The sequence below is a fragment of the Gemmobacter nanjingensis genome, from assembly GCF_014652195.1.
Classification (GTDB): domain Bacteria; phylum Pseudomonadota; class Alphaproteobacteria; order Rhodobacterales; family Rhodobacteraceae; genus Gemmobacter; species Gemmobacter caeni.
This window is the reverse complement of the sequence record NZ_BMYI01000001.1, coordinates 628,152-684,760: the sequence shown is the minus strand read 5'-3', so window position 1 is coordinate 684,760 and position 56,609 is coordinate 628,152. Positions and strand designations below refer to the sequence as shown.

The 56,609-nt window shown below is 65.0% G+C and carries 55 protein-coding genes (2 of these 55 cut by a window edge); 43 read left to right on the top strand and 12 right to left on the bottom strand.

The genetic code is table 11. The features are described 5' to 3' along the window. The 4 genes in view from IE126_RS03505 to IE126_RS03490 are tightly spaced (at most 1 nt apart) and all read left to right on the top strand, a layout consistent with a single transcriptional unit that may run on beyond the window. Positions 1-150: the final stretch of a branched-chain amino acid ABC transporter permease gene (locus tag IE126_RS03505; RefSeq protein WP_108128184.1), read on the top strand. The gene continues 807 nt to the left of window position 1, outside the view; the window shows 150 of its 957 coding nt (coding positions 808-957); its start codon lies beyond the left edge, outside the window; the stop codon is at positions 148-150. Further along, the gene (locus IE126_RS03500; protein WP_054302346.1) at positions 147-923 is read left to right on the top strand and encodes an ABC transporter ATP-binding protein; all 777 of its coding nucleotides are present in this window, start codon (positions 147-149) and stop codon (positions 921-923) included. The genes IE126_RS03505 and IE126_RS03500 overlap by 4 nt, the downstream gene beginning before the upstream one ends. Then, a complete protein-coding gene (locus IE126_RS03495) occupies positions 910-1,611 on the top strand; it encodes an ABC transporter ATP-binding protein (RefSeq protein ID WP_119134368.1) in 702 nt (233 codons plus the stop codon). The genes IE126_RS03500 and IE126_RS03495 overlap by 14 nt, the downstream gene beginning before the upstream one ends. 1 nt (position 1,612) lies before the next feature. Next, positions 1,613-3,556, top strand: coding sequence for a 3-hydroxyacyl-CoA dehydrogenase NAD-binding domain-containing protein (locus IE126_RS03490; RefSeq protein WP_189380166.1), 1,944 nt, complete (start codon positions 1,613-1,615; stop codon positions 3,554-3,556). 7 nt (positions 3,557-3,563) lie between these two features. Here the strand turns inward: IE126_RS03490 and IE126_RS03485 are convergent, their stop codons facing one another. After that, a complete protein-coding gene (locus IE126_RS03485; RefSeq protein ID WP_189380165.1) occupies positions 3,564-6,434 on the bottom strand; it encodes a PAS domain-containing protein in 2,871 nt (956 codons plus the stop codon). Positions 6,435-6,524: 90 nt separating this feature from the next. Further along, on the bottom strand, positions 6,525-7,442 hold the full coding sequence (locus tag IE126_RS03480; protein WP_108128187.1) for a LysR family transcriptional regulator: 918 nt from the start codon (positions 7,440-7,442) through the stop codon (positions 6,525-6,527). 100 nt (positions 7,443-7,542) lie between these two features. Here IE126_RS03480 and IE126_RS03475 point away from each other — a divergent pair, with 100 nt between their 5' ends. The 6 genes from IE126_RS03475 to coaBC all read left to right on the top strand — a co-directional run bounded on the left by IE126_RS03475 (position 7,543) and on the right by coaBC (position 16,194). Then, a complete protein-coding gene (locus IE126_RS03475; protein ID WP_054302341.1) occupies positions 7,543-8,751 on the top strand; it encodes an acyl-CoA dehydrogenase in 1,209 nt (402 codons plus the stop codon). 67 nt (positions 8,752-8,818) lie between these two features. Beyond that, entirely contained in the window at positions 8,819-11,002 is a 2,184-nt protein-coding gene (locus tag IE126_RS03470) for a thiamine pyrophosphate-dependent enzyme (RefSeq protein ID WP_189380164.1), read from the top strand. Beyond that, the gene (locus IE126_RS03465; protein ID WP_189380163.1) at positions 10,999-12,030 is read left to right on the top strand and encodes an ACP S-malonyltransferase; all 1,032 of its coding nucleotides are present in this window, start codon (positions 10,999-11,001) and stop codon (positions 12,028-12,030) included. The genes IE126_RS03470 and IE126_RS03465 overlap by 4 nt, the downstream gene beginning before the upstream one ends. A gap of 1 nt (position 12,031) precedes the next feature. Next, on the top strand, positions 12,032-13,531 hold the full coding sequence (amaB, locus tag IE126_RS03460) for an L-piperidine-6-carboxylate dehydrogenase (protein ID WP_108128190.1): 1,500 nt from the start codon (positions 12,032-12,034) through the stop codon (positions 13,529-13,531). A gap of 156 nt (positions 13,532-13,687) precedes the next feature. Next, entirely contained in the window at positions 13,688-14,767 is a 1,080-nt protein-coding gene (locus tag IE126_RS03455; protein WP_108128191.1) for a saccharopine dehydrogenase family protein, read from the top strand. Positions 14,768-14,994: 227 nt separating this feature from the next. Next, complete coding sequence (coaBC, locus tag IE126_RS03450; protein WP_189380162.1) at positions 14,995-16,194, top strand: bifunctional phosphopantothenoylcysteine decarboxylase/phosphopantothenate--cysteine ligase CoaBC; 1,200 nt, start codon at positions 14,995-14,997, stop codon at positions 16,192-16,194. On the opposite strand, the gene IE126_RS03445 is transcribed toward coaBC, so the two are convergent. Further along, the gene (locus tag IE126_RS03445; protein ID WP_229825197.1) at positions 16,195-17,037 is read right to left on the bottom strand and encodes a protein-disulfide reductase DsbD domain-containing protein; all 843 of its coding nucleotides are present in this window, start codon (positions 17,035-17,037) and stop codon (positions 16,195-16,197) included. It abuts the gene before it with no gap. A gap of 131 nt (positions 17,038-17,168) precedes the next feature. Here IE126_RS03445 and IE126_RS03440 point away from each other — a divergent pair, with 131 nt between their 5' ends. Continuing rightward, positions 17,169-17,723 carry a YqgE/AlgH family protein gene (locus tag IE126_RS03440; RefSeq protein ID WP_054302335.1) on the top strand — a complete coding sequence of 185 codons (555 nt, stop codon included), beginning with the start codon at positions 17,169-17,171 and terminating at the stop codon, positions 17,721-17,723. A 41-nt stretch (positions 17,724-17,764) separates the two neighbouring features. Here the strand turns inward: IE126_RS03440 and IE126_RS03435 are convergent, their stop codons facing one another. Continuing rightward, positions 17,765-18,826, bottom strand: a complete 1,062-nt coding sequence (locus tag IE126_RS03435; RefSeq protein WP_189380161.1) for a quinone-dependent dihydroorotate dehydrogenase — start codon at positions 18,824-18,826, stop codon at positions 17,765-17,767. Next, entirely contained in the window at positions 18,823-19,161 is a 339-nt protein-coding gene (locus IE126_RS03430; protein WP_054302333.1) for a DUF952 domain-containing protein, read from the bottom strand. The genes IE126_RS03435 and IE126_RS03430 overlap by 4 nt, the downstream gene beginning before the upstream one ends. Before the next feature lie 171 nt (positions 19,162-19,332). On the opposite strand from IE126_RS03430, the gene IE126_RS03425 reads away from it, so the two are divergent. The 3 genes from IE126_RS03425 to IE126_RS03415 all read left to right on the top strand — a co-directional run bounded on the left by IE126_RS03425 (position 19,333) and on the right by IE126_RS03415 (position 23,811). Then, positions 19,333-20,916 (top strand): bifunctional metallophosphatase/5'-nucleotidase, encoded by a 1,584-nt coding sequence (locus tag IE126_RS03425; RefSeq protein ID WP_189380160.1) that lies wholly within the window; start codon positions 19,333-19,335, stop codon positions 20,914-20,916. Positions 20,917-21,045: 129 nt separating this feature from the next. Next, on the top strand, positions 21,046-22,413 hold the full coding sequence (locus IE126_RS03420; RefSeq protein ID WP_189380159.1) for an aspartate aminotransferase family protein: 1,368 nt from the start codon (positions 21,046-21,048) through the stop codon (positions 22,411-22,413). Between the two features lie 3 nt (positions 22,414-22,416). Beyond that, positions 22,417-23,811, top strand: coding sequence for a glutamine synthetase family protein (locus tag IE126_RS03415; protein WP_189380158.1), 1,395 nt, complete (start codon positions 22,417-22,419; stop codon positions 23,809-23,811). Between the two features lie 131 nt (positions 23,812-23,942). Here IE126_RS03415 and IE126_RS03410 read toward each other — a convergent pair whose 3' ends face one another. From IE126_RS03410 to IE126_RS03390, 5 genes are all read right to left on the bottom strand, one after another. Continuing rightward, positions 23,943-24,848, bottom strand: coding sequence for a peptidoglycan DD-metalloendopeptidase family protein (locus IE126_RS03410; RefSeq protein WP_108128195.1), 906 nt, complete (start codon positions 24,846-24,848; stop codon positions 23,943-23,945). A gap of 9 nt (positions 24,849-24,857) precedes the next feature. Then, complete coding sequence (recR, locus tag IE126_RS03405; protein WP_189380345.1) at positions 24,858-25,457, bottom strand: recombination mediator RecR; 600 nt, start codon at positions 25,455-25,457, stop codon at positions 24,858-24,860. Further along, entirely contained in the window at positions 25,454-25,798 is a 345-nt protein-coding gene (locus IE126_RS03400; RefSeq protein ID WP_108128197.1) for a YbaB/EbfC family nucleoid-associated protein, read from the bottom strand. Before IE126_RS03400 ends, recR begins: the two co-directional genes overlap by 4 nt. Before the next feature lie 50 nt (positions 25,799-25,848). Beyond that, positions 25,849-27,606: a DNA polymerase III subunit gamma/tau gene (locus IE126_RS03395; RefSeq protein WP_189380157.1), complete on the bottom strand. Its 1,758-nt coding sequence runs from the start codon at positions 27,604-27,606 to the stop codon at positions 25,849-25,851. Between the two features lie 65 nt (positions 27,607-27,671). Next, the gene (locus IE126_RS03390; RefSeq protein WP_189380156.1) at positions 27,672-28,340 is read right to left on the bottom strand and encodes an FkbM family methyltransferase; all 669 of its coding nucleotides are present in this window, start codon (positions 28,338-28,340) and stop codon (positions 27,672-27,674) included. A 175-nt stretch (positions 28,341-28,515) separates the two neighbouring features. On the opposite strand from IE126_RS03390, the gene IE126_RS03385 reads away from it, so the two are divergent. Further along, the gene (locus IE126_RS03385) at positions 28,516-28,842 is read left to right on the top strand and encodes a DUF3775 domain-containing protein (RefSeq protein WP_108128200.1); all 327 of its coding nucleotides are present in this window, start codon (positions 28,516-28,518) and stop codon (positions 28,840-28,842) included. 420 nt (positions 28,843-29,262) lie between these two features. Next, positions 29,263-30,486 (top strand): DegT/DnrJ/EryC1/StrS family aminotransferase, encoded by a 1,224-nt coding sequence (locus tag IE126_RS03380; protein ID WP_189380155.1) that lies wholly within the window; start codon positions 29,263-29,265, stop codon positions 30,484-30,486. Positions 30,487-30,651: 165 nt separating this feature from the next. On the opposite strand, the gene IE126_RS03375 is transcribed toward IE126_RS03380, so the two are convergent. Beyond that, the gene (locus tag IE126_RS03375) at positions 30,652-31,101 is read right to left on the bottom strand and encodes a CreA family protein (RefSeq protein WP_189380154.1); all 450 of its coding nucleotides are present in this window, start codon (positions 31,099-31,101) and stop codon (positions 30,652-30,654) included. Between the two features lie 142 nt (positions 31,102-31,243). Here IE126_RS03375 and IE126_RS03370 point away from each other — a divergent pair, with 142 nt between their 5' ends. Beyond that, complete coding sequence (locus IE126_RS03370) at positions 31,244-32,404, top strand: isovaleryl-CoA dehydrogenase (RefSeq protein WP_054302321.1); 1,161 nt, start codon at positions 31,244-31,246, stop codon at positions 32,402-32,404. Between the two features lie 83 nt (positions 32,405-32,487). Here IE126_RS03370 and IE126_RS03365 read toward each other — a convergent pair whose 3' ends face one another. After that, positions 32,488-33,081 carry an OmpW/AlkL family protein gene (locus IE126_RS03365; protein ID WP_189380153.1) on the bottom strand — a complete coding sequence of 198 codons (594 nt, stop codon included), beginning with the start codon at positions 33,079-33,081 and terminating at the stop codon, positions 32,488-32,490. Between the two features lie 214 nt (positions 33,082-33,295). Between IE126_RS03365 and IE126_RS03360 the strand changes: the two genes are divergently transcribed. From IE126_RS03360 to IE126_RS03235, 26 genes are all read left to right on the top strand, one after another. Continuing rightward, positions 33,296-34,900 (top strand): carboxyl transferase domain-containing protein, encoded by a 1,605-nt coding sequence (locus IE126_RS03360; protein WP_189380152.1) that lies wholly within the window; start codon positions 33,296-33,298, stop codon positions 34,898-34,900. Positions 34,901-34,905: 5 nt separating this feature from the next. Further along, positions 34,906-35,517, top strand: a complete 612-nt coding sequence (locus IE126_RS03355; protein WP_189380151.1) for a thermonuclease family protein — start codon at positions 34,906-34,908, stop codon at positions 35,515-35,517. Then, positions 35,502-36,560 carry an NAD(P)H-dependent flavin oxidoreductase gene (locus IE126_RS03350; protein ID WP_189380150.1) on the top strand — a complete coding sequence of 353 codons (1,059 nt, stop codon included), beginning with the start codon at positions 35,502-35,504 and terminating at the stop codon, positions 36,558-36,560. Before IE126_RS03355 ends, IE126_RS03350 begins: the two co-directional genes overlap by 16 nt. 1 nt (position 36,561) lies before the next feature. Next, positions 36,562-38,472 carry an ATP-binding protein gene (locus IE126_RS03345; RefSeq protein ID WP_189380149.1) on the top strand — a complete coding sequence of 637 codons (1,911 nt, stop codon included), beginning with the start codon at positions 36,562-36,564 and terminating at the stop codon, positions 38,470-38,472. Continuing rightward, positions 38,469-39,128 carry a glutathione S-transferase family protein gene (locus IE126_RS03340; RefSeq protein ID WP_189380148.1) on the top strand — a complete coding sequence of 220 codons (660 nt, stop codon included), beginning with the start codon at positions 38,469-38,471 and terminating at the stop codon, positions 39,126-39,128. Before IE126_RS03345 ends, IE126_RS03340 begins: the two co-directional genes overlap by 4 nt. A gap of 4 nt (positions 39,129-39,132) precedes the next feature. After that, the gene (locus tag IE126_RS03335) at positions 39,133-40,002 is read left to right on the top strand and encodes a hydroxymethylglutaryl-CoA lyase (RefSeq protein ID WP_189380147.1); all 870 of its coding nucleotides are present in this window, start codon (positions 39,133-39,135) and stop codon (positions 40,000-40,002) included. 53 nt (positions 40,003-40,055) lie between these two features. Next, positions 40,056-40,844: a crotonase/enoyl-CoA hydratase family protein gene (locus IE126_RS03330; protein ID WP_108128210.1), complete on the top strand. Its 789-nt coding sequence runs from the start codon at positions 40,056-40,058 to the stop codon at positions 40,842-40,844. Positions 40,845-41,090: 246 nt separating this feature from the next. Next, positions 41,091-41,456: an NADH-quinone oxidoreductase subunit A gene (locus IE126_RS03325; protein WP_054302313.1), complete on the top strand. Its 366-nt coding sequence runs from the start codon at positions 41,091-41,093 to the stop codon at positions 41,454-41,456. Further along, positions 41,447-41,980 (top strand): NuoB/complex I 20 kDa subunit family protein, encoded by a 534-nt coding sequence (locus IE126_RS03320; protein ID WP_189380146.1) that lies wholly within the window; start codon positions 41,447-41,449, stop codon positions 41,978-41,980. Before IE126_RS03325 ends, IE126_RS03320 begins: the two co-directional genes overlap by 10 nt. Positions 41,981-41,990: 10 nt before the next feature. After that, positions 41,991-42,590 (top strand): NADH-quinone oxidoreductase subunit C, encoded by a 600-nt coding sequence (locus tag IE126_RS03315; RefSeq protein ID WP_189380145.1) that lies wholly within the window; start codon positions 41,991-41,993, stop codon positions 42,588-42,590. 55 nt (positions 42,591-42,645) lie between these two features. Next, positions 42,646-43,860, top strand: a complete 1,215-nt coding sequence (locus tag IE126_RS03310; RefSeq protein ID WP_054302310.1) for an NADH-quinone oxidoreductase subunit D — start codon at positions 42,646-42,648, stop codon at positions 43,858-43,860. Next, entirely contained in the window at positions 43,860-44,969 is a 1,110-nt protein-coding gene (nuoE, locus tag IE126_RS03305; protein WP_054302309.1) for an NADH-quinone oxidoreductase subunit NuoE, read from the top strand. The genes IE126_RS03310 and nuoE overlap by 1 nt, the downstream gene beginning before the upstream one ends. A 10-nt stretch (positions 44,970-44,979) precedes the next feature. Next, complete coding sequence (locus tag IE126_RS03300) at positions 44,980-45,216, top strand: DUF5337 domain-containing protein (protein ID WP_054302308.1); 237 nt, start codon at positions 44,980-44,982, stop codon at positions 45,214-45,216. Positions 45,217-45,225: 9 nt separating this feature from the next. Further along, the gene (nuoF, locus tag IE126_RS03295) at positions 45,226-46,521 is read left to right on the top strand and encodes an NADH-quinone oxidoreductase subunit NuoF (RefSeq protein WP_119133276.1); all 1,296 of its coding nucleotides are present in this window, start codon (positions 45,226-45,228) and stop codon (positions 46,519-46,521) included. Between the two features lie 5 nt (positions 46,522-46,526). Further along, positions 46,527-46,922, top strand: coding sequence for a hypothetical protein (locus tag IE126_RS03290; RefSeq protein ID WP_189380144.1), 396 nt, complete (start codon positions 46,527-46,529; stop codon positions 46,920-46,922). Further along, positions 46,919-47,272 (top strand): hypothetical protein, encoded by a 354-nt coding sequence (locus IE126_RS03285; protein WP_189380143.1) that lies wholly within the window; start codon positions 46,919-46,921, stop codon positions 47,270-47,272. The genes IE126_RS03290 and IE126_RS03285 overlap by 4 nt, the downstream gene beginning before the upstream one ends. Continuing rightward, the gene (locus IE126_RS03280; protein WP_189380142.1) at positions 47,269-47,658 is read left to right on the top strand and encodes a hypothetical protein; all 390 of its coding nucleotides are present in this window, start codon (positions 47,269-47,271) and stop codon (positions 47,656-47,658) included. The genes IE126_RS03285 and IE126_RS03280 overlap by 4 nt, the downstream gene beginning before the upstream one ends. Position 47,659: 1 nt before the next feature. Then, positions 47,660-49,672: an NADH-quinone oxidoreductase subunit NuoG gene (gene nuoG / locus IE126_RS03275; RefSeq protein WP_189380141.1), complete on the top strand. Its 2,013-nt coding sequence runs from the start codon at positions 47,660-47,662 to the stop codon at positions 49,670-49,672. A gap of 4 nt (positions 49,673-49,676) precedes the next feature. After that, positions 49,677-50,072, top strand: coding sequence for a hypothetical protein (locus IE126_RS03270; protein WP_189380140.1), 396 nt, complete (start codon positions 49,677-49,679; stop codon positions 50,070-50,072). A gap of 30 nt (positions 50,073-50,102) precedes the next feature. Beyond that, entirely contained in the window at positions 50,103-51,140 is a 1,038-nt protein-coding gene (gene nuoH, locus IE126_RS03265) for an NADH-quinone oxidoreductase subunit NuoH (protein WP_054302301.1), read from the top strand. Position 51,141: 1 nt separating this feature from the next. After that, positions 51,142-51,645, top strand: a complete 504-nt coding sequence (gene nuoI, locus IE126_RS03260) for an NADH-quinone oxidoreductase subunit NuoI (RefSeq protein WP_054302300.1) — start codon at positions 51,142-51,144, stop codon at positions 51,643-51,645. 5 nt (positions 51,646-51,650) lie between these two features. Beyond that, positions 51,651-52,061: a carboxymuconolactone decarboxylase family protein gene (locus IE126_RS03255; RefSeq protein ID WP_189380139.1), complete on the top strand. Its 411-nt coding sequence runs from the start codon at positions 51,651-51,653 to the stop codon at positions 52,059-52,061. Next, positions 52,058-52,672, top strand: a complete 615-nt coding sequence (locus IE126_RS03250; RefSeq protein WP_108128217.1) for an NADH-quinone oxidoreductase subunit J — start codon at positions 52,058-52,060, stop codon at positions 52,670-52,672. Before IE126_RS03255 ends, IE126_RS03250 begins: the two co-directional genes overlap by 4 nt. A gap of 89 nt (positions 52,673-52,761) precedes the next feature. Next, on the top strand, positions 52,762-53,067 hold the full coding sequence (gene nuoK / locus IE126_RS03245) for an NADH-quinone oxidoreductase subunit NuoK (protein ID WP_054302297.1): 306 nt from the start codon (positions 52,762-52,764) through the stop codon (positions 53,065-53,067). Positions 53,068-53,071: 4 nt separating this feature from the next. Beyond that, on the top strand, positions 53,072-55,216 hold the full coding sequence (nuoL, locus tag IE126_RS03240; protein ID WP_189380138.1) for an NADH-quinone oxidoreductase subunit L: 2,145 nt from the start codon (positions 53,072-53,074) through the stop codon (positions 55,214-55,216). Then, positions 55,216-56,609, top strand: the 5' portion of a protein-coding gene (locus IE126_RS03235; RefSeq protein ID WP_054302295.1) for an NADH-quinone oxidoreductase subunit M. The gene runs 148 nt beyond the window's last position; the window shows 1,394 of its 1,542 coding nt (coding positions 1-1,394); its start codon is at positions 55,216-55,218; its stop codon lies beyond the right edge, outside the window. The genes nuoL and IE126_RS03235 overlap by 1 nt, the downstream gene beginning before the upstream one ends.

The window sequence follows — 56,609 nt, the reverse complement described above, 5'->3', positions numbered from 1 at the left end:
GGCATCCTGACGCTGCTGCCGCAGGTTCTGACCGTCTTCGCCGAATACGAACAGATGGTGCTGGGTCTGGTGATGATGCTGGTGATGATCTTCCTGCGGGAGGGGCTTCTGCCTTCGATCCTGCGCAAGCTGCGGGGGACCGGGGAATGAGCCTTCTTGACATCAAGGGTCTTGGCATCACCTTCGGTGGCCTGCGCGCGGTGAACGAGGTCAGCTTTTCGGTCAATCCCGGTGAGATCGTCTCGGTCATCGGGCCGAACGGTGCGGGGAAGACCACGCTGTTCAACATGATTTCGGGCGTCTATCTGCCCGGCGCGGGACAGGTGGTGCTGAACGGCGAGGATGTGACGGGCATGCGCCCCGATCTTCTGGCCCGGCGCGGCATGAGCCGGACCTTCCAGAACCTGCAAATCTTTCAAAGCATGACGGTGCTGGAAAATGCGATTTCCGGCTATCACCTGCAGGAACGCGGGCCGGTGCTGGCCGATCTTCTGGGCCTGCCTTCGTCGCGGCGGCGCTCAAAGGCGGCCGAGGAAGGCGCGCGGGCGCTGCTGGCGCGGGTGGGGCTGGAACGCGCTGCCGAACGCGAGGCGGGGAACCTGTCTTACGGCGCGCTGAAACGGCTGGAGATTGCGCGCGCGCTGGCGCTGAACCCCAAGGTTCTGTTGCTGGACGAACCCGCCGCAGGCTGCAATGCCGTGGAAACCGAGGAGATCGACCACCTGATCGCGGAGGTCGCCAAATCCGGCGTGGCGATCCTGCTGGTGGAGCATGACATGAAGATGGTCATGCGGATTTCCAGTCACATCGTGGTGCTGGACCATGGCGAGAAGATCGCCGAGGGCGACCCGGCCACGGTCAGCCGCGACCCGGCGGTGATCGCGGCCTATCTGGGAACGGAGGCCGAGAATGCTGACGGTTGAAGGGCTGCGCTCGCGCTACGGGCGCATCGAGGTGCTGCATGGCATCGACCTGCATGTGGACAGCGGCGAGATCGTCACCGTGGTCGGCGCCAATGGCGCGGGCAAGACGACGCTGCTGCGCTGCCTGTCGGGCGTGCAGCCGGTCACGGGCGGCAGCATCACCTTTCGCGGTGAGGCGCTGACCCCGGTGCCCGCCTACAAGCGGCTGAAACGCGGTCTCGCGCAATCGCCCGAGGGGCGGCAGATCTTCACCAATCTGACGGTGGAGGAAAACCTGCGGCTTGGCGCCTTCCTGTTCTCGGATGACCGGGTGGAAAAGGACATGGAAGACGCCTTCCAGATGTTCCCGATCCTGAAGGAAAAGCGCAATCTGGCGGCGGGTGGCCTGTCAGGTGGCCAGCAGCAGATGCTTGCCATGGCGCGGGCGCTGATGGGGCGGCCGTCCTGCCTGCTGCTGGATGAACCCTCGATGGGTCTGGCGCCCATTGTCGTGCAGCAGATCTTTGACGTGGTGAAGGGTCTGAAGGCGCTGAACGTCACTGTCCTGCTGGTCGAACAGAATGCCTTCGGTGCCTTGAAGATTGCGGATCGTGGCTATGTGATGGAAACAGGGCATATCACCATGAGCGGGACGGCGGCCGAGCTGATCGCCGATCCGCGCATCCGCGAAGCCTATCTGGGGATCTGAGATGAGCGTTGTAAGCATCGAACGCGAGGGCGAAATCGCCGTCGTCACCGTGGACAATCCGCCGGTCAACGCGCTGGGTCAGGCGCTGCGGCAGGGGCTGTGGGATGCGGTGGCCACGCTGGACGCCGACCCGGATGTGCGGGCGGTGGTGCTGATCTGCGCGGGCCGCACCTTCATCGCCGGGGCCGATGTGCGCGAATTCGGCAAGCCGCCGGTCGAGCCGCATCTGCCCGATGTGGTGAACCGGATCGAGGGTGCGGTGAAGCCCTGGGTCGCCGCCATTCATGGCAGCGCGCTGGGCGGCGGGTTCGAGGTGGCACTGGGCTGCCGCTTCCGGGTGGCACTGGATGGTGCTTCGGTCGGCCTGCCCGAAGTGGGGCTGGGCATCGTGCCGGGGGCTTCCGGCACGGTGCGCACACCGCGCGTGGCAGGGGCTGCGGCGGCGGTGGATCTGGTGACGACCGGCAAGCCTGTGAAGGCCGCGAAGGCGCAGGCGATGGGGCTGGTTGATGCGGTGCTGTCCGGCGATCTGCGCGAAGGCGCCATCGCCTTCGCACGAGCCGCGCTGGAGGCCCCGCTGCCGCTGCCCGCCTCGGAACGTCCTGTCACCGATCCGGCGGCGGCGTTCTGGGCCGAACAGCAGGCGGCGGTTGCCAAGCGGGCGAAGGGCGAGGCCGCCCCGCTGAGCGCGCTTGCCTGCGTGCAGAAGGCTGTTCAGGCGCCCTTTGCCGAAGCGCTGGCCTTTGAACGTGCCACCTTCCTTGACCTGCGCGGCTCTGATCAGGCTGCCGCGCTGCGCCATGTGTTTTTCGCCGAACGTGCCGCGCCGCGACCGGCGCATCTGGGCGAGGCCAAGCCCTTGCCCCTGCGCAATGCCGGGGTGATCGGCGGTGGGACCATGGGGGCGGGTATCGCCGCAGCACTGCGCGATGCGGGCCTTCCGGTCGTGCTGATCGAGCGCGATGCCGAGGCGCTGGCGCGCGGGCTTGCCAACCTGCAAACCATCTTCGACGGCGGGGTCAAACGCGGCAAGCTGACGCCCGAACAGGCGGCGGCGCGTATGGCAGGCGTCACCGGCGCCACCGATTACGCTGCGCTTGCCGACACCGATCTGGTGATCGAGGCGGTATTCGAGGAGATCGGCGTGAAACGCGCGGTCTTTGCCGACCTTGCCCGCCATTGCCGGGCCGATGCGGTGCTGGCGACCAATACCTCCTACCTCGATCCGCGCGCGATTGCCGAAGGGCTTGCGAACCCCGGTCGCTTCATCGGGCTGCATTTCTTCAGCCCGGCCAATGTGATGAAACTGCTGGAAATCGTGCCGACACCCGAGACCGCGCCGGAAACGCTGGCCACCGGCTTTGCGCTGGCGCGGGCGCTGGGCAAGATTCCGGTGCAGGCGGGCATCTGCGAGGGCTTTATCGGCAACCGCATCCTCAAACGCTATCGCGCTGCCGCCGAAGCGCTGGTGCGGCAGGGCGTGGCGATTGCCGAAGTTGATGCGGCCATGCGCGGCTTCGGTTTTGCTATGGGGCCTTTCGAGGCGCAGGATCTGGGCGGGCTCGACATTGCCTTCCTGCAACGCGAGGGCGCGCGGGCGGCAGGGCAGGACGTGCCGGAAACGCTGGGCGACCTGCTGGTGCGCGCGGGTCGCAAGGGGCAGAAAACCGGCGGTGGCTGGTATGATTATGCGCCGGGCGACCGCAAGCCGCAGGCATCGGCCAGGGTGGCCGAGGTGCTGGCGGCTGCCATCACCGCCGGACCGGCGCTGGATCATGCGGCCATTGCCGAACGGCTTGTCGGTGAGATGGCCGCCGAGGGGGAGGCGATCCTTGCGGAGGGTATCGCGCTCAGCCCGTCCGACATCGACCTTGTGGAAATCCACGGCTACGGCTTCCCGCGCTGGCGTGGCGGGCCGATGCATTACACCGCCCGCAAGGGCTGATGAACCTTCAGGGGCGGGGCGCTGCATCCCCATGCAGCGCCTCGTGCAGCCGCAGCCCGAGGTCGCGGCGCCGGTAGGGCTTCGACAGGAGTCTTGCACCGGAAACGAGACTGCCGCGCCGCAGGATCGCATTTTCCGAATAGCCCGAGGTGAACAGGATCTTCAGCCCCGGAAAATCGGCCAGCACACGTTCGGCCAGCACCAGCCCGTTCATCTCACCCGGCATCACCACATCGGTGAACAGCAGGCTCACATCCCCGGCAGCGCGGATCGCCTCCAGCGCAGCGGCGCCATCCGCGACAGCGGTGACGCGATAGCCAAGGCTTTCGACCAGCCGCGCCACATGCGGGCGAAGCGCGGGATCATCCTCGGCCACGACCACATGCTGACCGGCCCCCATGGGAATGGCCTCTGCCGGGTCTGCGAGCGAGCCGACATGGGCCTCTGATCCCTGGCGACTGCGCGGCAGATACAGCCGGACGGTGGTGCCCTGTCCCGCCTCACTGTAAAGCGTGACATGGCCGCCCGACTGACTGACGAAACCATGCACCATCGACAGACCAAGCCCGGAGCCGCGCCCGACGGGCTTGGTGGTAAAGAAGGGGTCGAAAGCCCGCGCCGCGACGTCCGGCAGCATGCCTGTGCCGGAATCGGTGATCGACAGCCGCAGAAACTCGCCCGTCTGCGCGTCGGGATTGGCGGCGGCATAGCTGCTGTCCACCACGCAGTTTTCGGCCTCGATGACGAGATCGCCGCCGTCGGGCATCGCATCGCCGGCATTGACAGCAAGGTTCAGAAGCGCGGTCTGCAATTGCGTCGGATCTGCCTCGACCGGCCAGAGGTCATCGGGTGTGACGACCGAAAGCCGGATATAGGCGGGCAGGGTACGGGTCAGCATGCAGCGCAATTCGGTCAGAACGCTGGCGCTGGCCAGTGCGCGCGGGGCAAGCGGCTGACGGCGGGCAAAGGCCAGCAGGCTGCGCACCAGTTCTGCGCCGCGTTCGGCGGCCTGCACGACCTGCGCTGCCGGGGCCTGCGTTTCGGCATCCTCAGCCGTATCCGCCAGCAGTTCGGCATTGGCCAGAATGACCGACAGCAGGTTGTTGAAATCATGCGCCACCCCGCCGGTCAGCTTGCCCAGGGCCTCCAGCCGCTGCGCCTGTTGCAGCTTGGCGGCAAGCTCCACCTCATCGGTGATATCCTCGATTGCCCCCACGATACGAAAGGCCTCGCCCTCGTCATCGCGCAGGGCCAGCGCACGGTCGCGGACATGGGCATAGCTGCCGTCCGAGCGGCGCAGCCTGTATTCGGCGCGCCAGTCCTCGCGCCGTCCGGCGATGAAAGTGCGGAACTGGCGCAGAACCTGCGGCGCATCCTCGGGATGCAGCGACTGTGTCCAGATACCGGGCGACGGCTGCTCGCCTTCCCATTCGGCGCCGAAGATCGCCACCGCGCCTTCGCTGTAAAGTACGGTGCCCGCGCGCAGGTCAATTTCATACACGACATCGGAGGCCAGCCGCAGCACCGCGCGCAGGCGTTCCCCCTCTTCGCGCAGGCGCGTGACATCGACGATGGAGCCTATCAGCCGGTGCAACCGGCCATCCGGGCGGCGCTGGGCCAGTGCGCGGTCGATAACATGCGCCACCGATCCGTCACCCCGGATCACCCGGTAGGCATATTCCCAGCGGTCATCCCCGCGCGTGATCGCCGTATCGCGCAGATGCAGGATACGGGGCAGGTCGTCAGGGTGGATCGCCGCGCGCCAGCTGCCCGGACCGGATGCCGGGGCAAACGGGTCCAGCCCGAAGGTGCGGCTGTAGCTTTCGCTGCGCCAGGTGCGGCCGGTCTCCGGCTCCCAGGAATAGATCACATCCTGCGAAGCCTCGGCCGCGAGGCGAAAGCGTTCCTGCCCCTCGCGCAGCGCAGTCATGTCGACCATCGAGCCGACGCTGCGCAGTGCGCGACCGTCGGCATCGCGCAGGAACCGTGCGCGGTCGACGACCCAGACATAGCTGCCGTCGGCGCGGGAAAAGCGGTATTCCTCGGTCCAGTGGTCATCGGCTCCTGTTCGGGCCGCTTCAAAGCGTTCGCGCAGGCGTGGCGCATCCTCGGGGTGCACGCGCGACAGCCACCAGTCTGTCTTTTCGACGCCGGGCACATCGGCATGGCCGTATTGCCGGAACAGCGCGTCACTCCACCAGATCTTGTCTTCGACAAGATCGTGGATGAACAACACATCGGTTGAGGCCGAGGTGGCAAGCTGAAACCGGGCCTCGGCCTCGTGGACGGCGCTGACGTCGATCATCGTGCCGATCATGCGGCGGGCCTGCCCGGCCTCGTCGCGCAACAGGAAACCCCGGTCGATCACATGGGCTGCCGTGCCATCGGCGCGCAGAAAACGATAGGCCTCCTCCCATGTCTCCAGATCGGGGGGGACGGGCGACAGGACGGCGGCGGCGATGCGCGGGCGATCCTCGGGGTGGATGCGGCCCAGCCAGTTCTGCACCGTGCCGGGGAATTGGGTGGTATCATAGCCCATCGCCTTCGTGGCATGGGCAAACCAGTCCAGACGGCCGCTTGTCATGTCCCAGTCGAACATCACATGCCCGGCGGCACGCAAGGCAATGCCCGCGCGGTTCTCATGCCCGCATTGCGCGACAAGGATTGAGCGGCGCCTGTCGTTCAGCTGTAAGGGCAAGGTCCAGCAGGTGATGGCAAGCCGCCTGTTCACCGCCCCGATCACCTCTGCCGCTGTGGCGGGGGTGAAGCCGGGGAACATGTCTTCGGCGGCGGCATTGGGGATGATGGGCCCATCTGTCGTTTCTGGCAACAGCCAGGCCGGAGCTTCGAGTGCCGCCAGATATGCCAATGCGTCCATGAAGATCGCCCCATTCAACCAGGGCGAGTATCTGCCGATTGTCGTTGAAAGGAAATCCGGTCCGGCAAGGATCTGGCATCCGTGGCGCGTTCACCACGCCAGAAGCTCTTCTGCCGCGCGGCCCGAAACCTCCTGGATCAGCCAGTCGCGGAACGCGACCAGCGGGGGGTAGTTTTCGCCGATGCCGGGCCAGACGAGGTAGTAGCTGCCGACGCTGGGCACCGGCCCGCCCCAGGCCTCGACCAGACGGCCATCGGCCAGTTCCGCCTTGGCCAGAAATTCGGGCAGCAGGGCCACGCCCATGCCGTAGATGGCCGATTGAATCATCGGTGCGAACTGATCGAACAGCATCCCCAGCGGGATCGAGGCGGATACGCCGTGGAACGAGAACCAGCTGGCCCAAGCATTCGGCCGGGTTTCCAGCTGCAAAAGCGGCAGGCCGATCAGGTCGCGCGGGCTGTCGATGGGGTGGCTGGCCAGAAAGCCCGGCGCGGCGCAGGCGATCATCCTTTCGTCGAAGAGTTTCGCAAAGCCAGCCTCGGGCCAGGTGCGATCCCCGAAATGGATGGCGGCGTCAAAGCCTTCTTCCGCGAAATCGAAGGGCCGCAGCCGGGTGCCAAGGTTGATCGTCACCCCCGGATGTGCCGCCAGAAAGCGCGGCAGCCGCGGCGCCAGCCAGCGCGTACCGAAGGTCGGCAGGATCGACAGCGCCAGCGTGCCGCCCCCGGTGGTGGATCGCACCCGCATCGAGGCGCGGCTGATCAGGTCCATCGCCTTTGCCACGTCGCGCGCATAGGCCAGCGCATTTTCGGTGGGCACCAGCCGCCGCCCCTCACGCCGGAACAGTTGTACGCCAAGCTGTGCTTCAAGGTTCTGCACAAGGCGGCTTACCGCGCCCTGCGTCAGGGCAAGGTCATGGGCGGCGGCAAGGGTCGATCCGGTGCGGATGACGGATTCGAAGGCCATCAGCAGCGAGATCGAGGGCAAAAGGCGGCGAGGAGTGGCCATGTATGCTTTCCATGCATAGGATAACGTCAATCTATCGTTATTCTGTCGGTGAACAATCCCTTATAGACATACCCAATCGCTTCACCCGAAAGGCAAAGACATGGCCCTGAAACCGAAAGACGCCCCCGACCTCGGCCGCTTCGACTGGGAAGATGCTTTCCGTCTGGAAGACCAGCTGACCGAGGACGAGCGCATGCTGCGCGATGCAGCCCGCGCCTATGCGCAGGACAAGCTGCAATCCCGTGTGATCAAGGCCTTCGCCGATGAAGAGACCGATCCGGCCATCTTCCGCGAGATGGGCGAAATGGGCCTTCTGGGCGTGACCGTGCCGGAGGAATACGGCGGGCTTGGCGCCTCCTATGTCTCGTACGGGCTGGTGGCCCGCGAGGTGGAGCGCGTCGATTCGGGCTACCGTTCGATGATGTCGGTGCAGTCGTCGCTGGTGATGTATCCGATCTACGCTTACGGCTCGGAAGAGCAGCGCATGAAATACCTGCCGAAGCTCGCCTCGGGCGAATATATCGGCTGCTTCGGCCTGACCGAGCCCGATGCCGGTTCCGACCCGGCCGGGATGAAGACCGTCGCCCGCAAGACCGCCAATGGCTATGTCCTGAACGGCGCGAAGATGTGGATTTCCAACGCACCCATAGCCGATGTCTTTGTCGTCTGGGCGAAATCCGAGGCGCATGGCGGCAAGATCCGGGGTTTCGTGCTTGAGAAAGGCATGAAAGGTCTCTCGGCACCGAAGATTGGTGGAAAGCTCTCCCTCCGCGCTTCGGTGACCGGCGAGATCGTGATGAAGGATGTCGAGGTCGGCGAAGATGCGCTGCTGCCGGGCGTCGAGGGGCTGAAAGGGCCGTTCGGCTGTCTGAACCGCGCCCGCTATGGCATCTCGTGGGGCGTGCTGGGCGCGGCCGAGTTCTGCCTGTCGGCGGCCCGCCAATATGGCCTGGACCGCAAGCAGTTCAACAAGCCCATTGCCGGAACGCAGCTTTACCAGCTGAAGCTTGCGAACATGCTGACCGAGATCAGCCTTGGCCTGCAAGCCTCGCTGCGCGTCGGCCGTCTGCTGGACGAGGCCAATGCTGCGCCCGAGATGATTTCCATCGTCAAGCGCAACAACTGCGGCAAGGCACTGGATATCGCCCGCTGGGCCCGCGACATGCACGGCGGCAACGGCATCCAGCAGGAATTCCAGGTCATCCGCCATATGGTGAACCTGGAAACGGTGAACACCTACGAAGGCACCCATGACGTGCATGCCCTGATCCTGGGCCGCGCTGTCACCGGCCTGCAAGCATTCTTCTGAGACGACGTCGGGGCGCGCGCCGATCCGCGGCGCGCGCCCCGGCCAATTATCAACAACAGGGGCCGGCATGGATCGCGCCGATATCGTTCACGACAATTTCCTGCGCCGCATCGCGTCGCGGGACTTTCCGCATGGCCGCGCTCCTTCGGGGGCGCTTTCGGCGTTTCAGGCGGTGGAAATCTACCGCGCCGCCTGTCTGAGCCGGGCGCTGGACCGGCAAAGCCGGGTGATGCAGCGGGCCGGGCAGGGGTTCTACACCATCGGCTCGTCCGGGCATGAGGGGCTGGCGGCGGTGGCTGCCGCGCTGCGCCCGACCGACATGGCTTTCCTGCATTACCGCGACGCGGCCTTCCAGATCGGCCGAAGCGCGCAGGTGCCGGGGCAAAGCATTGCCTGGGACATGCTGCTGTCCTTCGCGGCCTCCAGCGAAGACCCGATTTCCGGCGGGCGGCACAAGGTGCTGGGGTCGAAGGCGCTGAGCATTCCGCCGCAGACCTCCACCATCGCCTCGCATCTGCCGAAGGCCGTGGGCGCGGCTTATGCGGTCGGCGCCGCGCGGCGCCACCGTCCCGAACATGCCGAACTGCCCGACGATGCTATCGTCTATTGCAGCTTTGGTGATGCCTCGGCCAACCATTCCACCGCGCAGGGTGCTTTCAACACCGCGCAATGGACCTCGTATCAGTCGATCCCGCTGCCGCTGCTGTTCTGCTGCGAGGACAATGGCATCGGTATTTCCACCAAGACGCCGAAAGGCTGGATCGGGGCGAGCTTCCAGAACCGTCCGGGGCTGAAGTATTTCGCCTGTGACGGGCTGGACATCTTTGACACTTTCGCCACCGCGCAGGAGGCGGCACATTATGTGCGGACCCGGCGCAAGCCCGCCTTCCTGCATGTCCGCACCATCCGGCTTTACGGCCACGCCGGTGCCGACATGCCCACGACCTACATGCCGCGCGAGGAGGTGGAGGCCGAAGAGGCGCAGGACCCGCTGCTGCATATGGTGCGCGGGCTTGACCAGATGGGCGCGATGACGGCCGAGGCTGCCTTGCAGGTCTATACCGACACCAATGCCCGTGTGGCCCGCATCGCCGCCGAGGCCGTGACGCGCCCGCGTCTGCATGATGCGGCGGGTGTCATGGCTTCGCTGATCCCGCCGAAGCGCAATTGCGCGCCGACCAACGGGCCCTCGTCCGAGGCGCGTGCGGCGGCTTTCGGCAGCGACATGAAGCAGATGGCCGAGCCGCAGATCATGTCGCGCCTCATCAACTGGGCGCTGACCGACCTGATGCTGGCCCACCGCGAAATCGTGATGATGGGCGAGGATGTCGGTCGCAAGGGTGGCGTCTATGGCGTGACGCAGAAGTTGCAGGCCCGCTTCGGGCCGGACCGCATGATCGACACGCTGCTGGATGAACAAAGCATTCTGGGCCTTGCCATCGGCATGGCACAGAACGGCTTCATCCCGATGCCGGAAATCCAGTTCCTCGCCTATCTGCATAATGCCGAGGATCAGTTGCGCGGCGAGGCGGCGACGCTGCCCTTCTTCTCGAACGGACAATATACCAATCCGATGGTGCTGCGCATCGCGGGGCTGGGCTATCAGAAGGGCTTCGGCGGGCATTTCCACAACGACAACTCCTTCGCGGTGCTGCGTGACATTCCGGGGCTGATCCTGGCCTGCCCGTCGAACGGGGCCGATGCTGCGCGGATGCTGCGAGAATGCGTGCGGCTGGCGCGCGAGGAGCAGCGGCTGGTGGTGTTTCTGGAACCCATCGCGCTCTATCCGATGCGCGACCTGCATGGCGACAAGGATGGCGGCTGGATGTGCCGCTATCCCGACCCGTCCGAGATCATCCCCTTCGGGCAGGTGGGCACACATGGCGCGGGCGAGGATCTGGCCATCGTCACCTTCGGGAACGGGGTTTACCTTTCCCGTCAGGCCGAACCCGTGCTGGCGGCGGCGGGTATCAAAACCCGGATCGTGGATACGCGCTGGCTGTCACCGCTGCCGAAAGAGGCGCTGACGGAGGCCGTGAAGGGCGCGAAACGCATCCTGATCGTCGATGAAACCCGCCATACCGGCGGCTTTGCCGAAGCCCTGATGGCGCATTTCCACGAGGCTTGCCCCGGCACGCCGCTGTCGCGTCTGACCGCCGAGGACAGTTTCATCGCCACCGGCCCGGCCTATGCGGCCACCATGCCCTCCACCGCGCTGATCGTCGCGGCCGCGCAGGAGATGATGAAATGAAAACCGCGGTCGTGATCTGCCCCGGACGGGGCACCTATACCAAGACTGAACTGGGCGTGCTGGGCCGGCATTTCCACGACAAGGCGCTGCTGGCGAATTTCGACGCCCGCCGCGCCGCGCTGGGACAGGAAACCCTGTCGGCGCTGGATGGCGCCGCCGGCTATTCAGTGGCGAAGCACACGCGGGGCGACAATGCCAGCGCGCTGATCTATGCCGCGACGCTGGCCGATTTTCGCGCGATTGAAGGCGTGGAGGTGGTCGCCGTCACCGGCAATTCGATGGGCTGGTATTCGGCGCTGGCCTGCGGCGGCGCGCTGACGCCGGAAGGCGGGTTCGAGGTGGTCAACACCATGGGCACGCTGATGCAGGAACGGCTGATCGGCGGCCAGATCATCTATCCCTTCATGGGCGAGGACTGGCTGCCCGACCCGACCCGAAAGGCCGAGATCATGGCCGTCGTCGCAGGTATCGGCGCCCGGCCCGATCATGTGCTGGGCCTGTCGATCGATCTTGGCGGCATGTTGGTTCTGGCTGGCAACGAGGCGGGGCTGAAGGCGTTCGAAGCTGCCGAACCGCCGGTACAGGGCCGCTTTCCGATGCGGCTCGCCAATCACGCGGGCTTCCACACCGCCATGCAGGCCCCGGTGGCCGAGGCGGGGCGCGCCCGTCTGGCGCCGGGCCTGTTCGCACAACCGAAGATCCCGATGATCGACGGGCGCGGCCATATCTGGTGGCCCGGCGCCTGCGATCTGCATGCGCTGTGGGATTATACGCTGGGGCATCAGGTGGTGGAGCCTTACGACTTCACCCGCGCCATCGCCCACGCGGCGCGCGAATTCGCGCCCGACCTCTTCATCGTCACCGGCCCCGGCACCACATTGGGCGGCGCGGTGGCGCAATCGCTCATCCTCGCGGACTGGCGCGGGATGCGCAGCAAATCCGATTTCCAATCGCGGCAATCCGCCGATCCCCTTCTGGTTTCGATGGGGATGGAGGATCAACGCCGTCAGGTCACCAAGGGAGACTGATATGACCCATGCCGAAATCCTGAAGGCCAATGGCCTGAGCCAAGCCGAACTGACCGGCGGCACGCTGGCCGTGCGTTCGCCCATCGACGGCGAGGTGGTGGCTCATGTCCACGAGACCGACGCGGGTGACATGCCCGCGATCATTGCCAAATCGCAGGAAGCCTTCCGTGCCTGGCGCACCGTTCCGGCCCCGCGCCGCGGCGAACTCGTCCGCCTGCTGGGCGAAGAACTGCGCGCCAGCAAAGAGGCGCTGGGCGCGCTGGTGACGCTGGAGGCGGGCAAGATCACCTCCGAGGGTCTGGGCGAAGTGCAGGAGATGATCGACATCTGCGATTTCGCCGTCGGCCTGTCGCGGCAGATCTACGGTCTGACCATCGCGTCGGAACGTCCCTCGCACCGGATGATGGAAACCTGGCACCCGATGGGGCCTTGCGGCATCATCTCGGCCTTCAACTTCCCCGTGGCCGTGTGGTCCTGGAACGCGGCGCTGGCGCTGGTCTGCGGCGACCCGGTGATCTGGAAACCGTCCGAGAAAACCCCGCTGACCGCCATGGCCAGCATGAAGATCATGGAACGCGCGCTGGCCCGCTTTGGCGATGCACCCGAGGGGCTGGTGCAACTGGTGATCGGCGGCCCGGCCATCGGCGAGGCGCTTGTTGCGTCGAAAGACGTGCCGATCCTGTCAGCCACCGGCTCGACCCGGATGGGCGGCATCGTTGGCCCGAAGGTCGCCGCGCGCTGGGGCCGCCCGATTCTGGAGCTTGGCGGCAACAATGCGATGATCGTCGCGCCTTCAGCGGATCTGGATATGGCGGTGCGCGCCATCGCCTTTTCGGCGGTTGGCACGGCCGGTCAGCGCTGCACCACGCTGCGCCGCCTGATCGCACATAACTCGGTCCGTGCCGAACTGGTTGAGCGTCTGACCAAGGCCTATGCCAGCCTGCCCATCGGCGACCCGCGCCGCGCGACCACGCTGATCGGCCCGCTGGTCGATCATGCCAGCCGCGACCGGATGCTGGCGCAGATCGAGAAGGCCCGCGCCGAGGGTGGCACCGTCCATGGCGGCCAGACCGTGACCGAGGACGTGCCGCAGGGCGGCGCCTACGTCACCCCCGCCTTGATCGAGATGCCGCAACAGACCGACACCGTGCGCGAGGAAACCTTCGCCCCGATCCTCTATGTCATGGGCTATGACACGCTGGACGAGGCGCTGGCGATCCAGAACGACGTGCCGCAGGGCCTGTCGTCCTGCATCTTCACGCTGAACATGCGCGAGGCGGAAACCTTCCTGTCGGCCGCCGGGTCGGATTGCGGCATCGCCAATGTCAATATCGGCCCTTCGGGCGCCGAAATCGGCGGTGCCTTTGGCGGCGAGAAGGAAACCGGCGGCGGGCGCGAAAGTGGCTCGGACGCCTGGAAGGGCTATATGCGCCGCCAGACCAATACCATCAACTACGGTGCCACCCTGCCGCTGGCGCAGGGCGTGAAGTTCGACTTCTGATCACATCGGGCGGGCTGTCATTTCGACGGTCCGCCCGGCATTCTGCCGAAGAAACGCTTCACTTCGGGCGCTATGCCGGGCGCATTCGGCACTCCCCTCGGTCATTCTGCCAGATATGCGCCTCCGCAAAGGCGGAGCAGGAATGAGGTAAATACAATGTCTTTCAACAAGATCGCGGTACTGGGGCTTGGCAAGGTCGGCCATCTGGCGGCCGAGCTGCTGGTGGAAAGCGGCTTCACCGTCACCGGCATCGACGCCCGCGACACGAAGGCGGGCTTTGCGACGAAAACCGTCGACCTGTCGGATACCGCTGCGCTGAAAGCCGCACTGGAAGGGCAGGAGGCGGTGCTGTCCTGCCTGCCTTACCACCTGAACATTGGCGTCTCGACCGTCGCACATGGCCTGGGCCTGCATTACTTCGACCTGACCGAAGACGTGCCGACGACGAAACACATCCGCGAACTCGCCAAGACCTCGAAGGGTCTGATGGCGCCGCAATGTGGCCTTGCGCCGGGCTTCGTCGGGATCGTGGCCGCCGATCTGGCGAACCAGTTCGACAGCGTGCGCTCCATCAAGCTGCGCGTCGGCGCGCTGCCGCAGAACCCGACGGGCCTGCTGGGCTATGCCTTCAACTGGTCGCCCGAAGGCGTGGTGAATGAATACCTCAATGACTGCGAAGTGATCGAGGAAGGCGTGCTGAAAACCGTCTCCGCGATGGAGTGGACGGAAGCCATCTATATCGACGGGATGCAGCTTGAAGCCTTCACCACCTCGGGCGGCCTTGGCACCATGTGCGAAACCTATCTCGGCAAGATCGAGAACCTTGATTACAAGACCATGCGCTATCCGGGCCATGTGCAGCTGATGAACTTCTTCTTCCACGAGCTTCTGATGCGCGAGAACCGTGCAGAAGCCGGGCGCATCCTGACCAATGCGAAACCGCCGGTGGACGAGGATGTGGTCTATGTTCACGTCGCCGCCGAGGGCCGGGTGGATGGCCAGATGCGTCGCAAGGAATTCGTGCGCAGCTACTATCCGGTCGAGATTGGCGGCAAGTCCCGCACCGCGATCGCCTGGACCACCTCGGCCTCGGTCGTTGCGGTGATCGAGATGGTGCGCGGCGGCGCCCTGCCGCAACAGGGCTTCCTGAAGCAGGAGGACATCCCGCTGAAGCCCTATCTGGACACCCGGACCGGCCATTACTACCAGATCGGCCACCGCGCCCGTCACGCCTGAAACGCCGGTCAGGCGGAGCGCGGCCCTGCGGGGCCGCGCAAACCTTTTCATCTTCCGGCTGCGCCGGGGTGCCTCCGGCGGGAGTATTTTTGCAAGAAGCAAAGGGCCTTGCTTCTTGTCCAAATACTCATGCGACATTGCCGTTCTGATTTCGGCCGGGCAGACGCGCCCGGTTGAGTTTCCGGGTTTTGCCCCCTACACCTTCGGTAACGGGTTGGAGAGGCGCGATGCTGGCAGGAAAACGTATTCTTCTGATCGTCGGCGGCGGAATCGCGGCTTACAAGGCGCTGGATCTGATCCGGCGGCTGCGCGAGCGGGGCGCCAGCGTTCGGGCGGTGATGACGGCGGCGGCGCAGGAATTCGTGACGCCCTTGTCCGTGGGGGCGCTGACAGCGGATCATGTGTTCACCGATCTGTTTGACCGGCAGGACGAACAGGATGTAGGGCATATCCGGCTGGCGCGTGAGGCCGATCTGGTGGTGGTGGCGCCCGCGACCGCCGATCTGATGGCGAAACTTGCCAACGGTCATGCCAATGATCTGGCGTCTGCCGTCTTGCTGGCGACGGACAGGCCGGTGCTGCTGGCGCCCGCGATGAACCCGCGCATGTGGGCGCATCCGGCGACACGGCGCAATCGGGTGGTTCTGGCCGGGGACGGGGTCTTGTTCATCGGGCCGAACCGGGGCGAGATGGCCGAGGCGGGCGAAGCGGGCGAGGGGCGTATGGCCGAACCCTTGGAGATTGTTGCGGCAGTCGAGACCGCGCTGGGCGGTGGGCCGCTGGCGGGGCGGCATGCGCTGGTCACTTCGGGGCCGACGCATGAGCCGATTGATCCGGTGCGCTATATCGCCAACCGCTCCTCCGGGGCGCAGGGCACGGCCTTGGCGGTGGCGTTGCGTGATCTGGGGGCGGATGTGACCTTTGTCACCGGCCCGGCAAGTGTGCCGCCACCTGCGGGGGTGCGGGTTGTACGGGTGGAAACCGCACGCGAGATGCTGGCGGCGGTGGAGGCGGCGCTGCCGGCTGAGGCCGCGATCTTTGCGGCGGCGGTGGCGGACTGGCGTGTGGCCAATGCCGGGGTGCAGAAGATGAAGAAGGATGGCTCAGGCCGGGCGCCTGCGCTGGAATTCGCGGAAAATCCCGACATTCTGGCAACGGTGTCCCGGCTTGCCGAGGGGCGGCCCCGGCTGGTCGTGGGCTTCGCGGCCGAGACGGAAACCGTGGTGGAGCATGCGACGGCCAAGCGGGCGCGCAAGGGCTGCGACTGGATCGTGGCCAATGATGTCAGCCCGTCGACCGGCATCATGGGCGGGGCGGAGAATGCAGTGGTCCTGATCACCGGCGAGGGTGCGGAGGTCTGGCCACGCATGGGTAAGGACGCCGTGGCGCGCCGGCTTGCCGCGCGGATCGCGGCGGCGCTGGGCTGATCACTCCACCGGGCAGCCGGTAACTTCGAGCGCTTCGGTGGCAGACAGCACGGTAAGGCGCAGCTTTGCCGGGTCGAAGCTCAGTGGTGTGCCGCGCGGCGGTTCCATTTCCGCAACAGCGACCAGTTCGTTGCCTTCCCGACGCACCTCGGTATCCGAGACCCAGAGGCTGCCGCCCGGTTCCATCACCACGGTTTCCGGAGATGTGGCTGCAGGAAGGTGCAACCGGGCGGTCACCCGAAGGCCGTCCCCGGTGGGGGTAAATTCACAATGCAGCGCCGTCAGCCCGGCCTCGGTGGCGGGGCGGGGTTGTGCGGCCAGCGCGGCGCTGATCAGGCCATCGGGCGCCCCCGGTCCCGTCAGGTCAGCGCCGAGTTCCAGTGTGGCGGGCATGCAGATGTCATTGCAGACCCCGAGCTCCATATCCGCGCGCAGGGACACTGGCCTGCTCGGGTCGGCGGGGGTGATCTCGACCGGCAGCACGACCTCATCGCGGTAGCCGATGGTCTGCATCCCGAGAAAATCGAACACTTCGGGGCGCGGCCAATGCACCTTGACCGATCCCAGATTGCTGGAACCCGCCCAGTCAAACACCGGCGGCACTCCGGCATCGCCGGGGCTGCGCCAATAGGTCTTCCAGTGCGGCGCAAGGCGCAGATGCAGGGCCGCGAAATGGCGTCCGTCCGCCTCGCGCCAGCCGGGGCGCAGCTCGGCTTGCAGGATGTCGGCCTGGGTCGGCACCTCGGCCAGGGCTGGCAGGGCGGTCAGGGCGAGCAGGGGGGCGAGGAACGGGCGCATCATCATGGCGCCAAGATAGGCATCGGGGGCGGAATGCGAAATCACATTCCGGCGACAGTGACGTGTGCGTGTCCTGCATGCCGCAGGGGCGCGTGCCGGCTGGCGCCGATGTCGGGAAGCGGGGGCTTGAGGCCCGCCGGGCTTCGCGCCATATGATAGGGCGAAGGGAGATCGTCATGGACCTCGCCGGAGCCTTGCTCATCTCGATGCCCGCCATGGGCGATCCGCGCTTTGAGAAAAGCGTCATCCTGATCTGTGCCCACAGTGACGAGGGCGCGATGGGCCTTATTGTCAACAAACCCTCGCAAGAGCTCGATTTTGCAGGGCTTCTGGAGCATCTGGAAATCCCTGCAGCGCCAGAGGGGCGTGATATTCGTGTGCATTTCGGCGGGCCGGTGGAAATGGGACGCGGCTTCGTGCTGCATTCCGCGGATTATCGGGCGGTTGGCGGCACGATGCAGGTGGCGGGCGGCTATGCGATGACCGCGACACTGGACATCCTTCAGGAACTGGCGCAGGGCGGCGGGCCGCGCGATGCGTTGCTGGCCCTGGGCTATGCGGGCTGGGGGCCCGGGCAGCTTGAGGCTGAAATCGCGCGCAATGACTGGCTGACCACCGAACCGCCGCCAGGCCTGATCTTCGCGGCCGATGACGGTGGCAAGTGGTCGGCGGCGCTGAAAGCGATGGGAATCGATCCGCTGGTGTTGTCGCCCTCTGCCGGGCGCGCCTGATCGCCGGGCGACGCAAATTTCTTCTTGAAGAAATTTGCGGCTCAGAGCCAGCGGTCGCGCCCGGTGCCGACCGCGCCGGCAAGGGTGGTGAAGCCTTCTCGGGCCGCAATGACATCCATGCCGCGCGCGATGCGGGCAGCAAGCGAGATGCCCTCGTACACCATGGCGGTATACACCTGCACCGCCGTGGCCCCGGCGCGGATTTTCTCCCACGCCTGTTCCGGGCTGGAGATACCGCCCACGCCGATCAGGGGCAGGCGGCCCTCGGTCAGCGCCGAGAGGCGGGCAAGAACGCGGGTCGATTTCTCGAACAGGGGGGCACCGGACAGGCCACCCGCCTGATCGCGATGGGGCGAGGCCAGCCCGTCGCGCGACAGGGTGGTATTGGTGGCGATGATGCCGCTGATCCCTGATTCCAGCGCGACACCGGCGACGTCTTCCAGTTCGCCCTCTGACAGATCGGGGGCGATCTTCAGGAAAACCGGCACCGGGCGGGCCAGACCGGCGCGCACCTCCATCACCCCGGCCAGCAGTGCGGCCAGCGCAGCGCGGCCCTGCAGGTCCCGCAGCTTTTCGGTATTGGGCGAGCTTACGTTGACGGTGGCAAAGTCGATATGAGGGCCGCAGGTGGCCAGAACCACGCCGAAATCGGCGGCGCGGTCGGCCGAATCCTTGTTGGCGCCAAGGTTCAGCCCCACCGGAACCGGCCCCTTCGGGCGCAGAGCCAAACGCGCCGAGATGGCGCAGGCACCTTCGTTGTTGAACCCGAAGCGGTTGATCGCGGCGCGGTCCTCGCTCAGCCGGAACAGGCGCGGTTTCGGGTTGCCGGGCTGCGGGCGCGGTGTGGCGGCGCCCACTTCCAGAAAGCCGAAGCCGGACCGCATCAGCGGGTCCAGCGCGACGGCATTCTTGTCGAACCCGGCGGCAAGCCCGACCGGGTTGGGCAGCGCCATCCCGGCCAGATCGGTCGCCAGACGCGGCGAGGTTACGACGCCTGGCAATGGCACAAGCCCGCTGCGCAGCGCGGTCAGCGACAGGCCATGGGCACGCTCGGGGTCACAGCGATGCAGGGCGGCGAGGCCCAGGGTTTCGATCAGGCTCAAATCACGCCCTCGGGGAAGATATGGCCGGAAATGCCCAACGGCAGGGATTTGTCCCACACCACATCGGCAAGGCGGAGAGGCCGGTAAAGATGCGGGAACAGCGCGCCACCGCGCGAGGCTTCCCATTTCAGGTCGGGGCCGAGGCCGTCGCCCTTGACGGCGACCAGTACGAGATCGCTTTCCGACGCGAACCATTTGGCGGCGGTTTCGACCACCTGACCGGCGGTCGAGAAATGGATGAACCCGTCCGCCAGATCGACGGGGGCGCCCGCAGTCTGGCCCGCGGCGCGGAAGGCATCCCATTCGGGGCGGCGGAAGATCTTGTAGATCAGCATGTGGCCTGATTGCACCGTGCAAGGCTTTTGGTCAATGCCTGCCGGGCTTGCGCGGAAAATTGCTGGTGGTCACGCTGTCGTGATCTTCCTGCGGCAAGGCAGGGCAGAAGGCTTTGACACGCGTCCGCCCACCGCGCAGTCTGGACCGATCAACCTGAGAGGGAGCTTTGGATGTTCGCACGATTTTATCTTGGCGCAGCGACACTTGCGCTGGGTGCAGGTGCCGCGCAGGCCGATTACACGCTGCATATCCTGCACATCAATGATTTCCACAGCCGGATCGAGGCCGTCAACAAATACGACAGCACCTGTAGTGCCGAGGAAGCCGCCGAAAATGCCTGTTTCGGTGGCGTTGCGCGGATCAAGACCAAGGTGAACGAACTGCGCGACGGGATTCGCGCCGCCGGAGGCAATGTCATCGTGCTGGACGCGGGGGATCAGTCGCAGGGCAGCCTGATGTTCACCACCTACAAGGGCGATGCCGAGGCCGATTTCATGAAAGAGATCGGATTCGACGCCATGGCGCTGGGCAACCATGAATTCGACAACGGCCCCGAGGGCGTCGTGCCGTTTCTGGAGCGGGCGGGGGTGCCGGTGATTTCCGGCAATCTGGATTTCAGCCAGAACAATCTGCTTTCGGGCCGGGTGCAGAAGCATCTGGTTCTGGAAGTTGGGGGCGAGAAGATCGGTATCGTTTCGGCGCTGGCGACCGATACGCCCGAAACCGCCTCGCCGGGGCCGACCGTGATCTTCAGGGATGACATCGACAGTCTGAAGGGCGACGTGGCCGAACTGGAGGCGCAGGGCGTCACCAAGATCATCGCGCTGACCCATGTGGGTTACAAGCGCGATCAGGAAATCGCGGCCGGGGTGCCCGGTCTTGACGCGGTGGTGGGCGGGCATTCCCATACGCTCCTGTCCAACACCGATGAAAAGGCGGCGGGGCCCTATCCGACCATGGTCGGCGCGGTGCCGGTGGTCACGGCCTATGCCTATTCGAAATACCTCGGCCATCTGGAACTGACCTTCGACGATGCCGGTGTGCTGAAAGAGGCAAAGGGCGAACCTGTGCTGCTGGATGCCTCGGTCGTGCCGGATGCGGCGGTCGAGGCCAGGGTGAAGGAACTCGCCGGGCCCATCGAAGAGCTGAAGGGCAAGGTAGTGGCCGAAACCGCCGAAGCCATCGACGGCTCGCGCGATTCCTGCCGGGCGGTTGAATGCCAGATGGGCAATCTGGTGGCCGAGGCCATGCTGGACCGTGTGAAGGATCAGGGCGCGCAGATCGCCATTGCCAATGGCGGGGGGCTGCGGGCAGGGATCGACGCCGGCCCCGTGACCATGGGCGAGGTTCTCACGGTGCTGCCGTTCCAGAACACGCTGTCCACCTTCACCGTCGATGGTGCGACGATTGTCGCCGCGCTGGAAAACGGGGTGAGCCAGATCGAGGAAGGCGCAGGTCGCTTCGCGCAGGTGGCCGGGCTGAAATTCACCTTTGATCCGGCGCAACCCGCAGGCAGCCGCGTCTCGGATGTGCTGGTGAAGGAGGGCGACGCCTGGGCACCCATCGACCCGGCCAAGGACTATCTGGCAGTGACGAACAACTATGTCCGTGGCGGTGGTGACGGCTACAAGATGTTCATTGACGCCAAGAACCCCTATGATTTCGGGCCGGATCTGGCGGATGTGACGGCAGATTATCTGGCGAAGAATGCGCCCTACACGCCCTTTACCGATGGGCGCATCACCCGCAAGTAAGGCGGCTTTCATCTTTGCCTGATCACGCGGCCTCTGCCCGGGGCCGCGTGTGTCGTTTGAAGGGCGTGGAATGGCGCTTGAATTTGATCAAATCATGCCGCATAACCCCGTCATTCTGGAGGATGGACCATGACGGATTCCGTGCGGATCGCTGGGGTTGAAGTGACGCGGCTGCGGGCCATGGCCGCGCGCGAGGCGAAACGCTACGCTGCGGCCCGGCCGAAAACCCGCGCGGCGCTGGACGCCGGGGCGGGAGCCTATCTGGGCGATGTGCCGATGCACTGGATGCGGGACTGGCCGATGCCCTTTCCGATGCTGGTGAAACGGGCCGAGGGCGCACGGCTGACCGACGTTGACGGCTTCCGCATTGACGATTTCTGTCTGGGCGATACCGGCTCGATGTTCGGCCATTCCCCGGCGCCGGTGGCAAGGGCCATCCGCCGTCAGGCCCGGCGCGGGCTGACCTATATGCTGCCGACCGAAACCGCGCTGGAGGCGGGCGCGCTGCTGAACCGCCGCTTCGGCCCCTATCGCTGGCAGATCGCCACCACAGCCACCGATGCCAACCGCTTTGCCCTGCGCGTGGCGCGGGCGGTGACGGGGCGGCCGAAGGTGCTGGTGTTCAACGGCTGCTACCATGGCACCGTGGACGACACGATGATCGAGCTGCGCGACGGTCATACACACGCCCGGCAGGGGCTGGTCGGGCAGGTCGAGGATCTGTCTCTGGTCGCCGAAGCGGTAGAGTTCAATGATCTTTCCGCCGTGGAGGCCGCGCTGGCCAAGGGCGATATCGCCGCCATCCTGACCGAGCCGGTGATGACCAATTCCTGCATGGTGCTGCCGCAGGCGGGGTTCCATGACGGGCTGCGCACGCTCAGCCGCCGCTATGGCGCCCTGTTGATCATTGACGAGACGCATACGATTTCCTCGGGCCTTGGCGGTTACAGCCGGGTGCATTCGCTGTCGCCCGACATCTTCGTGGCCGGAAAATGCGTGGCGGGCGGGATGCCCACCGCCGTCTGGGGGATGACGGACGAGGTGGCCGCGCGCTTCGCAGAATATGACGCGCACCGCCCCTCCGGCCATTCCGGTATGGGCACCACGCTTTCGGCCAACCCGATGCAATTCGCCTGCCTCAAGGCCAATCTGGCCGAGGTTATGACGCCCGGGGCTTATGCTCATATGGAAAAGGGCGCCGAACGCCTTTCGGCCGGTCTGCGCCGCGTGATCGAGGCGCACAGAGCCCCTTGGCATGTGGTTCGCGTTGGTGCGCGAGTGGAGTTCATTTGCGCCCCCGGTCCGCTGACGAACGGCGCCGAAGCCGCGACTGCCCATCAGCCCGAACTGGAAGCGGCCATCCACACCGCGCTGCTGAATCGCGGCAGCCTGATCGCCCCCTTCCACAACATGATGCTGGTCAGCCCGGTCACCCGAAAACGCCAGATCGACCGCCTGATTGCCGCCTTCGACGAAATCCTCACCGAATTGTTCTGAGACATGACCGATACTCACAGCCCCTCCGGCTCGACGCTTGCCGAGGCCGAAGCCTTTCTTGCCGCCCACCCCGAGATTGAAGCCTTCGACATCGTGCTGCACGACGCCAATGGCATCGGACGCGGCAAGATCATCCGGCGCCACGAATTGCTGTCCTTCTTTAAGGGCGGGCGGCATCTGCCGATCTCGATCCTCGGCCTCGACATCTGTGGCGAGGATGTGCACGAAACCGGGCTGATCTGGGATCAGGGCGATGGCGACCTGCGCGCCTGGCCGATCCCCGGCACGCTGAAGCCCTTGCACAACACCAACCCGCCGCGCGGCGAGGTCTTCATGTCGATGTATGATCTCGACGGCAACAAGATGACCTCGGACCCGCGCCACGCCCTGCAACGGCAGGTCGACGCGCTGGCAGCCGAAGGGTTGCACCCGGCGGGCGCTTTCGAGCTGGAGTTCTTCCTGCTGGCCAATGACCGCGACGCCAATGGCAAGATGGTCCCGGCGCGCGACGTGCTGGATGGCCGTCCGTCTTCCAGGACCGAGGTCTATTCGGTCGATCACCTGCACGGGATGCTGCCGCTGTTTTCCGACATCTACGCAGCGGCGGGGAAGGCGGGGATCACGGCAGAAACCCTGATTTCCGAATATGCCCCCGGCCAGTATGAACTGACGCTGCATTACCGCGAGGATGTGATGCAGGCAGCGGATGATCTGATGCGCCTGAAACGCATCGTCCGGGCGCAGGCGCGGGCACATGGCGTGACCGCCTGCTTCATGGCCAAGCCCAACGAGGATTATGCAGGCTCCGGCATGCATTTCCATGTCTCGATGCAGGATGGCGAAGGCCGCAACGTCTTTGTCGAGGCGGTCGAAGGCCAGTGGTCCGATACTATCCTGCACGCGTTGGGAGGACTGCGGGCGACCATGGGCGAAAGCATGCTGGTCTTTGCCCCGCACGCAAACAGCTGGCGCCGTTTTGCCGCGCAAAGCTATGCGCCGGTCAGCCCGACATGGGGGGTGAACAATCGCTCCGTCGCGTTGCGCATCCCGGCTGGTGACATCCGCGCCCGCCGGATCGAACACCGCCCCGCCGGGGTGGACGCCAACCCCTATCTGGTCGCCGCCACCGTGCTGGCCGGCATCCGCAAGGGGCTGGCCGAAAAGCTCGACCCCGGCGCGGAAACCACCGGCAACGGCTATGAGGGCGGGCAGGACGCGCCGCCGATCCCGGTGGACTGGCGTTCTGCAATCGAGGTGGCAAAGGGCTCGGCCTTCCTGAAACAGGCACTGGGCGAGGACATGCACCGCACCTTCACCGCGATCAAGGCAGCCGAATATGCCCGCGTTGCGCGCACGGTGTCAGAGGTGGATTTCGACCTTTACCTGCATACGGTCTGACCGCCGTCGCCGCGCCGGGTGGCGCTGTCGGATTTTGAGTATTTGGGCAAGAAGCAAGGGACAGGGCGTGCGCCTTGCCGTTTGCTTCTTGTCAAAATACTCAAATTACCCGGCCGGGGCGCCCCGCGTGGTCAGCGGGCAAAGGCGCCTTCCGGCAGCCGCAGGATCAGGTTCGGGTCGGGGCAGATGTCCTGCCAGACGTCCCACAGGCTTTCGTGTCCGACGCCGAAGAAGTTGCCATCGGTCTGTTCCAGCATGTCGGTCATGATCTGGAAATGCAGATGCGGCGCCCAGCCGCCGTTTTCGGGCCAGTCGCCCAGATGGGCGATGATCTGACCGGCGGCGACGGTCTGGCCGGGTTCGCAGAGGCCGGGCAGGCTGGCGCCGAGGTGGCCGTATAGTGTGAAGAACCGTGTCTCAGCCGCCTCGTGTTCCAGAATCAGCGTGTGGCCGTAGTCCAGCGGGTCGGCGTTGTAGGTGACTGACAGAACACGGGCGGGCAGGGGCGCGTGGACCGGCGTGCCGGCCGGTGCAAAGACGTCGATCCCCATATGGATCATCCGCCGTTCGGCGCTGGCGGCATCGGCGAATTGCGCGGCGGTATAGACGCTGCGTTTCTCGCCATAAGGGCCGAGGCCATAATCGGCGCCTGTTGCCTCGAACCAGCGGTCGAAGGCGGTGTCGGAATAGGCGGGCATGTCGGGCATCTGGCCGCCGGTCAGCAGGGCGATATGTCGGCTGGTGGCGATTTCCGGCTGGAAGACGGGCGCCACTTCGGCCTGTGCCAGCCAGTCGCGTATGGCGGCGGCATTGCGTGTGGCGGGCAGGCCCGCGCCCGCGCGCAGCACGGCACGGAGAAGCCCCTGATCGACGGAGGCCAGCCGTGCCGCCTCGGGCGCGTCGCCCAGGGCGGCCAGCAGCGCGGGCAGCAGCACCTCGACCTCAGCCGGGGGCAGGCCGGTTCCGGCGCGGCGCAGGGCGGCGTAAAGGTCGTCCTGCCCGGTCAGGCTGGCGGCGATGCGGTCGATGTCTGCCATGTGGGGCCTCTAAACCTGTCTGCGGGCGCGCAGGGCCGCGCCGATCGTACCATCATCGAGATAGTCAAGCTCGCCGCCCACCGGCACGCCCTGCGCCAGCGAGGTAATGCGCACGCCTGTCGGCTCCAGCGCGTCGGCAATGTAATGCGCGGTGGTCTGGCCATCGACGGTGGCATTGAGCGCAAGGATTACCTCGGCCGTTGCCTCGTCCCGCACGCGGGCCACCAGCGCGGGGATGCGCAATTCGTCGGGGCCCGTGCCATCCAGCGCCGACAGCGTACCACCCAGAACGTGATAGCGGCCGTGAAACACACCTGCCCGCTCCATCGCCCAGAGGTCGGCCACATCGGCCACCACACAGATCTCGCCGGTCTGGCGTTTCGGGTCGGCGCAGATCGGGCAGAGGTCGGAAGTGCCGATATTGCCGCAGGTGGCGCAGTCGCGCGCGGTCAGCGCGACATGGGCCATGGCCTGTGCCAGGGGCGCCATCAGCGGTCCGCGCTTCTTCAGAAGCGTCAGCACCGCGCGCCGGGCCGAACGGGGCCCAAGCCCCGGCAGCCGGGCCATCAGCCCGATCAGATCCTCGATGTCCGAGGGGGCGGTCATCAGAAGGGCAGCTTGAAATCGGGCGGCAGGCCCAGCCCTTCGGTCATCTTCGCCATTTCCTGCTGGCCGCGCTGTGCCGCCCTGGCCTGCGCGTCCTTGATCGCGGCGACGATCAGATCCTCCACCACTTCCTTTTCGGACGGCACGAGGATGGCCGGGTCGATGTCCAGCCCGGTGATGTCGCCCCTGGCGGTGCAGCGCGCCTTGACCAGCCCGGCCCCGGCCTCGCCGATGACCACGCTGTTGGCGAGCGTTTCCTGCATTTCGGCCATTTTGGCCTGCATGTCCTGCGCGGCTTTCATCATCTTGGCCATGTCGCCAAGCCCGCCCAAACCTTTCAGCATCGCATCCTCATTGTTCTGTCTGTGGAAGATAGGGCGCCGCCGGGGCGGGCTCAATCCTCTTCGAAGGGGTCCCATTCATCCTCGACCTCGGGCAGGGCCTGAACGGCGGCTTCCTGCGCCATGGCTTCGGGCGTGCGGATTTCCGTGATCTTCGCGCCGGGGAAGTTCGCCAGCACCGCCTGCACGAGCGGGTTTTGCAGGGCTTCCGCTTCTGCCGCGCGGCGGTCCGCGTCGCGGGTTTCCGCTACGGTTGCCGCCCCGCCGGTGGAGACGACCGAGACGCCCCAGCGCGCGCCGGTCCAGCCTTGCAGCCGCTGCGACAGCGTGGCGGCAAGATCGGAAGGCGCGTCAGCCGTCGGTTCGAACTCGATCCGGCCGGGGGCGTATTTCGCCAGCCGCACATGGCGTTCAACCGCGAGAAGCAGCGTCATGTCGCGCTTGTCACGGATCAGGTCCAGCACATGATCGAAAGTGGCGTAGACGGTCAGCCTGTCCTCGGCCACCGCCAGCGCGGCACCGCCCTGCATGGTCGGTCCCATGGCAGGGCCTCGTGCGGGCGCCATCATGCGGGCGGGGGCATGAACCATGCCACCACCCCCACCCCCGCCAGCCGGGGCGCCGCCTGGCCCCGGTGCGGGCGGCGGGCCGGATTGCAAGCGACGGATCAGCGCCTCGGGGTCGGGAAGATCGGCCACATGGGTCAGCCGGATCACCGCCATTTCGGCCGCCATCATGGCATTGGGGGCCAACCCCACCTCTTCAATGGCTTTCAGCAGCATCTGCCACATCCGCGACAGCACCCGCATCGGCAGGCGCTGGCTCATGTCAAGGCCACGGGCGCGTTCGTCAGGGGGAACGGTCGGATCATCCGCCGCCTCGGGCGTGATCTTGATGACTGAAATCCAGTGCGTGATCTCGGCCAGATCGCGCAGAACCGCCATCGGATCGGCACCATCGGAGTATTGCGCCGACAGTTCGGCCAGTGCGGCGGGGGCATCGCCCCGCATCACCATGTCGAAGAGATCGAGCGTGCGGCCCCGGTCGGCCAGCCCGAGCATGGCGCGCACCTGATCGGCGGTGGTTTCCCCGGCGCCGTGGGCAATGGCCTGATCCATCAGGCTCATCGCGTCGCGGACGGACCCTTCGGCGGCGCGGGTAATCAGCGCCAGTGCATCGGGGGCGAGCTTCGCGCTTTCCTTTTCCGCCACCTTCGCCAGATGCGCCATCATCACCTCGGGTTCGATCCGTTTCAGATCGAACCGCTGGCAGCGGCTGAGCACGGTCACCGGCACCTTGCGGATTTCGGTGGTGGCGAAGATGAATTTCACATGCGGCGGCGGCTCTTCCAGCGTCTTGAGCAGCGCGTTGAAGGCGCTGTTCGACAGCATGTGAACTTCGTCGATGATGTAGATTTTATAGCGGGCCGAGGCGGCGCGGTAGTGGACGCTTTCGATGATTTCGCGGATGTCGCCCACCCCGGTGCGCGATGCGGCGTCCATCTCCATCACGTCGACGTGGCGGCCTTCGGCAATGGCACGGCACTGGTCGCAGATCCCGCAGGGTTCGATCGTCGGGCCACCCTGACCATCGGGGCCGATGCAGTTCAGCCCCTTGGCGATGATGCGGGCAGTCGTGGTCTTGCCGACACCGCGCACCCCGGTCATCACGAAGGCATGGGCGATGCGATCCGCCGCAAAGGCGTTCTTCAGCGTGCGCACCATCGCCTCTTGCCCGATCAGATCGGCGAAAGTGGCTGGGCGGTATTTGCGGGCCAGAACCTGATAGCCCTGCGCTGCGGTTTCGGACATGGCATTCCCTTCGTCTGTCCGGCCAACCTAAGGGCTCGGGCCGTCGCCGTCCATGGCCTGCGCGGTCAATGCCAGTCCCAGTTCACCCTCGGTCGCGTCAGGTTGTGGGTCCGGGCCTTCAGGGCACGGGTGCGGGCCGCGAGCGCGCGCACCACCCGTTCATGCGATTCGATGAAGACCTGATCCACGCGCGCGAAATCCGGGCATTGCAGCAGCGCCTCGATCAGCGGCACTTCCGCCCCCTCGATGTCGATTTTCAGCACCGCAACCTCGCGGTTCAGACCGGCGAGGAAGCGAGGAAAGCCGATCATCTCCACCTCATGCGGGCGGCCAGGGTCCATCTTGTGCTTGTCGGAAAAGATGGAGGAGGAACTGGTGCGCCGGTCAGGCGCGGCGTCGAAATCCGTGCGGCGATAAAGGTTGATCCTTCCATCCGCCACACCGGCCGCAGCAGGGATCAGCCGCACATTCGGGCGGGTTCCGACCCGCGCCTGCAACAGTGAGAAGGCATGCGGATCAGGTTCGAAGGCGATGACATCCGCCCCGGTTTCGGCCAGCCGTTCCGTGTAGACCCCGACATTTGCGCCAAGATCAATCGCCAGTGTACCGGGCCCAAGCCGGGACAGGGCAGTTTCGAAAGCCTCGAAGGCTGCGCGCCGGGCCCGGGCCTTGCGTCCGGTCAGGCGGGACAGAAGGTAATCGGCTTCGGTATGAAGGGTGTGGAAAAGCTGCATGAGGGTCCATCAGTGGCACGCTGCAAAGGTGATTATTCGTGCGGGCCATTTCCAGCCCCCTCTCGGGTGAAAGTTTGGAAATTCGGCAGCACATCGCGGGCCGGTGCCAGGGTGGCCATGCTGCCACTTGCATTCGCCCGGACACGGGCGCAGCATGACGCAACAGGAGGTTCCCATGATCGAGATTAGCCCGGCCAAGGTGGTGCATGTGATCTATCAGTCCCGTGAGGGCGATATGGGCGACCGCGAGTTGCACGCCTTCATCCGCGCGCTGAACGAGGATGAGCAGGCGCATCTTGTGGCGATCGCCTGGGTCGGGCGTGGGGTCTACGAGGCTGGCGATTACGCCGAGGCGCTGGCCACAGCCTACCGCGAACGCGCGGTGCCCACGGACAAGTATCTGATGGGCATGCCGCATTTGGCGGAAAACCTTGAGGCGGGGCTGGAGGCCATGGGCATCGACGTCAGCGCGGAAGAGGAAGCCTTCCTGCGCGACCACTGACCGGGCAGGGGTCATGTGCCATTGAAAGGTGTCGCAAGCAGAACTGGCATGCCTGAAATTCAATATTTTGCCGCCTGACGCCCGGATCGACAAAGGGTCCAGGTTCGGCGTTTAAGGCTTCCTTGTTTTCGGGGGCTTCTGACGCCATATTTCACTTAACTACCTGATACAAATGAAACCACGCCTGATGGCGAGGCCGAAAGGTCTGGGCGTGTCGATGCTGGATTGAACCTCAGCTCTCGCGACGGAGCGGGGGCTGCGCTTGGTCGGGCGCTGTTCCCAACCCGCTTGCGTATGCGTGTGAAGAGAATCGCCTCATTCATCTTCATCACAAGAACTTCTCTATGCCATGCCGCACCAGTCAGGCCGGGGGCCAGTGCTGCCGTTGACAGTCGCGTGGCGCGGGTGCAGAGGTCAGGGATGGAACGCTTTACCGGCAGCTTCACCCAGCAGGAACCGATCCCTGACACCGCCATCGCCGCGGCGCTGCGGGTGATGCAGTCGGGCCGCCTACACCGCTATAACACCGCCCCGGACGAGATCGCCGAGGCCGCCCTGCTGGAGGAGGAATTCGCCGCCGCCACCGGCGCGCGCTATTGCCTTGCCGTCGCTTCGGGCGGCTACGCGCTGGCAACCGCTTTGCGGGCCATGGGGGTGCAACCCGGTGACAGAGTGCTGACCAATGCGTTCACGCTGGCCCCGGTGCCGGGGGCGATCGCCTCGGTGGGTGCGGTGCCGGTTTTCGTGGGCGTCACGGAGGGGCTGGTGATCGACCTCGACGATCTTGCGGCCAAGGCAGAGGGTGCCCGGGTGCTGATGCTCAGCCATATGCGTGGCCATATCTGCGACATGGGGGCGCTGATGCGCCTGTGCGACGCGCGCGGCATCACCGTGATCGAGGATTGCGCACATACGATGGGCGCGACGTGGGACGGGCAGTTGACCGGGCGCTGGGGAGCGATGGGCTGCTTCTCGACCCAGACCTACAAGCACATGAATTCGGGCGAGGGCGGGCTGATCATCTCTGACGACCCGGCGCTGATGGCACGGACGGTGCTGCTGTCCGGCAGCTACATGCTTTACAATCGCCACCGCGCCGCGCCACCAGCCGAGGCCTTTGCCGACCTGCGGCTGACGACGCCCAACATCTCGGGCCGGATGGACAATCTGCGCGCGGCGATCCTGCGGCCGCAACTGGCCGATCTGCCGCGCCAGTGCGCGCGCTGGAACGAGCGCTACCGGGCGGTCGAGGCGGGGTTGGCCGAAACGCCCGGCCTGACCCGGATTCAGCGCCCTGCGGCGGAGGGTTTTGTCGCCTCCTCCTTCCAGTTCCTGCTGCTCGACTGGACGCCGGAGGCGATCCGCGCCGTGATCGCCCGCTGTGGCGCGCGGGGGGTGGAACTGAAGTGGTTTGGCGCCCCTGAACCCGTCGCGTTCACCAGCCGCTATGACAGCTGGACCTACGCACCCAGCGCCCCGATGCCCGCGACCGACCGCATCCTGCACGGGATCATCGACATGCGCCTGCCGCTGACCTTCAGCCTTGAGGATTGCGCCCAGATCGCGCGTATCATCCGGGCGGAGGTTTCGGCAGTGTTCCAGGGCGACACCAGCGCCCCTGACCTGACACCCCGCGCAGATTGATCTGTCGCCGGGGGCTTTGCGCCCCCACGGCTCCTTCGGAGCCTCCCCCGCAGGATATTTTCGGACAGAAAATAGGGGCGGAGCGTTCCAGGCATTTTCTGTCGGGAAATATCCTCGGGGGTGAATTGAGCCGCAGGCTCAAGAGGGGGCAGACAGCCCCCTGCCTCAGGGCAGCGGGACTACCGACAGGGACATCTTGCCGGACCCCTGCGTCACCTCGCTGGCATGGGCGAGGTAGATCAGGGCATTGTTCTTCGCGTCGTAGATCCGGGTCAGTTTCAGCGATTTGAAGATCAGCGATCGTCCTTCGCTGAACACCGCCTCGCCATCGCGGCCCTTGTCGATGTCGCCCATGGTGATCGGGCCGGTCCGGGTACAGTCGACGGCCGAATAGCTGGGGTCTTCGAACCAGTTGCCCTGGCTCAGCCGGTCGATCAGCGAGCGGTCGAAATAGGCCAGATGGCAGGTGACGCCCTGCACTTTGGGATCGGGGATCGCCTCGACGATGATGTCATTGCCGACCCAGTCGACACTGACCTTCCCGACCACATCGGCAGTTGCGGGCAGGGTGGTGAGGGACAGGCAGAGGGCGGTGACGGTGGTGGGCAGGCGCATGGGGGGCTCCTTTTCCTGACGGTCAGAATTTGGGGGGCTGTGGAATAACCCGCAAGGGTGACGCGGCGTTCCGAAGGAAATGCTTGACGCGACTCGGAAACCGGCCTTAATTGAACATGTGTTCATTTCTTGGGAGGGAACCATGTTCACATCGCCGATGCGCTTTGATCTGGGCGAGGATATCGCCGCGCTGCGGGACATGGTGCATCGCTGGGCGCAGGAGCGGGTGAAGCCGATCGCCGCGCAGGTGGACCGAGACAATGTGTTCCCGGCCGAGCTTTGGCGCGAGATGGGGGAGCTGGGTCTGCTGGGCATCACCGTGTCCGAGGAATATGGCGGTTCCGGTATGGGTTATCTGGCACATGTGATCGCGACCGAGGAAATTGCCCGTGCTTCGGCCTCGGTCAGCCTGTCTTATGGTGCGCATTCCAATCTGTGCGTCAACCAGATGAAGCTGAACGGCTCGCCCGAGCAGAAGGCGAAATACCTGCCGGGCCTCGTGTCCGGTGAAAAGGTTGGCGCGCTGGCGATGAGCGAGCCAGGTGCCGGGTCGGATGTGGTGTCGATGAAGCTGCGGGCGGAAAAGCGGAATGGCTATTACGTCCTGAACGGCAGCAAATACTGGATCACCAATGGCCCCGACGCCGATACGCTGATCGTTTACGCCAAGACCGATCCCGAGGCGGGGCCGAAGGGCATCACCGCCTTCATCATCGAGCGCGGTTTCAAGGGGTTCTCGACCTCTGTTCATTTCGACAAGCTGGGGATGCGCGGGTCGAACACCGGCGAGCTGATCTTCGAGAATTGCGAGGTGCCGTTCGAGAATGTTTTGGGGCAGGAGGGCAAGGGCGTGCGCGTCCTCATGTCCGGCCTCGATTTCGAGCGCGTGGTGCTGTCGGGCATCGGCACCGGCATCATGGCGGCCTGTCTGGACGAGGTGCTTCCCTATGCAAAGGAACGCCATCAGTTCGGCCAGCCCATCGGGAATTTCCAGCTCATGCAGGCCAAGATCGCCGATATGTATGTCGCGATGAACTCGGCCCGCGCCTATGTCTACGAGGCGGGCCGCGCCTGTGATCGGGGCGAGATCACCCGTGCCGATGCAGCGGGCTGCGTGCTTTATGCCAGCGAACAGGCCATGGTGCAGGCGCATCAGGCGGTGCAGGCGCTGGGCGGGGCTGGCTTTCTGAATGACAGTGTGGTCAGCCGGTTGTTCCGCGATGCCAAGCTGATGGAGATTGGTGCGGGCACCTCGGAAATCCGGCGCATGCTGATCGGCCGCGAGCTGATGGCGCAGGGATGACCAGTTCAGGGGAAACTGGTGCTATGGAAAAGGGGCGCGGGCAGAACCCGCACCCCTCCGCACCTTTCCGTCCCGTAAAGGGATCAGAACTTCATGATGTAGGAAATACCGGCCACCACCGGGTCGATATTAACCTTGCCGATCTTGGTGCCGTTCAGCTTCACATCGGCATCAATGTCGATATACCGCAGGTCCATCCGCAGCGCGGCCTTGTCGTTCAGCGCGTAATCCATGCCGACATGGGCGGCGAGGCCGAAGCTGTCGTCGATCTTCAGGTCACCGAGGGGCGAGCTTTCCTCGAAGAAGGTCGTGTAGTTCAGGCCAAGGCCCACGAAGGGCGTGATCGGGCCGCTGGTCGGGATGTGCCAGTTCACCGTGATGGTGGGCGGAAGGTGTTTGGTATTGCCCGCATAGGCCCCACCCACGTTCACCTTGTGCTTGAAGGGCAGGGCGCCCAGCAGTTCGATGCCGATATTGTCGCGGACGAAATATTCGAAGGTGATGGTCGGGCGCGCATCGTCCCCGACATCGGCGGGGGCCCCGGCCAGCGTGCCGTTGTTGCTTTTCGGCGCGACATAGCCGATCCCGAGGCCGAGCGTCATGTCGCCCGCCGATTGGGCAAGGGCGGGGGCCGTCAGCGCGGCGGTGGCCAGAAGGGCATAGGCAAGCGTTTTCATCGCAGGTCTCACAGGTTGTTTACCGGGCGAACCTGCACCTTCGGGGGCGCCGGAAACCTTGACGTGGATCAATTTCGCAAAGGTTCAGGGTGCGACATTTTTTCATGCAAGTCACTGAAATATATGGGTTCAAGATGAATCTTGCATATAGCTTTGCCCAGGCCGCGCATACCGCTGCCCCTTCTGTCCAGAACCACCAGCAGGACTGACCGACATGAAACTGACCTCGCGCATCCTTACCGGCTCTGATGCCTTCAAGGCCAATCGTGCCGCGCATCTTGGCATGCTGGAAACCGTGGCCGGAGCGGCGGCCCTTGCGGCGGCTGGCGGCGGCGAGAAGGCGATGGCGCGCCATGTCGCGCGGGGCAAGCTGCCGCCGCGTGAAAGGGTGGCGGATCTGCTGGACCCAGGCTCGCCTTTTCTTGAGATCGGCGCAACGGCGGCGCACGGGCTGTATGATGGTGCCGCGCCCTGTGCGGGCGTGATCGCCGGGATCGGTCGCATCCACGGGCAGGAGGTGATGGTCGTCTGCAACGACGCCACCGTGAAGGGCGGCACCTATTACCCGATGACGGTCAAGAAGCATCTGCGCGCGCAGGAGATTGCCGAGGAATGCAATCTGCCCTGCGTCTACCTTGTCGACAGTGGCGGTGCCAACCTGCCGAACCAGGACGAGGTTTTCCCTGACCGCGACCATTTCGGGCGCATCTTTTACAATCAGGCGCGGATGAGCGCGAAGGGTATTCCGCAAATTGCGGTGGTGATGGGTTCCTGCACCGCAGGCGGCGCCTATGTCCCCGCGATGTCGGATGTGACGATCATCGTGAAGGAACAGGGCACGATCTTCCTCGCCGGTCCGCCGCTGGTGAAGGCCGCGACGGGCGAGGTGGTCAGCGCCGAGGATCTGGGCGGCGGCGATGTGCATACGCGGCTGTCGGGGGTGGCGGATTATCTGGCCGAGGATGATGCCCATGCTCTCGCGCTGGCCCGTCGTGCCGTCAGCCACCTGAACCGCGCGAAACCCGCCACGGTGCAATGGCAGTCGGTCGAGGCTCCGGCCTATGACCCCGAGGAAATTCTTGGCGTGGTGCCGGGCGATCTGCGCACGCCCTATGACATCCGCGAGGTCATCGCCCGCGTGGTGGACGGCTCGCGCTTCGATGAATTCAAGCCGCGTTTCGGCGAAACCATCGTCACCGGCTTTGCGCATGTGATGGGCTGCCCGGTCGGCATCGTCGCCAATAACGGCGTGCTGTTTTCCGAGGCGGCGCAGAAGGCCGCACATTTCGTGGAGCTGTGCAGCCAGCGGAATATCCCGCTGGTCTTCCTGCAAAACATCACGGGCTTCATGGTCGGCCGGAAGTATGAGAGCGAGGGCATTGCCCGCCACGGTGCCAAGATGGTGACGGCGGTCGCCACCACCAATGTGCCCAAGATCACCATGCTGGTGGGCGGTTCGTTCGGGGCCGGGAACTACGGCATGGCAGGCCGCGCCTATCAGCCGCGTTTCCTCTGGACCTGGCCGAACTCGCGCATCTCGGTTATGGGCGGCGAACAGGCGGCGGGTGTGCTGGCCACCGTGAAGCGCGACGGGATCGAACGCGCAGGCGGCGCCTGGACGGCCGAGGAAGAAGCCGAGTTCAAGCGCCCCACCATCGAGATGTTCGACCGGCAGAGCCACCCGCTTTATGCCTCCGCCCGGTTGTGGGACGATGGGATCATCGACCCGCGTCGCACCCGCGAGGTACTGTTCCTCTCGCTTTCCGCCGCGCTGAACGCGCCGGTGGAACCCACGCGCTTCGGCGTGTTCCGGATGTGATGGCGATGCGGGCGCTCCCCCCTGGCCGGACCGGCGGTGCGGCGCTTGCCCCGCGCCGCCGGGTCGCGCATGACAGGGCAAAGCCCCTGCAAAGTGATCCGATGCGCCTCAATCCAGAACTTGTCGCCTATATCTTCGTCACGCTGCTGGTCTTGTGGTCCGCCGCGCATCGCTATGCGCCGGTTGCTGCGCGGTCCAGCGAGGCGCAGAAGCCGGTGACGCGCGAGGCGCCGGGCGGTCTCGTCGGCTGCAAGACAGGCTATATCTATGACGGCGATACGGTCGAGCTGATCTGCGGCAACAGGCGCGACCGGGCCCGGCTTGCGGGCTATGATGCGCCGGAAACGCACGAACCCGGCTGTGCCGCCGAGGCCACGCTGGGCGCCCGAGCAACCGACCGGCTGCGCGTGCTGCTGCGCGCCGCGACCCCTGCGATGACCGATCTTGGCACCGACAAATATGGCCGCCGCCTGATCCGCCTGCGGCTTCCGGGGGGGGAGGATATCGCCGACCGTATGATCGCCGAGGGGCTGGCTGTTGCTTATGACGGGGCGCAGCGCATCGACTGGTGCGCCCGGATTGCCGCAAGCGGAGGTGCCAAATGGCTGAGACCCTGATCGACACCCGCTTCACCCGCGCCTTTGCCCTGCGCCATCCGGTCGCTCTGGCCCCGATGGCAGGGACCACGGGCGGGCGGCTTGCTGCTGCCGTGGCGCAAGCCGGGGGGCTGGGCCTGTTGGGCGGCGGCTATGGCGATGCCGACTGGATCGCCCGAGAATGGGCGCTGGCCAAACGCGCCCCCATCGGCATCGGCTTCATCACCTGGCGGTTGACGCCCGCGCTGCTGGCCGAATGCCTTCACCGCGGCCCGCGCGCGGTCATGCTGTCCTTTGGAGATCCTGCGCCCTTCGCCGCCGCGATTCATGCGGCAGGTGTGCCGCTGATCTGCCAGTGCCAGACACTCGATCACGCCCGCGCTGCGCTGGATGCCGGGGCCAGCACGGTCGTTGCACAGGGCGCTGAGGCGGGTGGCCATGGCCAGTCGCGTGGCACCTTTACGCTGGTGCCGGAACTCGCCGACCTCATCGCTGTACGCGCGCCCGGGACACTGCTGCTGGCCGCAGGTGGTATCGCTGACGGGCGCGGCCTTGCCGCCAGCCTGACGCTCGGGGCCGATGGCGCCCTGATCGGCAGCCGCTTCTGGGCCGCGACCGAGGCGCTGGTGCCGCCGGGCTTTCATGCCGCTGCAATCGCAGCCGACGGCGATGCCACCCTGCGCACCCGCACGGTGGATGCGGTGCGCGGCTTCGACTGGCCCGCGCCTTTCGACATCCGCGTCCTGCGCTCCTCCTTCACCGACAGGTGGCATGCCGATCCGCAAGCCCTGCGCGCGCCCGGCGCCGCCAATGCCCGCGCCGACTGGGCCGCGGCCCAGACGCAAGGCGATGCCACCAATGGCTCGCCCGTCGCGGGCGAGGCGGTGGGGCTGATCCATGACATTGCCCCCGCCGCCGATATCCTCGCCCGTCTCACGGCCGATGCCGCGCAGCGCCTCTCGTTCTCATCTGTTCACAAATATCCTCGGGAGGAGGGGCCAGAGGCCCCGCGGGGGGCAGACAGCCCCCCGTCCACCCCCGATCACCCCGCGCCGGAGGTCTGACATGTTCCAGAAAATCCTGATCGCCAATCGCGGCGAGATTGCCTGCCGCATCATCGCCACCGCCCGGCGCATGGGCCTTGCTACTGTGGCGGTCTATTCCGAGGCTGATGCCCATGCCCGCCATGTCGCGCTGGCGGACGAATCTGTGGCCATCGGCGGCCCGGCCCCGCGTGACAGCTATCTGCGCGGCGATGCGATCATCGCCGCCGCGCAGGCGACCGGCGCGCAGGCCATCCATCCCGGTTACGGCTTCCTGTCGGAAAACCCCGATTTCGTCGATGCGGTGGAAGCTGCGGGCCTCACCTTCATCGGCCCTTCCGCGAAAGCCATCCGCGCCATGGGGTTGAAGGACGCCGCCAAGCGCCTGATGTCCGAGGCCGGTGTGCCGGTTGTGCCCGGCTATCACGGCGACAATCAGGATCCCGAACATCTGGCTGGTGCGGCCGAGGCGATTGGCTGGCCGGTGCTCATCAAGGCCGTGGCAGGGGGCGGCGGCAAGGGCATGCGCAAGGTCACCCGTGCCGAAGATTTCGCTGCCGCGCTGGACAGTGCGAAGGGCGAGGCCGCCACCGCCTTCGGCAATGATGCCGTGCTGATCGAGAAATATGTCGAAAAGCCCCGCCATATCGAGGTTCAGGTGTTCGGGGATGGCAGTGATGCGGTGCATCTGTTCGAACGCGACTGCTCCTTGCAGCGCCGCCATCAGAAGGTGATCGAGGAAGCCCCGGCCCCCGGAATGCCCGCCGAAATGCGCGCGGCCATGGGTGAGGCCGCCGTGCGCGCCGCGCGTGCCATTGGCTACAAGGGCGCGGGCACCATCGAATTCATTGTCGATGCCTCCGATGGCCTGCGCGCAGACCGTTTCTGGTTCATGGAGATGAATACCCGCCTTCAGGTCGAACATCCGGTGACCGAGGCGATCACCGGCGTCGATCTGGTGGAATGGCAGATCCGCGTGGCGGCGGGTGAGGCGCTGCCGGTGCGGCAGGATCAGCTTGCCATCAAGGGTCATGCCTTCGAGGCCCGGCTTTACGCCGAGGATGTGCCCGCGGGCTTCCTGCCCGCCACCGGCACACTGGCCCATCTCGCCTTCCCCGAGGGCGCGCGTGCCGATACCGGCGTGCGGACGGGCGATACGATCAGCCCGTGGTATGACCCGATGATCGCCAAGGTGATCGTGCATGGCCCGACCCGCGAAGTTGCCTTGCAAAAACTGTCCCGCGCCCTGGCGGAAACGCAGGTCGCGGGCACGGTGACGAACCTTGGTTTCCTTGGCGCGCTGGCCCGGCATCCGGGTTTCGCGGCGGGCGATGTCGACACAGGGCTGATCGAGCGGGATCTGGACGCGCTGGTCTCCGACCCCGCGCCTTCGGCAGGCGTGCGTGCGGCGGCGCTCCTGGCCAGTGCCGGACTGACCGCACGCCCTGCGCTGGGCTTTACACTCTGGGCGCCGCTGGCGCGGCGTCTGGCGGTGCGGCAAGGGGATGAGGTCACCGAAGGGTTGCTGACCCTCGACGCCGAAGGCCCGCGCATCACGGTCGAGGGGGAATGTCTCGTCCCGCCCGCGCTGCCGGTGGTGCAGGCGGGCGGCCTGATCCATGTCTTCGACAAAGGTGCCTGCCACAGCTTTGCTCCGGTCGATCCGCTGGCGCGTGAGGCCAGTGGCGGCGCGGCGGGGAATGCCACGCTGTCGCCGATGCCCGGTCTGGTAAAGGCGGTCTTCGTGGCCCCCGGACAGGCCGTCGCTGCGGGCGACCGGCTGGCCATTCTGGAAGCGATGAAGATGGAACATACGCTGACCGCCGCCCGCGATGGCGTGGTGGCCGAAGTGCTGGTCACCCCCGGCACCCAGGTCGAGGCGGGGGCGGCGCTGATCCTGCTGGAGGCCGAAACCGCCGAGGTGGCGGCATGATCCGGCTGCATCACTGTCCCGGCTCGCGGTCGATGCGTGTCCTGTGGGCGCTGGAGGAGCTTGGCCTTGACTACGATCTGGTGAGCTACCGGCTCGACGACGGCTCCACCCGCCGCCCGGAACTTATGGCGCTGTCACCCGCAGGGCGCGTGCCCGCGCTGGAGATTGACGGTCAGGCGATCTTTGAAAGCGGCGCCATCATCGAATATCTGTGCGAACGCTTTCCCGAGGCAGGCCTTGGTGTGGCCCCCGGCACGGCAGAGCGCGCGCGCTTTCTGGAATGGGTGCATTTCGCCGAAACGCAGGCCAATATCCTGCAATCGCTGAACATCCAGCATATCTTCCTGCGCCCGGCTTCGGCCCGTTCCCCTGCCATGATGCAGCTGGAAACCCGGCGTCTGGTCAAGACCATGCAGGCGCAGGAGGCGGCGCTGGCGGGGCGTGACTGGCTGCTGGACAAGGGCTTCAGCGGTGCCGATCTGATGATGGCCTTCAACGTCACCGCCTGTTTCCGCTTCGTCAGGCCCGACGGCTTTGCCAATCTTGCCGCCTATGCCGCGCGGATCGCAAAACGTCCGGCCTATGCCCGCGCGCTGGAACGGTCGGGGGAGGATGTCCTTTATACCCGCGACTTCTATGAACTCCCCGAGGGCTGAACCGATGTCAAGCGACCGCGCCGAAATCTTCGAAATGGGCCCGCGTGACGGGTTGCAGAATGAAAAGCGCCTGATCCCGGCGGCAGACAAGATCCGGCTGGTGGACATGCTGTCGCGCGCAGGCTTCCGCCGGATCGAGGTAACCAGTTTCGTCAGCCCGAAATGGGTGCCGCAGATGGCCGATGCCGCCGATGTGCTGGCGGGGATCTCCCGTGCGCCGGGCGTCAGCTACGCCGCACTGACGCCGAACCTGAAAGGATACGAGGCCGCCCGCGCCGCCCGCGCCAGCGAGGTGGCAATCTTTGCCTCGGCCTCGGAGGGGTTCTCCAGGGCCAATCTCAACTGCACCATCGCCGAAAGCCTTGATCGCTTCGCGCCTGTGGCCGAAGCGGCGCGCACCGATGGCATCCCGCTGCGCGGCTATGTCTCGGTTGTCACCGATTGCCCCTTCGACGGACCGACCCCGCCCGCTCAGGTGGCCAAGGTCGCTGCCGCTTTGCGCGACATGGGATGCTATGAAATCAGCCTCGGCGACACGATCGGTCATGGCACGCCCGACACCATCCGCGCCATGCTGGAGGCTGTGCTGGTGGAACTGCCCGCCGAAAGGCTCGCCGGGCATTACCACGACACTCAGGGCAGGGCGCTGGAGAATATCGAGGCTTCGCTGGCGCTGGGCCTGCGCGTGTTCGACGCAGCGGTCGGGGGCCTGGGCGGTTGCCCCTACGCGCCGGGTGCGGCGGGCAATGTCGCGACCGAGGCGGTGGCGGCGCGTCTGGAAACGCTGGGTTTCGACACCGGGCTTGACCCGGTGGTGCTGGACGAAGCCGCCGGATTTGCGCGCGGCCTGAGGGGGCAGGCGCAAATCTTTTGACCAAAAGATTTGCAAATTTCTTTGCAAGAAATTTGCGGCACGGAGGGACGGATATGTTCGAGACCATCACCATCGCACAGGATACGCGCGGCGTCGCGCGGCTGGTGCTGAACCGGCCTGAGAAGCACAATACGCTGTCGGCGACCATGATTGCCGAACTGACCGAGGCAGCGGCGCGGCTGGGCGGGGACGCTTCGGTGCGGGCCGTGGTTCTGGCCGCGGAAGGGGCCAGCTTCTGTGCCGGGGGCGATCTGTCCTGGATGCGGGCACAGATCGACGGCGGGCCCGTGATGCGGCGCGAGGGCGCGCTGGCGCTGGCGCGGATGCTGAACGCGCTCGATACCCTGCCGAAGCCTCTGATCGGGCGGGTGCAGGGGCAGGCCTTCGGGGGCGGTATCGGCATGATGTCGGTCTGTGATCTGTGCATCGGGGTCGGCGGCGCACGCTTCGGGTTGACGGAAACGAAGCTTGGTCTGATCCCGGCGACGATCTCGCCCTACGTCGTGGCGCGGATCGGCGCGGCGGCGGCGCGGCGGCATTTCATGGCGGCGCGGCTGTTCGACAGTGCCGAGGCGCATCGCATCGGTCTGTTGCATGCCGTGGTTTCCCCGGACGAACTGGATGCGGCGGTAGAGGCCGAGGTGGCGCCGATCCTCGCCTGTGCGCCCGGTGCGGTGGCGGATGCCAAGGCGCTGGTGGCGCGGCTTGGGCCGCAGGTAGATGAGGCGCTTATTTCCGACACGGCCGATCTGCTGATCCGCCGCTGGGAAAGCCCGGAGGCCGCTGAGGGCATCGCCGCCTTCTTCGGAAAACGCCCGCCCGCCTGGGCGAGTCGCGGCTAGTCCGAGAGATTCCGTTGGGAAAGCCTTTGACCGGGCTTTCCGCGAGGGCATTTCCCCGCGCGATGCCGCGCTGCGGAATAATCGCGGTATGCGGTGGCATACAATCAATGAAATCACGCTCCGGCCTCAGGTTTTTCGTTCCGCCTTTGGTTGACCGCGCGTGAGGGCAGGAGTAAACGGGTCGCAGCAACGATCCGCGCGCGCCGGGCGTCCTGTGCCCTATGCCGCCAGCCGAAGGAGCCACTCGTGGACGGACTTCTCCGAGAATACCTTCCCATTATCATCTTTCTGGTTCTTGCCGTCGGTCTTGGCCTCGTGCTGATCCTCGCCGCCGTGATCCTTGCGGTCAGGAACCCCGACCCCGAAAAAGTGTCGGCCTATGAATGCGGTTTCAACGCCTTCGACGACGCCCGGATGAAGTTCGACGTGCGGTTCTATCTCGTGTCGATCCTGTTCATCATCTTCGATCTTGAAGTGGCCTTCCTCTTCCCCTGGGCGGTTGCCTTCGGGGACATGAGCATGGTGGGCTTCTGGTCGATGATGGTCTTCCTGGGCGTTCTGACCGTCGGCTTTGCCTATGAATGGAAGAAGGGGGCCTTGGAATGGGCGTGAGCACCAGCGCGAACCAGGCGGCGAACGACCGCGATGCCGGCATGGTCGCGATGAACCGCGACTTGCAGGACAAGGGCTTTCTGCTCACCACCACCGAGGACATCATCAACTGGGCGCGCACCGGCTCGCTGCACTGGATGACCTTTGGTCTGGCCTGCTGCGCGGTCGAGATGATGCACACCGCCATGCCGCGCTATGACGTGGAACGTTATGGCTTTGCCCCGCGTGCCTCGCCGCGCCAGTCCGATGTGATGATCGTTGCGGGCACGCTGACCAACAAGATGGCCCCGGCGCTGCGCAAGGTCTATGACCAGATGCCCGAGCCGCGCTATGTGATCTCGATGGGCAGCTGTGCCAATGGCGGCGGCTACTATCATTACAGCTATTCAGTGGTGCGCGGCTGCGACCGTGTGGTTCCGGTGGACATCTACGTCCCCGGTTGCCCGCCCACGGCAGAGGCGCTGATGTATGGCATCCTTGCCCTGCAACGGAAAATCCGCCGCACCGGCACGCTGGTCCGCTGAGGAGGGGAAGATGTCCGAAGCTCTGACGCAACTGGCCGAGCATATCCAGCTCAAGCGCCCGCAAGCCGTGATCGGCGCCTCCATCGCCTTCGGCGAACTGACGGTCGAGGTGACGGCGGCACAACTGGTTTCCTTCATCGACTTTCTGAAGTCCGACAGTGCCTGCCGCTTCTCCACGCTGGTGGATATCACGGCGGTGGACCATCCCGAACGCCCGGCGCGTTTCGATGTGGTCTATCACTTCCTGTCGATGTACCAGAACCAGCGCATCCGCGTGAAAGCGGCGGTGCGCGAAGACGAGATGGTGCCGTCCATCGTGTCGGTCCACCCTTCCGCCAACTGGTTTGAACGCGAAGTGTTCGACATGTTCGGCATCCTGTTCTCGGGTCACCCGGATCTGCGCCGCATCCTGACCGATTACGGCTTCCGCGGTCATCCGCTGCGCAAGGATTTCCCGACCACCGGCTATACCGAGGTCCGCTATGACGAGGCGCAGAAGCGCGTGGTCTACGAGCCGGTGAAGCTGGTGCAGGAATATCGCCAGTTCGATTTCCTGAGCCCGTGGGAGGGCGCGCAACATGTGCTGCCCGGCGACGAGAAAAAGGCCTGAGCGCGTCAGGGGTGCGGCGGTGCCTGCGCCCCTCGTGTCGATATGAGGTGAGACGATGGACGGACAATTCGACGACGCGCTGACGGGCGAACAGAAGATCCGCAACTTCAACATCAACTTCGGCCCGCAGCACCCCGCGGCGCACGGCGTGTTGCGCCTGGTGCTGGAGCTGGACGGCGAGATCGTGGAACGCTGCGACCCGCATATCGGCCTGCTGCACCGTGGCACCGAAAAGCTGATGGAAAGCCGGACCTATCTGCAAAACCTGCCCTATCTTGACCGGCTGGACTATGTCGCGCCGATGAACCAGGAACATGCTTGGTGCATGGCCATCGAAAAGCTGACCGGCACCGTGGTGCCGCGTCGCGCCTCGCTGATCCGCGTGCTTTATTCGGAAATCGGCCGCATCCTGAACCACCTGCTGAACGTCACCACGCAGGCGATGGACGTGGGGGCGCTGACCCCGCCGCTCTGGGGCTTTGAAGAGCGCGAGAAGCTGATGGTGTTCTATGAACGCGCCTGCGGCGCGCGTCTGCACGCCGCCTATTTCCGCCCCGGTGGTGTCCATCAGGATCTGCCGCCCGCGCTCATCGACGATATCGAAGCCTGGACCGAGACTTTCCCGAAGGTTCTGGATGATATTGACGGTCTGCTGACCGAGAACCGTATCTTCAAGCAGCGCAATGCCGATATCGGTGTGGTGAGCGAGGAAGATATTCTGAACTGGGGCTATTCCGGCGTCATGGTGCGCGGCTCGGGCCTCGCCTGGGATCTGCGGCGGGCGCAGCCCTATGAGTGCTATGACGAATTCGACTTCCTGATCCCGGTCGGCAAAAACGGCGATTGCTATGACCGCTATCTCTGCCGGATGGCAGAGATGCGCGAAAGCGTGAAGATCATGCGTCAGGCCATCGCCAAGCTGCGCGAACCGGCAGCGAAGACCGACGTTCTGGCGCGCGGCAAGCTGACCCCGCCGAAGCGTGGTGACATGAAGACCTCGATGGAAAGCCTGATCCATCACTTCAAGCTTTACACCGAAGGTTTCCACGTCCCGGCGGGCGAGGTCTATGCCGCCGTCGAAGCGCCGAAGGGCGAATTCGGTGTGTATCTGGTGGCCGATGGCACCAACAAGCCTTACCGCGCCAAGCTGCGCGCGCCGGGCTATCCGCACCTGCAATCCATGGACTACATCGCCAAGGGCCATCAGCTTGCCGATGTGGCCGCCATCATCGGCACGATGGATGTCGTGTTCGGGGAGATCGACCGCTAATGCTCCGCCGTCTGCATAAAGAACAGCCTGCTTCCTTTGCTTTCACGCCCGCCAACATGGAATGGGCACAGGGGCAGATTTCCAAATACCCCGAGGGCCGTCAGGCCAGCGCCATCATCCCGCTGCTGTTCCGCGCGCAGGAACAGGAGGGCTGGCTGACCCGCGCGGCCATCGAATATGTGGCCGACCTGCTGGGCATGGCGCATATCCGGGCGCTGGAAGTGGCGACCTTCTACTTCATGTTCCAGCTTCAACCCGTTGGCACTGTTGCGAATATTCAGATTTGCGGCACGACGTCCTGCATGATCTGCGGCGCGGAAGAACTGATCGCGGTCTGCAAGGAACTGATCGCCCCGACGCCGCACACGCTGTCGGCGGATGGCAAGTTCTCGTGGGAAGAGGTCGAATGCCTCGGGGCTTGCGCCAATGCGCCGATGGCGCAGATCGGCAAGGACTATTACGAGGATCTGAGCGCCGAGAAGCTGCGCGAGATGATCGCCCGCTTCTCGAAGGGTGAGGTGCCGGTGCCGGGTTCGCAAACCGGGCGCTATTCGTCGGAACCGGCGACCGGGCTGACCTCGCTGAAGGAATATGACAGCGGTCGCACGCAGTATAACGCCTCGGTGGATCGTGCAGTGAAAGTCGGCGATACGGTGAAGCGGATCGACGGCACCGAAGTTCCGATCCTGACACCCTGGCGTCAGAAGCCTGCGGCGGAAGCCCCGGCTGTGACCGAGGAAGCCCCGGCGCCCGCCGCGCGTGGCATCGACCAGGCCACTGCCGAAGTGCTGACCGCCAAGCCTGAAACGACTGCGGCGCCGGAAGGTACGCAGCCGAAGGGCCTGACGGCGGCGCGCGATGGCCAGGCTGACGATCTGAAAAAGATCGAGGGTATCGGACCGGCGCTGGAAAAGCTGTGCCATGAGCTTGGCATCTTCCACTTTGACCAGATCGCCCAATGGGGCGAAGCCGAAATCGCGTGGATGGACAGCAATCTGAAGGGCTTCCGTGGGCGTGTGACCCGCGACAAATGGGTCAATCAGGCGAAGATCATCGTGACCGAGGGGATGGACGCCTTCCTCGAACGCGCCAAGACCAACGATTACTGAGGAGCTGGCGATGACGACCCCCACCCCCGAACAGAAGCGGCTGGCGCGTGACTCGCGTCTGGTTGCCTTCGTGATCGCGGGGACCATGCTGTTGTGGATGGGGGCGCAATGGGTTGGCGGGCAGGTGGGGCTGGAAGCCCGCTATGCCTTCCTGTTCGACCTCGCCGCACTGGCCGCGTTCTTCTGGGCGCTGGTCGTCACTTACCAGATCTGGCGGCGGCACAAAGCCGTCAACCGGGGAAATTGAGGGCACAAGATGCTGAAGGATCAGGACCGGATCTTCACCAACCTCTACGGGATGCACGACCGCAGCCTGAAAGGGGCCATGGCGCGCGGCCACTGGGACAAGACCGCCGATCTGCTGGCGCTTGGCCGTGACGGTATCATCCAGATCATGAAGGACTCCGGTCTGCGTGGCCGGGGGGGCGCGGGCTTCCCGACCGGCATGAAATGGTCCTTCATGCCGAAGCAATCGGATGGCCGCCCGTCCTATCTGGTTGTGAACGCCGATGAATCCGAACCCGCGACCTGCAAGGACCGCGAGATCATGCGCCACGATCCGCATACGCTGATCGAGGGCTGTCTGGTCGCCGGTTTCGCGATGGGGGCGGTTGCCGCCTATATCTACATCCGGGGCGAATACATCCGCGAGAAAGAGGCGCTGCAAGCCGCCATCGACGAATGCTACGACGCGGGTCTGATCGGCAAGAACGCCTGCAAGTCGGGCTATGATTTCGATGTCTACCTGCATCACGGGGCGGGCGCCTATATCTGCGGCGAGGAAACCGCGCTGCTGGAAAGCCTTGAAGGCAAGAAGGGCATGCCGCGGATGAAGCCGCCGTTCCCTGCGGGTTCGGGCCTCTATGGCTGCCCGACCACGGTGAACAACGTGGAATCCATCGCGGTGGCGCCGACCATTCTGCGTCGGGGCGCCGCATGGTTCGCCAGCTTCGGCCGCCCGAACAATGCGGGCGTGAAGCTGTTTGCCATGTCCGGCCATGTGAACACGCCCTGCGTGATCGAAGAAACCATGTCGATCCCGATGCGCGAACTGATCGAGAAGCATGGCGGCGGCGTGCGCGGCGGCTGGAAGAACCTGAAGGCCGTCATCCCCGGCGGGGCTTCCTGCCCGGTGATCCCGGCCGACAAATGCGAAGACGCGATCATGGATTACGACGGGATGCGCGCGCTGCAATCGTCGTTCGGGACTGCCTGCATGATCGTGATGGATCAGAATACCGACATCGTGAAGGCAATCTGGCGTCTGGCGAAGTTCTTCAAGCATGAAAGCTGCGGCCAGTGCACGCCCTGCCGCGAAGGCACCGGCTGGATGATGCGCGTGATGGACCGTCTGGTGCGCGGCGAGGCCGAGGTCGAGGAAATCGACATGCTGCTGAGCGTGACCAAACAGGTGGAAGGCCACACGATCTGCGCCCTTGGCGACGCGGCGGCCTGGCCGATCCAGGGCCTGATCCGGCATTACCGCGAGGAAATCGAGGACCGCATCAAGGCCAAGAAGACCGGTCGCATGGGCGCGATGGCGGCGGAGTGAGCCTGATGAACCGCGTATTCACCCATTACATTGCGATGACGGCAGGGCTGCTTGCGGCCTGTCCCGCCATGGCGGAGCAATGGCTGGTGGATTGCGGCGGCCGTCAGGTCGACCTCGGGCGGCTTGAGCTTGATGCAAAAGGGGCCGGGCCGAAGGGTATCATCACCCTGTCGGAGCATGACGCAGCCAACCGCAGTTTTGTCATGCATGTGCGCCCGAAGGATCTGTGGTCTGAAAAGCAGGCGGCACCTTCCGCCACCTTGGCGGCTGACCTGACGATTTGCCCGTATCTGAATGGACGCGCTATGCCGGTCAAGGCGCTGGCGCATACCGACGAGGAATGGGTCTTCCTTGGGACGTGCCAAGGGGATGCTGGTTTCTGGAAGGGGCTGTGCGGATGAACCTGACCCCCATCCTCCTTTCGGGCATGGCAGCGGGCCTTTCGGCCTGCGTCGCTGCGCCCGCGCCGCAGGGGGCCTCCGTGAAGGGGGGCACCTATGCGGTGATGCAGGAGGGGGCGGAATATCAGGCGCAGGTCAGTGCGGGCCGGGCAGGCAAGGTGCTGACGCGCGCGGGCGCGCAGCCGGTTTCCGGTGCGATGGTGCGCGTGGCGCCCTTCGGCATGGATCAGGGCAAGCGCGCCAAGGACGTGGCGGCGATGGCCTGCACGCAGGCCGGAGGCCGCTTCCAGCCGCAGGCTGTGGGGGGGTATGCCGCTGGCGCATGGGAATTCGAGGGGGGCTGTGCATGAGCTTTCAGCATGCCCTGATGCACCTCTATCCAGCGGTGATTGCTTTTGCCTTTCTGGTGATAAACCCGGCTCTGACATTCCTGCTTCTGCGCCGTGCCGGTGTTCGTGGTGCGCTACTCGGCTTGGCTCTCGTTTCGCCGGTGTCGATGGTATTGGGTGGTTTGGTATTTCCGTTGATCATGGAAACCATGGTCGATCAGGCCATGAACGATGATCTGTCGCCCCCCCTCTGGGTGCTGTTCATTGTGGCCCCCCCCGGCAGCTTCATCGCGGTCCAGATCGCGCGAAATATCTTTCTGCTTCTTGGCTGCATCGCACCGCTTGCCATACTGGCCATGCTGAAATGGCCTGTTCTCAATAACTCCCGTGATCAAGTGGAGATCTGACGTGAGCAACCTCAAGAAAATCATCATCGACGGTATCGAAGTCGAGGTTGACGCCGCGATGACGATCATTCAGGCGGCCGAGGTCGCGGGGATCGAAATTCCGCGCTTCTGCTACCACGAGCGTCTGTCCATCGCGGGCAACTGCCGGATGTGCCTGGTTGAGGTTGTCGGCGGCCCGCCGAAGCCCGCCGCCTCCTGCGCCATGCAGGTGCGCGACCTGCGCCCCGGCCCGAATGGCGAGCCGCCGGTCGTCAAGACCAACTCGCCCATGGTGAAGAAGGCCCGCGAGGGGGTGATGGAGTTCCTGCTCATCAACCATCCGCTCGACTGCCCGATCTGTGATCAGGGCGGCGAATGCGACCTGCAAGATCAGGCCATGGCCTATGGTGTGGATTTCAGCCGCTACCGCGAGCCGAAACGTGCCTCTGAGAACCTGAACCTTGGCCCGCTGGTCAAGACCGAGATGACGCGCTGCATCTCCTGCACCCGCTGCGTCCGCTTCACCACTGAAGTCGCGGGCATCACCCAGATGGGCCAGACCGGCCGGGGCGAGGACAGCGAGATCACCAGCTATCTGAATGAAACGCTGGCCTCGAACCTTCAGGGCAATATCATCGACCTTTGCCCGGTCGGCGCGCTGACCTCGAAGCCCTATGCCTTCACCGCCCGTCCGTGGGAACTGACCAAGACCGAAAGCATCGACGTGATGGATGCGCTGGGGTCGAATATCCGCGTCGATACCAAGGGGCGCGAGGTGATGCGCATCATCCCGCGCAACCATGACGGCGTGAACGAGGAATGGCTGGCTGACAAGAGCCGCTTCATCTGGGACGGCCTGCGCCGCCAGCGGCTTGATACGCCCTACATCCGGGAAAACGGCCGCCTGCGGAAGGCAAGCTGGGGCGAGGCGCTGGCCGCTGCCGCTGCTGCCATGAAGGGCCGCAAGGTTACCGGCATCGTGGGTGATCTGGTGCCGGTCGAGGCTGCTTACAGCCTGAAAACGCTCGTGGAAACGCTGGGCGGCGCGGTTGAATGCCGCACCGATGGCGCGAAACTTCCGGCAGGCAACCGCGCGGCTTATGTCGGCACTGCCGCCATCGAGGATATCGACGCGGCGCAAACGATCCTGCTGATCGGCACCGACCCGCGCAACGAGGCGCCTGTTCTGAACGCCCGGATCCGCAAGGCCTGGGCGCGGGGTGCCGATGTGGCGCTGATCGGCCGCGCGGTCGATCTGACCTATGATTACGCGCATCTCGGCACCGACCGGAACGCGCTGACCGCGCTGGTGGGCAAGGCTTCGGCCTCCGACAAGCCCGCTCTGGTGATCGTCGGGCAGGGCGCGCTGGTTGAGGCCGATGGCGCCGCCGTTCTGGCCGAGGCGCAGGCCTATTGCGCCACCACCGGCGCGAAGCTGCTGGTCCTGCATACCGCCGCTGCCCGCGTGGGCGCGATGGATGTGGGCTGCACCACCGAGGGCGGGCTGAAAGGCGCGACCGAAGGGGCCGAGGTGATCTATAACCTTGGCGCCGATGAGGTGGAGATCGAGGCCGGTGCCTTCGTGATCTATCAGGGCAGCCATGGGGATCGCGGGGCGCATCGCGCCGACATCATCCTGCCGGGCGCCGCCTACACGGAAGAAAACGGCTTGTTCGTGAACACCGAAGGCCGTCCGCAACTGGCGATGCGGGCCGGGTTTGCGCCGGGCGAGGCGAAGGAAAACTGGGCGATCCTGCGGGCGCTGTCGGCCGAGATCGGCTCGACCCTGGGTTGGGACAGCTTGGCCGAGCTACGCTCGCGCATCGTGGCCGCCCATCCGCATCTGGGCCGGATCGACGAACTGGCCAGCAACGAAGGCGCGGCTCTGCCGCGTGCGGCGCTGGGGAATGCGCCTTTCGGTCTGGTGGTGAAGGATTACTACCTGACCAACCCGATTGCCCGTGCATCGAGCCTGATGGGCGAGTTGCAGGCGATGGCTGCCGCGCGCACCGACGCGCCGCTGGCGGCGGAATAACCGGATGCGCGCCGCCGCCTCACTGCTTGGCCTGACGACCGCCGCGGCGGTGCTGTCGGGCTGCGCGGGCGACAGCGACGCGGCGCCGCGTTCGGCCCGGTATGAGCGGATCGAGACGATCCTGCTTGACGGGGATCTGGTCAATTTCCGTGTCGCCATGACCGGCGCGCGGAATGACGGGGATGTCGAGGCCTATGCGCGCTGCGCGGCGGCCCAATATGCGCTGATCCGGGGTTTCGGGTTCGCGCGGCATGTGCGCACCACGGTGGCACAGGATGGAAACAACTGGCGCGGCGATGCGGTCTATGTGATCTCGGCCGCGCTGCCCCGCGGGTTGCGGACGATCGACGCCGAGGTAACGGTGCGCGATTGCGGCGCGCAGGGGATACCGACGGTATGAAAAAGACTTGGGCTGAGGGACCAGAGGCAAATGGCTGAATTTCTGCAAACAGGTCTGGGGACAGCACTGCTGATCGCGGCGCAATGTCTTCTGGTCATCGCCTTCGTGATGATCTCCTTGTTGTTCCTCGTCTATGGCGACCGCAAGATCTGGGCGGCCGTCCAGATGCGGCGGGGCCCGAACGTGGTGGGCGCCTTCGGCCTGCTGCAATCGGTGGCCGACGCCCTGAAATATGTGGTGAAAGAGGTCGTGGTGCCCGCCGGTGCCGACCGTCCGGTGTTCTTCCTTGCGCCGATGCTGTCCTTCGTTCTGGCGATGATCGCCTGGGCGGTGGTGCCGTTCTCGGATGGCTGGGTGCTGTCGGACATCAACGTGGCCATCCTTTATGTCTTCGCCATTTCCTCGCTGGAGGTTTATGGCGTGATCATGGGCGGCTGGGCCTCGAACTCCAAATACCCGTTCCTCGGCTCGCTGCGGTCGGCCGCGCAGATGATTTCCTACGAAGTGTCGCTGGGTCTGATCATCATCGGCATCATCATCTCGACCGGCTCGATGAACTTCGGTGACATCGTGCGGGCGCAGGATACCGGCTGGGGCCTGTTCGGCTGGTACTGGCTGCCGCATCTGCCGATGGTGGCGCTGTTCTTCATCTCGGCGCTGGCCGAAACCAACCGCCCGCCCTTCGATCTGCCCGAAGCGGAATCCGAACTGGTGGCCGGCTATCAGGTGGAATATTCGGCAACGCCGTTCCTTCTGTTCATGGCGGGCGAATATATCGCCATCTTCCTGATGTGCGCGCTGATTTCGCTGCTGTTCTTCGGCGGCTGGCTGTCGCCCATTCCGGGCCTGCCGGATGGCGCGCTGTGGATGGTCGCCAAGATGGCCTTCTTCTTCTTCATGTTCGCCATGGTGAAGGCCATTGTGCCGCGCTACCGCTATGACCAGCTGATGCGGATTGGCTGGAAAGTCTTCCTGCCGCTGTCGCTCGCCTGGGTGGTGATCGTGGCATTCCTTGCAAAATACGAAGTTCTGGGCGGCCTCTGGGCACGCTGGACCATCGGGGGCTGAGATGGGCGAAACGCGCGCAATCGACTTCAACCGGGCAGCGAAATATTTCCTGCTGGTGGATTTCATCAAGGGCTTCGGTCTGGGCCTGCGGTATTTCTTCGCGCCGAAATCGACGCTGAACTACCCGCATGAAAAGGGGCCGCTGTCGCCGCGCTTCCGGGGCGAGCACGCGCTGCGCCGGTATCCGAACGGCGAGGAACGCTGCATCGCCTGCAAGCTGTGCGAGGCGATTTGCCCCGCGCAGGCCATCACCATCGACGCGGAACCACGCGAAGATGGCAGCCGCCGCACCACGCGCTATGACATCGACATGACGAAATGCATCTACTGCGGCTTCTGTCAGGAAGCCTGCCCGGTGGATGCCATCGTCGAGGGGCCGAATTTCGAATTCTCGACCGAGACCCGCGAGGAGCTTTACTACGACAAGGCAAAGCTTCTGGACAACGGCGCCCGCTGGGAAGCCGAGATTGCCCGCAATCTCGAAATCGACGCGCCCTATCGGTAATCCCCATGAACGATGATTTCACCAAACTTTTCAAGACGATGATGGAGCAGGGGCAGGAGATGGTCCGTGCCTTCAACCCGTCCTTGGAAAACATGTCGGTGAAAGGGTTCGAGAATTTCATCCCCACCATGACCAAGGACATGATGGAGATGTGGTTCGGCCGCACGTTCAACCGCGAGGGGCTGGATGCCAAGACCCGGCTTCTGGTCACCATCGCCGCGCTGACCGTTCTGGGCGCCCATGCCGAGGCGCAGCTGAAGCTGACGATCCGGCATGCGCTGGAGGCGGGCGCGACCAAACGCGAGATCGCGGAAGTGATCTGGCAGATGAGCATGTTCGGCGGGCTGCCCGCCATGCAGAAGGCGCTTGAGATGGCTCAGGTGGTTTTTGCGGAAACCGAGGAGAAGAACGCATGAGCGTTGCGGATATTGCCTTCTATTGCTTCGCCGTGGTGACGGTGGCGGCGGGCCTCATGGTCACCGTATCGCGCAACCCCGTGCATTCGGTTCTGTGGCTGATCCTGACCTTCCTGTCGTCGGCGGGGCTGTTCGTCCTGCTGGGGGCGGAGTTTGTGGCCATGCTGCTGATCATCGTCTACGTCGGCGCGGTGGCGGTGCTGTTCCTTTTCGTCGTGATGATGCTGGACGTCGATTTCGCGGAACTGAAGGGCGAGATGGCGCGCACCATGCCGCTGGCGCTGCTGATCGGGGTCATCATCATCTTGCAATTCGGTATGGCCTATGCGGCCTGGACCCAGGCCGAGGGCGCGCTGGGTCTGCGTCAGGCGGTGGCCCCGGCCATCGAGGATGTGCAGAACACCAAGGCGCTGGGTCTGCTGATCTACGACAAATACATCTACCTCTTCCAGGCCTCGGGCCTCGTGCTGCTGGTTGCCATGATCGGCGCCATCACCCTGACGCTGCGCCACCGCAAGGACGTGAAGCGCCAGAACGTGCTGCACCAGATGTGGCGCGACCCGGCCAAGGCGATGGAGCTGAAGGACGTGAAGCCGGGGCAGGGGCTCTGACAATTCAGAGGGGCGCACAATGATGCGCCCTGATCGCGGGTCTGTCCCGCAAGCGGAACAATTACGGGCACACACCCGGAGGGACGAGAATGGTAGGACTTGAACATTACCTGACGGTGGCGGCGGCGCTGTTCGTCATTGGCATCTTCGGCATCTTCCTCAACCGGAAGAATGTCATCGTCATCCTGATGTCGATCGAACTGATGCTTCTGTCGGTCAACATCAACCTCGTCGCCTTTTCCAGCTTCCTGGGCGATCTGGTGGGGCAGGTCTTCACCATGTTCGTGCTGACCGTCGCCGCCGCCGAGGCGGCCATCGGCCTTGCGATCCTGGTGAGCTTCTTCCGCACGCGCGGCACCATCGACGTCGAAGACGCCAACGTGATGAAAGGCTGAACGAATGGCCACGATCATTCTCCTCGCGCCCCTTGTCGGGGCCCTGATCTGCGGCTTCGGCTGGCGATTCATCGGTGAAACGGCCGGTCAGGTCATCACCACCTCGCTGGTGTTCCTTGCGGCACTGCTGTCCTGGATCATCTTCCTTGGTTTCGACGGCGAGACGCAGCGCATCGTGCTGATGCGCTGGATCGAAAGCGGTTCGCTGGCAACGGAATGGGCGATCCGGCTTGACCGGCTGACCGCCATCATGCTGGTCGTGGTGAACTCGGTTTCTGCGCTCGTCCATCTCTATTCCTTCGGCTACATGGCGCATGACGACAACTGGAAGGAGGGCGAGCATTACAAGGCGCGCTTCTTCGCCTATCTTTCGTTCTTCACCTTCGCCATGCTGACGCTGGTGACATCGGACAACCTGGTCCAGATGTTCTTCGGCTGGGAAGGCGTGGGCGTGGCCTCCTACCTGCTGATCGGCTTCTACTACCGCAAGCCTTCGGCCAATGCGGCGGCGATGAAGGCTTTCATCGTGAACCGCGTCGGCGACTTCGGCTTCGCGCTGGGGATCATGGCGCTGTTCTTCCTGACCGACTCGATCCGTTTCGACGACGTGTTCGCGGCGGGGCCGCAACTGGCGCAGACCAACCTGACTTTCCTCTGGACCGAATGGAACGCGGCCAACCTGATCGGCGTGCTGCTGTTCATCGGTGCCATGGGTAAATCGGCGCAGCTCGGCCTGCACACCTGGCTGCCCGACGCGATGGAAGGCCCGACCCCGGTCTCGGCTCTGATCCACGCCGCGACCATGGTGACGGCGGGGGTGTTCCTCGTCTGCCGGATGTCGCCGATCTATGAATATGCGCCCCAGGCGCTGGCCTTCATCACCGTTCTGGGGGCGACCACCGCTTTCGTCGCGGCGACCATCGGTCTGGTGCAGAACGACATCAAGCGCGTCATCGCCTATTCCACCATGTCGCAGCTTGGCTACATGTTCGTGGCTGCGGGCGTGGGCGTCTATTCGGTGGCGATGTTCCATCTGTTCACGCATGCCTTCTTCAAAGCCATGCTGTTCCTCGGTGCCGGTTCGGTGATCCACGCGACGCACCATGAGCAGGACATGCGCAACTACGGTGGCCTGCGCAAGAAGATCCCGCTGACCTTCTGGGCCATGATGATCGGCACGCTGGCCATCACCGGCGTCGGCATCCCACTGACTCATATCGGCTTCGCGGGCTTCCTGTCGAAAGATGCGGTGATCGAAAGCGCCTGGGTCGGCAGCCAGTATGCCTTCTGGATGCTGGTCGTCGCGGCCTGCTTCACCTCGTTCTATTCGTGGCGGCTGATGTTCCTGACCTTCTACGGCGAAAGCCGGGCGCATGGTCACGGGCATGGCCACGGCCATGATGACCATCACCACGAGCCGCATGAAAGCCCTGTTGTCATGCTGATCCCGCTGGGCGTTCTGGCGCTGGGGGCGGCCTTCTCGGGGATGCTGTGGTACAACAGCTTCTTCGGCGATGAGGCGAAGATGCGGTCGTGGTTCGGCATGGAACCGGCCATGGAGCATGTGGCCGCCGACACCGGGCATGCCACTACGGAAGGTGAGGGCGACCAGGCTGCCGCGACCGGGACGACGGAAGGCCATGCGGCCCCGGCTGCCGGAGAGCAGGCAACCGAAGGTCATGCCGTGGCGAGCGCCCCGAAAGGTGCGATCTTCCTTGGCGCCGAAAACCATGTCATCCACGCGGCGCATGAGGCGCCGACCTGGGTGAAGGTTTCGCCCTTCATCGCCATGCTGCTTGGCTTCTTCGTCGCCTGGATCTTCTACATTCGTCGGCCCGATCTGCCGCGGCGTCTGGCGACGGCGCAGCGCCCGCTTTACGAATTCCTGCTGAACAAGTGGTATTTCGATGAGCTTTACGCCGCGATCTTCGTGGCGCCGGCCCGCTGGCTTGGCAACTTCCTGTGGAAGAAGGGTGACGGCGCGGTGATTGACGGCACGATCAATGGCGTGGCCATGGGCTTCATCCCGATGCTCACCCGCGTCGTGAACCGGATGCAATCCGGCTATATCTTCCACTACGCATTCGCCATGGTGCTGGGCATCGCTGCCCTGATCACCTGGATGTCGCTCTCGGGGGGCGCGCACTAATGGAAAACGTCCTTTCCATCATCACCTTCATTCCGGCTGTAGCGGCTGCCATTCTGGCGCTGTTCCTGCGCGGGAATGATGCCGCCGCGCAGCGCAACGCCAAATGGGTGGCGCTGGTCGCGACGACCGCCACTTTCCTCGTGTCGCTGACCATCCTGTCGGGCTTCGACCCGGCCAATACCGGCATGCAGTTCGTCGAGGAATACGACTGGATCCTCGGCCTGAAATACAAGATGGGCGTCGACGGCATCTCGGTGCTGTTCGTCATGCTGACGACCTTCCTCATGCCGCTGACCATCGCGGCCTGCTGGACGGTGGAACATCGCACCAAGGAATACATGATTGCCTTCCTGCTGCTGGAAACGCTGATGCTCGGCGTGTTCTGCGCACTGGATCTGGTGCTGTTCTACCTGTTCTTCGAGGCGGGCCTGATCCCGATGTTCCTGATCATCGGCATCTGGGGCGGCAAGGACCGCATCTATGCGGCGTTCAAATTCTTCCTCTATACCTTCCTCGGCTCGGTGCTGATGCTGGTGGCGATGGTGGCGATGTATGTCGACGCAGGGACCACCGACATGGTGCAACTGCTGAACCACACTTTCGCCTCGGACACGCTGAACATCGCGGGCATTCACGTCGTGGGCGGCATGCAGACGCTGCTGTTCCTCGCCTTCTTCGCCAGCTTCGCGGTGAAGATGCCGATGTGGCCGGTGCACACCTGGCTGCCCGACGCCCACGTTCAGGCGCCGACTGCCGGTTCCGTGGTTCTGGCGGCGATCCTGCTGAAGATGGGCGGCTACGGCTTCCTGCGCTTCTCGCTGCCGATGTTCCCGGTGGGCGCCGACGTGATGTCGGGCCTCGTGCTGTGGATGTCGGCCATCGCCATCGTCTACACCTCGCTGGTGGCGCTGGCGCAAAGCGACATGAAGAAGCTGATCGCCTATTCCTCGGTCGCACACATGGGCTATGTCACCATGGGCATCTTCGCGGCCAATCAGCAGGGGATCGACGGCGCCATCTTCCAGATGCTGAGCCACGGCTTCATCTCGGGCGCGCTGTTTCTTTGCGTCGGCGTGATCTATGACCGCATGCATACCCGCGAGATCGACGCCTATGGCGGCCTTGTGATCCGCATGCCCGCCTATGCACTGATCTTCATGTTCTTCACCATGGCCAATGTGGGTCTTCCCGGCACCAGCGGGTTCATCGGCGAGTTCCTGACGCTCATGGGCATCTTCCAGGTCAATACCTGGGTGGCCGTGGTCGCCACCTCGGGCGTGATCTTCTCGGCGGCCTATGCGCTTTACCTCTACCGTCGGGTCGTGTTCGGCGACCTGATCAAAGAGGCGCTGAAGTCGATCACCGACATGAATGGCCGCGAGCGCGCGATCTT

Coding starts and splice junctions, on each gene's coding strand:
- IE126_RS03500 (WP_054302346.1), top strand. CDS start 147: ATGAGCCTTCTTGACATCAAGGGTCTTGGCATCACCTTCGGTGGCCTG.
- IE126_RS03495 (WP_119134368.1), top strand. CDS start 910: ATGCTGACGGTTGAAGGGCTGCGCTCGCGCTACGGGCGCATCGAGGTG.
- IE126_RS03490 (WP_189380166.1), top strand. CDS start 1,613: ATGAGCGTTGTAAGCATCGAACGCGAGGGCGAAATCGCCGTCGTCACC.
- IE126_RS03485 (WP_189380165.1), bottom strand. CDS start 6,434: ATGGACGCATTGGCATATCTGGCGGCACTCGAAGCTCCGGCCTGGCTG.
- IE126_RS03480 (WP_108128187.1), bottom strand. CDS start 7,442: ATGGCCACTCCTCGCCGCCTTTTGCCCTCGATCTCGCTGCTGATGGCC.
- IE126_RS03475 (WP_054302341.1), top strand. CDS start 7,543: ATGGCCCTGAAACCGAAAGACGCCCCCGACCTCGGCCGCTTCGACTGG.
- IE126_RS03470 (WP_189380164.1), top strand. CDS start 8,819: ATGGATCGCGCCGATATCGTTCACGACAATTTCCTGCGCCGCATCGCG.
- IE126_RS03465 (WP_189380163.1), top strand. CDS start 10,999: ATGAAAACCGCGGTCGTGATCTGCCCCGGACGGGGCACCTATACCAAG.
- amaB (WP_108128190.1), top strand. CDS start 12,032: ATGACCCATGCCGAAATCCTGAAGGCCAATGGCCTGAGCCAAGCCGAA.
- IE126_RS03455 (WP_108128191.1), top strand. CDS start 13,688: ATGTCTTTCAACAAGATCGCGGTACTGGGGCTTGGCAAGGTCGGCCAT.
- coaBC (WP_189380162.1), top strand. CDS start 14,995: ATGCTGGCAGGAAAACGTATTCTTCTGATCGTCGGCGGCGGAATCGCG.
- IE126_RS03440 (WP_054302335.1), top strand. CDS start 17,169: ATGGACCTCGCCGGAGCCTTGCTCATCTCGATGCCCGCCATGGGCGAT.
- IE126_RS03430 (WP_054302333.1), bottom strand. CDS start 19,161: ATGCTGATCTACAAGATCTTCCGCCGCCCCGAATGGGATGCCTTCCGC.
- IE126_RS03425 (WP_189380160.1), top strand. CDS start 19,333: ATGTTCGCACGATTTTATCTTGGCGCAGCGACACTTGCGCTGGGTGCA.
- IE126_RS03420 (WP_189380159.1), top strand. CDS start 21,046: ATGACGGATTCCGTGCGGATCGCTGGGGTTGAAGTGACGCGGCTGCGG.
- IE126_RS03415 (WP_189380158.1), top strand. CDS start 22,417: ATGACCGATACTCACAGCCCCTCCGGCTCGACGCTTGCCGAGGCCGAA.
- IE126_RS03410 (WP_108128195.1), bottom strand. CDS start 24,848: ATGGCAGACATCGACCGCATCGCCGCCAGCCTGACCGGGCAGGACGAC.
- IE126_RS03400 (WP_108128197.1), bottom strand. CDS start 25,798: ATGCTGAAAGGTTTGGGCGGGCTTGGCGACATGGCCAAGATGATGAAA.
- IE126_RS03395 (WP_189380157.1), bottom strand. CDS start 27,606: ATGTCCGAAACCGCAGCGCAGGGCTATCAGGTTCTGGCCCGCAAATAC.
- IE126_RS03390 (WP_189380156.1), bottom strand. CDS start 28,340: ATGCAGCTTTTCCACACCCTTCATACCGAAGCCGATTACCTTCTGTCC.
- IE126_RS03385 (WP_108128200.1), top strand. CDS start 28,516: ATGATCGAGATTAGCCCGGCCAAGGTGGTGCATGTGATCTATCAGTCC.
- IE126_RS03380 (WP_189380155.1), top strand. CDS start 29,263: ATGGAACGCTTTACCGGCAGCTTCACCCAGCAGGAACCGATCCCTGAC.
- IE126_RS03375 (WP_189380154.1), bottom strand. CDS start 31,101: ATGCGCCTGCCCACCACCGTCACCGCCCTCTGCCTGTCCCTCACCACC.
- IE126_RS03370 (WP_054302321.1), top strand. CDS start 31,244: ATGTTCACATCGCCGATGCGCTTTGATCTGGGCGAGGATATCGCCGCG.
- IE126_RS03365 (WP_189380153.1), bottom strand. CDS start 33,081: ATGAAAACGCTTGCCTATGCCCTTCTGGCCACCGCCGCGCTGACGGCC.
- IE126_RS03360 (WP_189380152.1), top strand. CDS start 33,296: ATGAAACTGACCTCGCGCATCCTTACCGGCTCTGATGCCTTCAAGGCC.
- IE126_RS03355 (WP_189380151.1), top strand. CDS start 34,906: ATGCGGGCGCTCCCCCCTGGCCGGACCGGCGGTGCGGCGCTTGCCCCG.
- IE126_RS03350 (WP_189380150.1), top strand. CDS start 35,502: ATGGCTGAGACCCTGATCGACACCCGCTTCACCCGCGCCTTTGCCCTG.
- IE126_RS03345 (WP_189380149.1), top strand. CDS start 36,562: ATGTTCCAGAAAATCCTGATCGCCAATCGCGGCGAGATTGCCTGCCGC.
- IE126_RS03340 (WP_189380148.1), top strand. CDS start 38,469: ATGATCCGGCTGCATCACTGTCCCGGCTCGCGGTCGATGCGTGTCCTG.
- IE126_RS03335 (WP_189380147.1), top strand. CDS start 39,133: ATGTCAAGCGACCGCGCCGAAATCTTCGAAATGGGCCCGCGTGACGGG.
- IE126_RS03330 (WP_108128210.1), top strand. CDS start 40,056: ATGTTCGAGACCATCACCATCGCACAGGATACGCGCGGCGTCGCGCGG.
- IE126_RS03320 (WP_189380146.1), top strand. CDS start 41,447: ATGGGCGTGAGCACCAGCGCGAACCAGGCGGCGAACGACCGCGATGCC.
- IE126_RS03315 (WP_189380145.1), top strand. CDS start 41,991: ATGTCCGAAGCTCTGACGCAACTGGCCGAGCATATCCAGCTCAAGCGC.
- IE126_RS03310 (WP_054302310.1), top strand. CDS start 42,646: ATGGACGGACAATTCGACGACGCGCTGACGGGCGAACAGAAGATCCGC.
- nuoE (WP_054302309.1), top strand. CDS start 43,860: ATGCTCCGCCGTCTGCATAAAGAACAGCCTGCTTCCTTTGCTTTCACG.
- IE126_RS03300 (WP_054302308.1), top strand. CDS start 44,980: ATGACGACCCCCACCCCCGAACAGAAGCGGCTGGCGCGTGACTCGCGT.
- nuoF (WP_119133276.1), top strand. CDS start 45,226: ATGCTGAAGGATCAGGACCGGATCTTCACCAACCTCTACGGGATGCAC.
- IE126_RS03290 (WP_189380144.1), top strand. CDS start 46,527: ATGAACCGCGTATTCACCCATTACATTGCGATGACGGCAGGGCTGCTT.
- IE126_RS03285 (WP_189380143.1), top strand. CDS start 46,919: ATGAACCTGACCCCCATCCTCCTTTCGGGCATGGCAGCGGGCCTTTCG.
- IE126_RS03280 (WP_189380142.1), top strand. CDS start 47,269: ATGAGCTTTCAGCATGCCCTGATGCACCTCTATCCAGCGGTGATTGCT.
- IE126_RS03270 (WP_189380140.1), top strand. CDS start 49,677: ATGCGCGCCGCCGCCTCACTGCTTGGCCTGACGACCGCCGCGGCGGTG.
- nuoH (WP_054302301.1), top strand. CDS start 50,103: ATGGCTGAATTTCTGCAAACAGGTCTGGGGACAGCACTGCTGATCGCG.
- nuoI (WP_054302300.1), top strand. CDS start 51,142: ATGGGCGAAACGCGCGCAATCGACTTCAACCGGGCAGCGAAATATTTC.
- IE126_RS03255 (WP_189380139.1), top strand. CDS start 51,651: ATGAACGATGATTTCACCAAACTTTTCAAGACGATGATGGAGCAGGGG.
- IE126_RS03250 (WP_108128217.1), top strand. CDS start 52,058: ATGAGCGTTGCGGATATTGCCTTCTATTGCTTCGCCGTGGTGACGGTG.
- nuoK (WP_054302297.1), top strand. CDS start 52,762: ATGGTAGGACTTGAACATTACCTGACGGTGGCGGCGGCGCTGTTCGTC.
- nuoL (WP_189380138.1), top strand. CDS start 53,072: ATGGCCACGATCATTCTCCTCGCGCCCCTTGTCGGGGCCCTGATCTGC.